Genomic DNA, 57,671 nt, shown 5'->3' on the forward strand with positions numbered 1-57,671 from the left:
CTCCATGACTAATGGACAAATCTTTTATCATAAAAATCTTTCTGTACAAATACATAAATCCAATAGCAGACATTTAATTTGCAAAGAAGAAATTATTTTCTTTGGAGAAGTTTTTGATTTTGAAAATCCACAATACACAAATGCTGAAATTGTAAATTCTATCATTAATTTAAATCTGGAAAAAAAAATTGAGAAGCTGAATAAATTAACCGGTTTTTTTATTTTTATTTTTTTTGAAGACGGAAAAACCTACATTTTCAATGATGCAGCCGGTCAACTGGAAGCGTATATTTACCATCAAAATGATGAGTTTTATATAAGTGCACAACCTGATTTCATTATATCAGCAGATAAGAAAAAAAGTACTTATCATGAAAGTATTCCACAATATATTATTGACAGAAAAATAAATATCTTCAGTAAGACTCCTTTCAAATACATTAATAAATTCATCCCGAATTTTTACTATACTATTGAAGATAAAAAATACACCAGATATTATCCCACTTCAGATTTATCGACATTGGACGACGATATTGTTGCAAAAGAAGCACTTTCAATTCTTGAATCATCCATTGAAAGCATGGCCAACAGGCAAGAACTTGCTCTTGCCGTTACAGCTGGATGGGACTCGAGGATATTATTTGCGGCATCATTGAAGAATTCTGATAAAGTCAGGTATTTTGTTTTAAATCACAAAACGGAAAACGGCAAACAGGATGCAAAAATTGCCGGTGATATTGTAAATTTATTCTCAAAAAATCTAGAAGTCATTGATTACGATCTATCCAAAATAAATTCAAAAGAAAACAATCCTGTCATTTGGAAAAATGAACCCAAAAGTCACAAAATGGCTTCTTTAATGAACATGCATTTCCCCAACCGTTATCTTATCAACGGAAATATTAGCGAAGTGGCAAGAAATTTCTATGACCCCCTTCCCAACAAGCTTTCGCTAAGTGACATCTGCTTTATTTTGGGCCTAAAAGATGGAGAATATGAGAAAAACGCCATAAAAAAATGGATAGAAACAATGACCCACAATATTCATATCCTTGACTACATTTACTGGGAGCACAAGATGCCGAATTGGGCAGGCGCTTCAAAATCTGTTTCCAATGTTCAAAACATTGTTATTTCACCTTTTAATAATCGATATTTATTAAACCTCCTCCTTTCCACCAAGAGACGAAACAGAGATAAGTTTTACCATAAAATTTATGAATTAATTTTAAAAAATATCGATGAAAGACTGGCAGGCATCCCAATAAATCCTACAAAAAAACATCAGCAGATCACAGTAATGAAAAAACTAGGAATTTACCCTTTTTACAGGGCCTTGTTTTTTAAATTAAGAAAATTAAAGTTTTAAATAGCCTTAAGCAAGATTATAATTGAATTACCCAATTTTTCTTTTACGCTCTCTGTAATCCCAAGGTAATACAGCATTTTTGCCCACCCAAAAACCTAATTTTCTATTTTTGCCACCCTGAAATTTTTGAAGCTCAATATTATTTGAAGCCTTAAAATACCATCATCCAAAACCAGATTTTATAATTTCTTTTGAAAGATATTTATACTTCGTCATAGAATATTTTAGTAATGGTCCTTTTATATCAGTCTTCCCCAATTCTGTAAAAGGTTACTGTCTTTCCAAAAGTCTGAGAACTGATAAACTGCTTAGCACTTTTACTGAAGGCTCGTTCATTTTCAAGGCAGTCGACATCGGCTCCCTTTTACCTGATAAAAAATTAAATTGGAAAACTTGTTTAAACTTTTTATTAGTAATTTTCCGCTTTCACTATATCTTTTGTTTCGCTTCTCTATACAAAAGGGAGCCATTACAATGGGCTATGATTATTATCGCCTATTTAAATTTGCCCGTTGCTTAAACTAAAGTATTTTAAATGAAAATGAAAAGTGTTCTCTTCATGTTCATCCGAGTGTTATGGAAATATCTAATATACTCAAAACCTTCCCTTTTCAATTTAATGATATACAAATATACTTAATGAAACTTCATTTCTATAATCTTAAGATTTAAATATTCAGGCTAATTCCTTTGTAAAGAGGATATTGCCAGCTATATACCATATTATAATAGGTAAGGCACAAAATTTCATTTTATCTAAGTAAACTAAGCATCCAAAATGTTAAAATATAAACTCCTGAAAACTAAAACACTAAACGAAAAGATCACAAAATACATATCTGGAAGGCACAAAAAAGACTAAAAAAATGTTTTATCGTAAAGAATTTTATATATTTGCAGCATCTAACAATTAAAAAAATAATTTACTATGTCAGACATTGCATCAAGAGTAAAAGCTATCATCGCTGATAAGCTTGACGTTGAAGAAACAGAAGTAACTCCTGAAGCTAGCTTCACTAACGATTTAGGAGCTGATTCATTAGATACAGTTGAATTAATCATGGAATTTGAAAAAGAATTCAACATTCAAATCCCTGATGATCAAGCTGAAAAAATTACTACTGTAGGACACGCCATCGCTTATATCGAGGAAGTAGTAAATAAATAATATTCTTCAACAAAAGAAAATTAAACAAAGTTTATGGAATTAAAAAGAGTAGTTGTAACCGGTTTTGGAGCAGTAACACCGATTGGAAATAATGCAAAAGAATACTGGGAAAATCTTGTAAAAGGTGAGAGCGGTGCCGCTCCGATTACTCTTTTTGATGCCACAAACTTTAAAACAAAATTCGCTTGCGAAGTGAAAAATTTCGATCCGTTACAGCATTTCGATAAGAAAGATGCTAAGAAAATGGATAGAAATACTCAACTTGGGCTGGTTGCAGCAAGAGAAGCAGTAGCACACTCAGGAATTATCGAAGACGATGTAGACAAAAACAGAGTCGGAGTAATCTGGGGATCAGGAATCGGAGGTTTGGAAACTTTTGAAACTGAGGTTTTAGGATGGGCAAATACAGATATTCCTAGATTCAATCCATTCTTTATTCCGAAGATGATTGCGGATATTACACCGGGGCATATCTCTATTGAGTACGGTTTCCACGGACCAAATTATACCACTGTTTCTGCCTGCGCATCTTCAGCAAATGCTATAATTGATTCCAAAATGCTGATCCAGCTAGGAAAAGCAGATGTAATTGTATGTGGGGGTTCTGAAGCCGCCGTTACAGCAAGTGGTGTGGGTGGATTCAATGCAATGATGGCACTTTCTACAAGAAATGATGATCCTAAAACAGCTTCAAGGCCTTTCGACAAAGACAGAGATGGTTTTGTTCTGGGTGAAGGAGCAGGCAGTATTATTCTTGAAGAATATGAGCATGCAGTGAAACGTGGTGCAACAATTTACGCAGAATTAAAGGGCGGAGGTCTGAGTGCGGATGCACATCACATGACAGCACCCCATCCTGAAGGTCTTGGGGCTTATCTGGTAATGAAAAGTTGCCTGGAAGATGCAGGCTTAACTACTGATGAAGTAGATCATATCAATATGCATGGTACATCTACTCCATTAGGAGATATTGCAGAATCCAACGCAATTTCAAAATTATTGGGAGAGCATGCTTTTGACATTCAGATTAATTCTACAAAATCAATGACAGGCCATCTTCTGGGTGCAGCCGGAGTTATTGAAGCTATTGCTGCGTTGGGAACGATTATTCATGGTATTGTTCCTCCTACCATCAACCATTTTACTGATGATGAAAATATCGACAGCCGACTGAATTTTACATTCAATAAGGCTGTGAAGAAAGATGTAAAAGTAGCCATGAGTAATACTTTTGGGTTTGGTGGGCATAACGCTTGCGTTCTATTTAAGAAAATCTAAATTCAATGAATGGAGTTACAGAAATACTTTTCTAAATTCCTTCTCAAAAACAGAAAAAAAAAATTAACGGAGAGAGATTATTTCCTTAGTACTCAACTGAACAAAATGTTGGGAACAGAGGTACAAAATATCGCGCTCTACCGTGAAGCTTTTTCATTGAAAAATTCATCTAAAAATCAAGACAGTAATTACGAAAGACTTGAGTTTTTGGGAGATTCTGTTTTGGGTACAATTATTTCTTGTCATTTGTTCCAAACTTATCCTCAGGCTAATGAAGGATATTTGACACAGATGAAGTCTAAAATTGTTAATAGGAAAAATCTTAATAAATTAGGAGAAGACTTAAAACTGACAGATCTTTTGCAAAAATCCGGCTCTATAGCTTTAGGTGAGAATATCTCCGGAAATTTATTTGAAGCATTGATTGGTGCTGTTTATCTTGATTTCCAATATGACACCTGTAGGAAGATCATTCTGGAGAGATTACTGACGCCTACCGAAATTAACAAGCTTGAAAATAAGATTGTAAGCTACAAAGGTCTTCTGCTGGAGTGGAGCCAGAAGAAGAAAGTAAATATAAAGTACGAAACTTGTGAAGAAATCCAGGTAAATAAATCGATTGTATTTCGTTGCCATGTCTGGCTCGGAACCAAAAAAATTGCCAATGCCATGGAAACTTCCAAGAAGAAAGCAGAAGAAAAAGCAGCACAAAGGGCATTTTATATTTTAAACAAAAAAGAAAACATACTTGGAAGTCCAAAAGCTTTATGATTTTGATGACATAGAATTTGAAGATATTGCCATAGGTTTGGTAAGATTAGCAAAGAGTATGCCCGATCACGAGTTTTTCTACAAGACAAATCAAATAAACGACCTGGCTTTTAAAAGGATTGATGATCTTGTCTTTCATGGGTCTTATTATGATTACTTTTTTCCAAGATTTGAAGCATATCATAAGTTTACAAAAACATGTTTTACATTCATCTCCAACAAATCTTCTGAAAGTAATCAAAAAAAAATACAAACTGAGCTCTTTTCAGAAGAAGAAAATATTAAGTTTTTATTAAATGATCAGGCAGATGTAGAATATATTTTGCATAGTTCGGAACAATTTCCTGATTTTTCCGTAATTTTGCTCCCTGAAAATCTTGTGTTTCCAATTCAAGATTATACACTAGGTTCTGATGAAGAGCTTTATCAAATTATCCAGTATTATGAATAAGTATTTAAAGAAGACAAAAATTATCGCAACACTTGGTCCGGCGTCATCGTCGAAGGAAGTAATGTTAGGACTAATGAGAGCAGGTGTTGATGTTTTTAGAATAAATTTCTCACATGCAGATTACGACTTGGTTCGAAAAAATATTGAAATCATCAGAGAGCTTAATCAAGAGCATGGTTTTTCTGTAGGAATTCTTGGAGATTTGCAAGGCCCTAAGCTGAGAGTAGGTGTTGTAAAAGAGGGCTCTTATCTTAACCCAGGAGATATCCTTACTTTCACAAATGAAAAAATAGAAGGTGATTCTACGAAGGTTTATATGACCTACCAACAATTCCCACAGGATGTAAAAGTGGGAGAAAGAATTTTGATCGATGATGGAAAATTGGTTTTGGAAGTTATTGAAACTAATGAAAAAGATACGGTAAAGGCAAAAACCATTCAAGGGGGACCTCTAAGCTCTAAGAAAGGAGTAAACCTTCCTAATACAAACGTTTCCCTTCCTGCCTTAACGGAAAAAGACATTCAGGATGCCAATTTTATGCTTGACCAGGAAGTCGACTGGATTGCACTTTCTTTCGTTCGCCATGCTCAGGATATTATCGATTTAAAGGAATTAATTGCAAAACATCCGAACGGTAAATTCAAAACTCCGATTATCGCGAAGATTGAAAAGCCAGAAGGTGTAAAAAATATTGACCAGATCTTATTGGAATGCGACGGATTAATGGTTGCCCGTGGAGATTTAGGTGTTGAAGTTCCGATGGAAGAAGTTCCAGCCATCCAGAAAAATCTTGTTGAAAAAGCGAGATTTTATTCCAAGCCTGTTATCATCGCAACGCAGATGATGGAAACCATGATCAACAGCTTAACTCCGACGAGAGCTGAGGTAAATGATGTTGCTAACTCTGTATTGGACGGAGCTGATGCAGTGATGCTTTCAGGAGAGACTTCTGTAGGAAGATATCCGGTACAGGTAGTGGAAAATATGGCTAAAATTGTGAAAAACATAGAAATGACTCATTTTTACCAGCACAAAAATGAGCCTATTGAGAAAGATTTCAATTGTATCGATGAAAGATTCATTACAAACAGGGTTTGCCTTGCTGCCGTAAGAATCGCAAAAACGACCAATGTATCTGCCATTGTTACTTTAACCAGCTCAGGATATACAGCTTTCCAGCTGTCTGCACACAGGCCAAACTCTCATATCATTGTTTACAGTGGTAATAAAAGGGTAATCACGATGCTAAACCTTCTTTGGGGTGTTCACGCTTATTATTACGATATGAAAAAGTCTACGGACGAGACAATTATCCAGGTAAATATGCTTACACACAATTACGGATATATTGAAACCGGTGATTTTGTTATTAATATCAATGCAACGCCATCTTACGAAGGAGGTAAAACTAATACATTGAGATTGACAACAGTTTAAATTAAAAAGCAAAATTGCTTGTTTATAAAAAAAATAAAAAACTCACGAATGATTTTCGTGAGTTTTTTATATGTCTGAAATGTTCGTTAGAGCAGTATTTTATAAACTTCTAACTAGCCTTTTCCAGCTTTCTTACTAATCTACTCATTCCCAATAACAGTTCTGGCGGTTACGAATTCCTTTAAAGCCAGTAGAGACAATTCCGTTCCGTATCCCGAACCTTTTGCTCCTCCAAACGGGAAACGAGGATCAGAGCTTGTCATTTTATTGATATTCACCGTTCCGGATTCTAAATTTTCAATAAAAAACAACTGACGGGTTTTATCTTTCGTCCAGACAGCATTTGAAAGCCCGAAAGGAATATTGTTGGCTATTTTTAAAGCTTCTTCATCACTTTTAGCAATCATTATCATCCCAAGAGGCCCGAAAAGCTCTTCCTCCAGGATCGGATTTCCTTCCTGAACTCTGATTAATCCCGGTTTAAATTCATTATCAGAAATCCTTTCCAACGGAATAATGATTTCTGCACCGTGCTCCAATGCTTTTTTAAATTGTTTTTCTAGGTCATCTGCAAGGTCTGCCCGTGCCATTCCGGCAATTTTTGTTTCCTTATTCATCGGATCTCCGGGAACATATTTTTTATATTCTTCTATAAATTTCGGAAGAAATACATCCTCAATTTTTTCATCAATAATAAATCTTTTTGCTGCAGTGCACGTCTGTCCGCAGTTTTGAAGCCGTGATTGCACTCCTTCTTTTACCGCACTCTCAAGATCAGCATCATCCAAAACAATAAACGCATCACTTCCACCTAGCTCCAAAAGAGATTTTTTAATATTTAAACCAGCTATGGAAGCCACTTCTCCTCCTGCCCTTCCACTTCCGGTTAAGCTTACACCTTTTATAATATGGTGTTCAAGAACATCCTTTACTTCTTTATGCCCCGCTTCCAGATTCTGGAAAACGCCTTCCGGAAAACCTGCCTCCAAAAGGACTTTCTCAATTGCATTACCGCTTCCGAAACAGATTGAGGCATGCTTCAGAACAACCGTATTTCCAGCAAGAATAGCAGGAACAGCAAATCTTAAAACCTGCCAGAAAGGAAAATTCCAGGGCATTACGCCTAAAATTACACCTTTCGGAACGTAGTGAATCTCAGAATAAGCAAATTCAGAATCTATTTTTTCAGGTTTTAAAATATTTTCAGCATCGGCATAATAATTCATCATTAAAGCACATTTTTCAACCTCGGCTATTGACTGCGAAATCGGCTTATTCATCTCCTGAGTAATGATCGCCCCGTATTTTTCGGAATTATTCTTTAAAATTTCGGCTGCTTTTGCAATGAGTTGCTGCCTGTCTTCGAATGTTCGTTTTTTCCATTCAGAAAATGCATTATCTGCTTTTATAAGTTTATTTTCAATTGATTGTTCCATAATGTAATTTCTTTTTAAATTCAAATGGATGAATTTATCAATGCTTTTTCTTTCAAAGCATCATGAAAGCAACAAAACTTGTTCCTTAAGGTTTAAAAAAATAATGATTTTCTCTATCTTAAATATTACAAGATACTACAACAATATCTAAACCTAACAGGTTTTGTAATTAAAATTAATGCCTAAATCATAAACCATTCATTCATAAGGCTGGCAGCCAGTCTTGCCGTTCTGTCCTGAATATCATAGCCTGGATTCACTTCTGCCACATCTAAAGCCAGCAATTTTTTACTCTTCAAAATATGCCTGTAAAAATGCATAAATGCAGCATCTGCAAAAATCCCGTTATAAGCTGAAGCAGAAACTCCCGGCGCAACAGAAGCATTGAAAACATCCATACAAATTGTCAGATACAGATAATCTACACTTTCAATCAGTTCATTAATTCTTTCATAAATAGATGGAAGATTTTCGAAAAAAAACTCATCTGCAAGAATATATTTCATTCCGTACTGATGAGCTGTATCGAATAATTTTAAAGTGTTTGAATTTCTCTGGATTCCGATATGGAGCGAATTAATTTCACCTTCCTGAGCTATTTGCCAGAAACCCGTTCCGGAGCTCGCACCTACTCCATTTTCAGGCCGCCTGTTGTCAAAATGAGCATCAATATTAATGATCCCTATTTTTTGTTCGGGAAAAGCCGTTTTTACCCCAAGATAATGAGCATAAGTGACCTCGTGGCCTCCTCCCAAAACCATTGACTTTCCACCTTTTAATAAAACTTTAGAAACATTTTTAGCAAGAGCGTTCTGGGTATTTTCAAGGTTTCCGTCATCACACGTTATATTTCCAAAATCAAGCAGAGAAAAATCCGGAAATATCACCGGGAAATTGGCCATATTTTTTCTGATAACATCCGGTGCATCTTTTGCGCCCTGCCTTCCTTTATTTCTTCTAACTCCTTCGTCTACAGCAAATCCGTGTAAAACGAAATCATTAGTTGAAATCATATCGTAATTGCTTTCTTCTTTTACCCTTTGGAATATTCTGTGATAAAGAAGTTCTTCACCGTCTAATCTTCCCTGCCAGATAGTATTCATTTTTAAGTACTTTAATTGTTTTTTTGTTTGCTAGAATATTTAAGGTAAACTATTCTTTTATTAATTGAAAAATAAAAGTTATGCATCTTATTAAAAAGTAAAAAGAAAGATAACTGATAAAAGAAAGGATATAAAAAGAAATCATATATTATTAAATCTTTTCGCCTTTTACAGAGCTCAAATTGATCCAAATGATTGCAATAAGCTAATGATGTTTAAACCTACTATAAATAAATTATTCTATTTTTAATTGCTTTTAACATTGTAAATCATACTAATTTCCCATCAATATAAACGCTCTCCGCCTTTAAGCTCCCTTGATTATAAAGAATATTCTGGAAATTATTCGTTTTAAAAGTAACAAAATCTGCTTTTAAGCCCTCATCCAATTTACCTCTATCTTCCAGACCAAGTGCCAATGCCGAGCGGAAAGTGATTCCTGCCAAAACCTCGGCAGTAGTCAGTTTTTCAAATGTTGCCAGAATAGAGGCCTGAGTGATCAGATTTCCCATAGGTGCAGAACCCGGGTTCCAGTCACTTGCGATAGCCAGGATTGCTCCTGCATCTAATAATTTTCTTGCCGGACTGAATTTCTCGCCCAATCCTAAACTTGCTCCCGGAAGTGCCGTTGCTACTGTATTTGATTGTGCCAAGAATTCTATATCTTCGTCAATCGTAGCTTCCAGATGGTCTGCAGATTGTGCTCCAACTTCCACTGCAATTCTTGAACTACCTGGAGTAAATTGGTCTGCATGAACCGTAATTTCAAAACCTAAATCTTTAGTTTTAAGTAAAAAAATCTTACTCTCTTCCGGTTGAAATGCTGATTTTTCAATAAAAATATCAATACGCTTTGCCAGGCTTTCTTCTTTTACCCTAGGTAAAATTTCAGTTAAAATATAACTTAAATAATCATCATTAGTGCCATCAAAGTCTCTTGGTTTTAAATGAGCAGAAAGACAGGTCGGAACCAAAGTCGCTTTTGTCTGCTCCTGTGCTTTTTTAATAATTCTAAGCATTTTAAGCTCATTCATGACATCCAATCCGTAGCCGCTTTTCACTTCGATTGTAGTAATTCCGAGAGAGATTAAGAAATTAATCCTTTCCAATAATGTTTTCAATAATTCCTCTTCCGAAGCATTTCTTGTGTGCTGGACAGAGCTCCAGATTCCCCCTCCGTTCTCAGCAATTTCGAGATAAGTTTTTCCTGCATTACGCATAGCAAAATCATTCGCGCGGTTACCTCCAAAGCAAATGTGAGTGTGGGAATCTACGAAAGCCGGCAGAACAATCTGCTCCTCTTCAATGGCTTCAATCTCTATATTTTGATTTTCCGATTTTAATGTTTCGAAATTTCCGATTTTTTGAATTTTATTTTCATTAATTAAAATACCGCCATCAGCGATAATTTCAAGTTGTTCATCAGAAAGTTTTCCTCTTAAAGGAAGGTTCGCAAGGGTTACGACTTGCTTGAAAGGCCCTATAAGTTTCATTTATTTGGTTTAAAGCTAAAAGTTTGATCAATTATTTGATTTCATTTTGCTAGATGATTTCATCATGACAAAATCTGCACAAAGCTTATCATTCCGCAGGATCTCAGCATAGAAATCATCAAAAAGTTTCAATCTTGTTTTCTCACTCAAAAATACTTAAAATATCCGTTCTTCTCAAATCTTAATTTTTCCAATCATGCTATCTCTATTTTACCCTCAATTTTCCTATCTTTACGGTAAATGAAAATGAATTAATGCCCGATTTTTTACATCCAGATAAAGACAATTATTCCCGCGAGGAACTCTGGCAGGAAGAACAGATACGTCCCCAAAGCTTTAAAGATTTTGCAGGACAAAGGAAAACACTGGAAAATCTAGAAGTTTTCGTGACGGCTGCCAAAAAACGTGGCGGCGCATTAGACCATGTCCTTTTGCATGGCCCTCCCGGTCTGGGAAAAACCACTTTAGCAAATATTATAGCTAACGAATTAGGCGTAAACTGCAAAATTACCTCCGGACCCGTTTTGGATAAGCCCGGAAGCCTGGCCGGACTTCTTACCAATCTCGAAGAAAATGACGTGCTTTTCATTGATGAAATCCACCGTCTCTCGCCTGTTGTGGAAGAGTATTTGTATTCTGCCATGGAGGATTACAAAATTGATATTATGCTGGAAACCGGCCCGAATGCAAGAAGTGTTCAGATCGGGTTAAATCCTTTTACACTGGTAGGGGCAACTACGAGAAGCGGAATGCTGACCAAGCCCATGCTCGCAAGATTCGGGATTCAAAGCAGGTTAGAATATTATACCATTGAGTTGCTTTCGATGATTATCCAGCGAAGCTCCAGGGTTTTAGGAGTGAAAATTTATGAGGATGCAGCCATAGAAATCGCAAGAAGGAGCCGGGGAACGCCCAGAATTGCCAATGCTCTTTTGAGGAGGGTTCGTGATTTTGCCGAGATTAAGGGAAATGGTGAAATTGAAATCAACATCACAAAATATGCCCTGAATTCATTGAATGTAGATGAACATGGTCTGGATGAAATGGATAACAAAATCATGCGTGTGATGATTGAAAACTTCAAAGGAAAACCAGTAGGAATCTCTGCCCTGGCCACTTCAATTGGCGAAAGTTCGGAGACTTTGGAAGAAGTTTATGAGCCATTTTTAATTCAGGAAGGATTTATCATTCGTACACCGAGAGGCCGCGAAGTAACGGAAAAAGCTTATAAGCATTTAAATATCGTTAAACCTAAAAACCCGGGAGAACTTTTCTAGGTTTAAAGTTATTCCGAATAAGATTTATTAAACAAAAATTATCTCAAAAGAAAATGTTTTTAAACATTAAGAAGTAGGATTGAAGAATTTTATGCTTAAAAATTCAAAACAACAAAAAGTTTTTAAAATCCTTAATGTTTAAATAAAGAATAAATACATTATAAACAACTTAATATTATATGAAATTATATCCAATACAATGTGGAAAATTTAAACTCGACGGAGGTGCCATGTTCGGAGTCGTCCCGAAGAGTCTGTGGGAGAAAACAAACCCTGCAGACGAAAGAAATCTGATCGAATTGGGAACACGCTCACTTTTGGTGGAAGACGGAAAAAAATTAATCTTAATAGACTGCGGACTCGGAAATAAGCAGGACGAAAAATTCTTCGGATACTATTCGCTTTGGGGAGACGATAATCTGGATAAAAGTCTTAAAAAATATGGCTTTGTAAGAGAAGATATTACAGATGTTTTCCTTACGCATCTTCATTTCGACCATTGTGGCGGTGCCATAGAATGGAATGATGACAGATCGGGCTACAGACCGGCCTTCAAAAACGCACAGTTCTGGACCAATGAAAACCATTGGCAATGGGCAACAGAGCCTAATGCAAGGGAAAAAGCAAGCTTCTTAAAAGAAAATATTATCCCGATACAGGAAAGCGGCCAGCTGAACTTTCTGCCTCTACCTACAACGGGAAATTACGGTTTTGCACCCGACCTGAAAATGGATGTGATCTTCGTAGATGGCCATACAGAGAAACAGATGCTTCCGGTGATCCAGTATCAGGAAAAAACAATTGTTTTTGCAGCCGATCTTATTCCTACAATCGGGCATATTCCGCATGTTTATGTGATGGGATATGACACCAGACCGCTTTTAACTTTAGAAGAGAAAGGAAAATTCCTGAAGCAGTGTGTAGATAATGAATATCTGCTGTTTTTCGAGCATGATGCCCACCATGAGCTAGCCAGCCTTAAAATGACTGAAAAGGGGATAAGATTTGATGAAACCTTTAGTTTTAATGATGTTTTTGGATATTAATTATGGAAGAATTACATTCAGAAACTCAGAAAACAGAGCCCGAGCCGTTATCAGCACCAAAGGTCATAGGCCTTACCGGCGGAATCGGATCAGGGAAAACCACCGTAGCAAGATTCATTGAAGAGTTCGGATTTCCGGTATATTATTCGGATGAACGGGCGAAGGATATTGTGAATGACAATGAAGATTTAAAAGTAAAAATCAAAGAACTTTTAGGCGAGCAAGCTTATGATGAAAATGGATTGTATGACAGGAAATTTGTTGCTGAAAAAGTTTTTAACAATAAAGATCTCCTTCAGAAATTAAATGAAATCATTCATCCAGCCGTAAAAATTGATTTTGAAGAATGGGTAAAAAAGCAGACCAAATATTTGATTTTTAAGGAAACTGCCCTATTATTTGAATTAAAGCTTAACCAGCAATGCTACAAGTCTATCCTGGTAACCGCTGAAGATAATATCAGGATAAAGAGAGTAATGGACAGAGACGGTAAAACGTATCGTGAAGTACAGGCCGTCATGGAAAAACAGATGCCTGAAAAAGATAAAATAAAACTGGCAGACTGTATCATTTACAACAATACAAATCTAGATGATTTAAAAGAGCAAACTGAAAAAGTAATTTTTGGTATCGAATAAAAAAATTAAGGCTCGTTGGATTGGATTATTTCTAACGAGCCTTTTTATTGTAGCTACTTTTGAGAACTAACCTTTTAAATTTTAATACAAAAAAATAGGCTCTCATTACTAAGAGCCTATTAAATTGGATTAATATTAAATGGTATTATTTTTATTCTTTGATAAATTTCTTCTGAGCAGAGATTGCGTCTCCATCCTGAATGTCTATTACATAGACTCCGTTTATCAAGTTATGTACATCTATTTTGTTGTTTAAGATAATTCCGTTTGATACTAATTGTCCTGCAGCGTTGTAGATCTTATAATTTGCTTTTTTGCTGATATTTTTCACATACAATACTGTACTTACCGGGTTAGGATAGATCAGGATATCTGTCTGGTTAACCGGATTAGGAATAGGGGTTTTAGAAATTCTTACGGTATAATCCTCAACCTCACCGTTCGGGAAGCTTGTACAGTTTACAGGGATCCCATCTTTTGCCATTGCTACTCTCATTACCACATATTTGTAGTCTGTAAGACTTACAAATGCGTCTGCAGGCACTGAGAATGTTCCGCTTACCGTCTGCTGATTATTAGGTGATGAAACAAGGACTCTTTCGTTAATATCAAAATATCCGTTTCTGTTGAAGTCAATCCAAACAGCTAATCCAGCTACAGCGTTTCCACTCAGTTTTTTCTCGATCGTAATCTGGTTGTTTGAAGAACCTTGTACCAATTCAATAAACGTAGCAGGAACACCTGTATAATCAGAATAGTTCGAGGCGTTAGACGAGTTGTTCATTTCCGGCTTACCATTTGGCTTCACTGTAACTTTTGAAATATACTCAGAATTAGAGGTTGTAGAAGCCATCTGGCAATACACTACAGTAGGTGTGGTAAAGAAGTATGGTAATGTATATGTACCAGGAGTACCTCCGCATACATTCGCTACCTGCAATTCATACTGAGTCAATTCTGTTAATCCAGTTAATGTCACTGTATTTGTAGAAGAAGGAACATTTGTCCAGCTCGGGATACCTACTTTTCTATATCTTAAGATATATGTAGCACCAGGAAAAGGGTCCCAAACCACTACAGCCGTTGTAGGTGTAAGGTTAGTGATTGTTAATCCCGGAGGTGGTAATTCACAAGTTCTTTCTGTTGTAAATACTTTAGGATTAGACCAAGGGTTAACCGTAGTTTCACCATTACACATATTCGCAACCTGTACTTCATATGTTGTATACGGACTTAATCCTGTAATTGTATAAGAACCGAAAGGAGGAGTTGTAACATTGATGGTAGTCCAAGTTGTAGTACCTACAATTCTGTATCTGATCACATATGTAGAGCTGGCTGCAATCGGAGCCCAGTTTACTACCGCCGAGTTTGTCGTTACAGTACCTATTGTCACATTCGGAGGTGTAGGATCACATCTCGTGGTGAATGTCTGAATAGCTGTAAATGTACCCGGAGTTGTTCCGCAGCTTGCAGCAATCTGTACATCATAAGTCGTAGCAGGAGTTAATCCTGTTAAAGTCAATGGAGGGTTTCCTGACAGTGTAGAGGCTATAACTTCCGTCCATGTACCTGTACCAGACACTCTATATCTTACAATAAATGTAAGTGTACCTGCAGGCACCGTCCAGTTTACATTAGCAGAAACGTGAGTTATTGTGTTGATCGCTAAGTTTGTCGGCATTGTCGTAACGCACGGTCTTAGTTTCACAGCATAATCTTCTACTTCTCCATTTACTGCATTCTGACACATTACCGGAGAACTTGTACGTTTTAGAACTACTCTCATGGTTGTTGTCAATGGGCCACTGTAAGCACCAGCCGGTACATTAAACAATGCAGTTACAGGCGTTGTAGTACTAGCTGCAGAATTCATGATTTGCTCTGTACTTTCGAAGATACCGTTTCTGTTAAAGTCAATCCAAGCAGATACGGCATCGTTTTGAGAACCTGATGACCAGCCTTTTGCTACAGAAAGCTTATTATCTGTAGAACCGATTTCAAGGTTAATTAACGTCGCTGGTGTCGTATAACTGATGTAGTTCGTCTGAACTGATGTGTTATTCATCACCGGAAGCCCCGGGTTTACAGGAGTTACTGTAACATTAGAAATGAAATCAGTAGTTCCTGTACCTGTCATATTACAGTAAGTAATAGGTGTTGTTGTAAATGGTATGGAAGTAGACCAAGGCCCTTGAGTACCACCACAAATTGTTGCAACCTGTACTTCATAAGCTGTCTGCTCTGTAAGACCGGTAATATTATATGAATTTCCAGTGATAGGCGCAGGAGATACATTCCATGTTCCAACCGGAGAAGTTGTTCTCCATCTTACCAGATAAGTGGCTCCTGTAGAAGATATCCATGAAACTGTAGCTGTCGTTGCAGCAATATTTGTCACTGTAATACCCGTAGGTGCAGCTGTAGTACAAGGTTGAATATCTATAAATTTCACAAGATAATCTTCAACTTCTCCATCACTTGTAAGAGGTGAACAAGCATCTGCAGGAGTATTGTAATATACAATTACACGCATTTTCACTTTATTCGTACCTGCATACGCACCAGTAGGGACGCTGAATGTAGCCGTAACCGGAGTTGTAGAAGAGTATCCTAAATTCATGATTCTCTCACCACCTGCAACAGTAGTTGGATTATTATTAAATATTCCGTCGCCGTTGAAATCAATCCACGCATAGGTAGAATAGGTACTTGATAAGATTGTTCTTCCTACTGAAAGTACATTCCCCGTGGAGTTACGAGCTAATGTAACAGTTTTAGTAAGATCTGTAGAATAATCTGTATAAGTAGTAGGCCCGGAGTTGTTCGACATCGTAGGTGTGTTCGTACCTGTAACGGTTATATTATTGATATAGCCATTACCAACACTTGTTGTAGGAGGTGTACAATAAGAGCTCGCAGGAGTTGTAAAGTTTATAGAGTTTGACCATGCTCCCGTTGTACCACCACAAATTGTTGCAACTTGTACTTCGTAAGTAGTAGAAGCATTAAGATTGATAATAGTATACGGGTTAGTTACATTGGCAATTACTGTCCAAGCTCCTGTACCTGTTCTATATCTTAATGTATAAGTAGCACTTGTTGCACTCACCCAAGAAACCTGAGCTGTAGAAGCCGTTACGTTTGTAACCATGATTGGAGTTGGTGGAGCAGTCGTGCATGGCTGAAGATCAATGATCTTAACAGCGTAGTCTTCGACCTCACCTTCAGAGATAGTAGCACAAGGATCATTAATTGTACTTGTAGCAACAATCACTCTCATTCTAAGTGTCTGCGGACCATTATAAGCAGTTGCAGGAACCGTGAATGTAGAAGTGATCGGTGTAGTGATACTTGTACCTACCCCTATTACTTTTTCGCTGGCTTCAAAAATACCGTTTCTGTTAAAATCAATCCAGGCAGAAGTCGCTATATAAGATTGGAAAGTACCAGACCATGATTTAGAAACAGAAATAGAGTTATTTGTTGAGTTACGCACTAATGTAATCAGTCTGGCAGGATCTGCAGAGAAATCTGTATATGTGCTTGCCACTGAGTTACTACTCATTACATACGAGTTCGTAGGAGTAATTGTTACATTAGAAATATAACCGTTTGTATTATTCGTTGGTGTATTATTACAATACGTCACCGCCGGAGTTGTAAATCCATAAGGAGCAGTATATGTACCTGTAGTTCCTGAACAAACATAAGCTACCTGAACTTCATACTGAGTCTGCTCTGTTAGACCTGTAATAGTATAAGCTGGTGTAGTTAAAGGAACGGTAGTCCAGGTTGTAGAACCAATTGGCCTCCATTGAAGAACATAAGTACCCCCTGTTATTGGATCCCACATTACATATGCAGAAGTTGCCGTAAGGTTAGTTACCGTAAGGTTTAATGGAGCGTTACTTGTACAAGGAATCGGCTGGATTAATTTCACCGCATAATCCTCAACTTCTCCATCACCAAAACTCTGGCACATTACAGGATCAGCATTATATCTCATTGCCACTCTCATTCTTGTAGTTGCAGGCCCGTTGTAAGCTGTAGCCGGAACGTTGAATGTGGCAGAAACAGGAGTCGTTGTACTCGATGGTGAGTTCATTACCTGTTCAGTAGCTTCAAATGTGCCATTTCTGTTGAAATCGATCCAAACACCTACAGCCTCACTCCAAACTGTACCAGGGAAGAATTTGGTTACAGAAACCGTGTTACCGGTAGATCCGATTACTAAATTGATCAAAGCACTTGGTGTCGTACTATAATCAGTATAAGTAGAACCTGCAGAGTTGTTACTCATAACTGCGGCTCCTACTGGAGTTACCGTTACATTAGAGATATATTCAGAAGCAAAGTTACTGGATGTCATTGTACAGTAATTAAGCCCTAGTGTTGTAAAGTTTATAGATGAAGAGAAAGGTCCCTGAACACCACTACAAACTGTTGCAACCTGTACTTCATATTGTATACCGTCACTTAAGCCTGTAAGAGCAACAGAATTTCCTGTAGAAGTCACTGTAGTCCAGGTTGTGCTTCCTACCGGACGATATTGAATTACATATGTAGCATTAGCAGCAGCTGTCCATGAAACTGTAGCTGAAGTTTGAGTAATAGCAGTAACTGTAATACCAGCTGGAGCAGCACCTGTACAGTTTGCTAAATTTGCTACTGTTGCACTACCAATTGCATAGAATACGTTTCCGATGGCGCTTACTCTGATTTTAAGAATATTCCCAACTGTAAGGCCGGCAATGTTAAAAGATTCACTTCCGTCATTAACTGTAGAAGCAGAAAGTACAGTCCATGTTACTCCGTTATCTGTAGTATAATCTATTTTAACGTTGGCAGTACTATAAGGAGCAGCAGTTGTATTTGCCACATCCCAAGCTACGGTTGTAGGGCCATTATTATATGCTGTAGTAGTAGTTACTTTAAAAGGTCCGTCATTTCCTACAGTAATGGTTTGCTCTGCAAATTGAGTCTGCTGTTCGTTTGCTGCAGGATTGTTATCTCTTACCGTTACTGCAAACTTGGAGTTTCTTGCAATAGTAGAAACTGATTCCCACTGATTGTTTGAGTTATTTAAAACTCCGGCTAATACAGAAGATAATTTAGGGAAGTATCTTGTAGGGTTTGTCGTAGGGCTTAACGATCTAAAGCTTGCCCCCGTTGCCGTTGTTCCTAAATTATTTTTATTAATCGTAGCACTCGCATTGTCTACTTCTTCCCAGCAATACGTCATCGGATCATTCTCAGCATCCGTAGCAGAAGCTGTTAAAACGAAAGCCGTTCCCTTAGGGATAGTATAAGCTGGTAAAGTAGCAATTACCGGAGGGTTATTTGTAATATTAGTTTCAACATCACAAGTTTTATTGATTAAGTTGGCCTGAACCTGCTTAATGCTGGCAATATGGAAATACGCATCAGAGTGTGCCTGAACATCAGTATTTGCACCGGTAATTCCTGCATATCCCATGATACTAGATCCTGAGCCTGGCTCCATATTTACTCCTGTGCCTTCAATATTATGAGAGAACGTGTGATTAGCTCCGAACTGGTGTCCCATTTCGTGAGCTACATAGTCAATATCAAAATTGTCTCCCTGCGGAATAGCATCTGCAGGAGAAGTATATCCGGCTCCTTTTCCGTTTGGAACCCCCGTAGTTGGGTTTACGCAAATACAGCCAATACAGCCGGCATTACCTCCGCCTCCGGAAGCACCGAATAAATGGCCGATGTCATAATTGGCATTTCCTACGTTCGCTGTAAGGGTTTGTTGTAATTCTCCGTTCCAGGCACCTCCTGCACCTACAGCAGCAGGTGAATATGGGTCTGTGGCGGGATTGGTGTAAATTACACCCGGAAAGTTTTGTAAATTTAAATGTAAAGCAAAATCTTTTTCAAATACACCGTTTACCCTCGTTAAAGTAGCATTAATAGCGGTAAGTGCATTAGCAACAGTTCCCCCGAAGTATTGGGTATACTCGCCTGTTACTGACATTGCTAATCTCAGTGTTCTGAATTTTTTATCAGAATTTTTTGAGAAGTTCATAGTCTGATTAGAGAATGCTTTTCCTGTAGTATACAGATTTTCTATCTCTTGTTTAGATAATCTGTTTTCGTTCATTGAACACAGAAAGCCTTCATTGCTTTTGTCAGTTTTCGGGTGCACACCGTAGACTGTCTTGTTTTTGTCAGCAGGCTCTATGAACTCATATTTTCCGTCTTTGATGATCATCGACTGGAAATCATCAGGCGCCAAACTAAATCTCAGATATTTGCCAGGATCATCAATCCCAACACCGACATAAGATCCTAATTGATATTCATCTGCCAGTTCTTTCACTACCACAGGGAAGCTGTAGACGGCAAATTTTTCAATTTTTCCTCCTAAAGTTGGCAAAGAGATGGTGACGGGCTTTGCATTTTTTCCCGTTTCCTGGGCTTTTGCCAATTGAGACTTTAGCAAAGAAATGTCTAGAGAATAATAGCCTTTAATATCGGCATTTGCTCTGATTTTTTCTCCCCTGAATGTCGTGGGACTCCATTGTGCACTGGTAATCGCAAACAAAAAGAGGAAAAAGAAAGAAGTAAAATTTTTCTTCATAACTTTCTCAATATATTATATTAATTACACAAATCTAGTTATTTTTTATTATTAATTTGTAAATGTAATCATTTTTTTTATACAAATTCCATAATAATTCAAATCAAGTATTCAAAATTAAAAAATAAAAACCTCAACATCCAAAAATCTTAGTATTTAAGGATTTTTTAATGATTTTTAAGAAATTAACTTAAGTCTTATTTACTTCAATTTTTGAATAAAAAAATCCCCAGGATTACCTGAGGATTCTTAATATTTATTGTTTAAATTATTTTTTGATGAATTTCGAGTTGAATGTATCTTTTCCTTTATCATCAATAGAGATTACATATGCTCCTTTTATTAATTCTGAAACATTGATCTGTCTGTTTATGATTATTCCTTGTTTCACCAACTGTCCTGCTGCACTATAAATTTTATAAGCAGCCTTATCAGAAACCTTAGTAATGTTCAGGATATCTGATACCGGATTTGGATATAGCTGAATATCATTTTTAGGACCTGCTACATCGTTTGTTGCTAATGGAGCATTTACAATAACAGCATAGTCTTCCACCTCTCCGTTTGGAAAATTCTCACATGCCCATGAATCTGGGACATTGTTACCTGTTGCATAAACAACAATTGCTCTCATTCTTAATGGTGTTCCAGTTACTGCTGTTGCAGGTACTGTAAATGTTCCCGTTACAGGAGTAGCTCCTACCGGTAAAGAAGTGATAGGCATATCCAGTACTCTTTCGCTGGCTTCGAATGCTCCATTTTTGTTGAAATCAATCCAAACAGCCATTCCATTTGAAGAAGCCTCTGGGATAGTTGTAGTTACAGAAACACTTATTGAGTTACCCGTACTTCCAAGCACTAACGTAGGCTGTAATGCCGTATTAGTCGTAAAGTTGGAATATGTAGATCCCGTTGTAGTATTGTTTACCGTTCCTAATGTTACATTAGAAATGTAATTGAATTGTCCGCTATCACTTGACGCTTGGCAATAAGGCAGTGCAAGAGTTGTAAAGTTAACCGAAGTAGAATAAGCCCCCGGAGTACCTGAACAAACCGCGGCTACCTGAACTTCATAATTCGTAACATCAGCTAAAGATGATAATGTTACGGTAGTTGCAGTAGAAGTTGTCTGCTGCCATATTGTTTCACCTACTTTTCTGTAACGGATTATATAAGTAGCATTTAAAACTGGAGCCCAGCTTACATTGGCACTATTATAAGTAACACCACTTGTTGCAACTCCTGTTACTGCAGAACCATCACATGGAGCAAAAGTTGTTATTGTAATTTTACCAATTGCATAGAATACGTTACCTATAGAAGAAACTCTCAATTTAATAACCTGCCCGTTCAAAGATGAAGGGAAAGTAAAGCTTTCGCTACCATCATTTGGAGTAGATGCTGCTAAGGTAGTCCATGTAGTTCCATTATCTGTAGTATAGTCAATTTTAACGTTTGCAACGTTATAAGGAGCCGCTGTAGTATTTACTACAGCCCAATCGATTGGAGTTGGGGTGTTGACGTTGGCATATTGAGTATTTACTTTAAATGGCCCGTCATTTCCTACAATAATTGTCTGGATATTATAATCAGTCTGTTGCTGATTGGCTGTAGGGTTATTATCTCTTGCAGTGATTGCAAAGTTTGTAGTTCTTGCCACCTGAGAAACTGCTTCCCAAGTATCTCCACTGTTATCCAAAACTCCGTTTAGCACAGAAGATAATTTCGGGAAATAACGAGTAGGTACTGTAGTAGGTGCTACTGATCTGAAAGATGCACCCGTAGCTGTAGTCCCTAAATTTGTTTTATCAATAACAACACTGGCATTATCAATTTCTTCCCAAGTGTATGTCATTGGGTCATTTTCCGGATCTGTTACATTAGCTGTAAGTACGAAAGCTGTTCCTTTAGGGATATTATATGTTGGCAAATCATCAATTACAGGAGGGTTGTTTGTAATTGTAGTTTCAACATCGCAAGTTTTTGAATCTAAATTGGCCTGCACCTGATCTATACTTCCCACATGGAAATACGCATCTGAATGGGGTTGAACATCAGTATTAGTACCAGTAATCCCTGCATATCCCATAATCGTAGAACCAGATCCCGGTTCCATCTGAACAGGAGCACCCTGCATGTCATGTGAGAATGTATGGTTAGCACCTAACTGGTGCCCCATTTCGTGAGCAACATAATCGATATCGAAATTATCCCCAGAAGGAGGGTTAGCTGCTGTCGGAAGTATAGATCCTGTAGCCGGAGAAGTAATTCCAGATCCTTTACCATAACCTACTACCGGATCGTAGCCTGTTCCCACAGGGCTTATACAAACACAGCCAACACAGCCTGCGTTTCCTCCCCCTCCAGAAGCACCGAATAAATGTCCGATATCATAATTAGCTTGACCAACATTTGTAGCCAATACATCACGAAGAGAAGTATTCCATGATGCAGGGGGGGCAGCAGCATTTGTTACAGTAGCGTATGGATCACTAGTCGGGTCAGAGTAAATAAGTCCTGGATAACTTAATAAGTTTAAATGTACAGCAAAATCCTTTTCAAATACTCCGTTTACTCTTGTTATGGTAGCATTAATCTGGGTCATTGCACCTGATACTCCTCCAAAAAATTGAGTATACTCACCTGTTGTAGACATTACTAATCTTAATGTTCTGTATTTCTTGTCAGAACTCTTAGCAAAATTTGTAGGCTGGTTGGCAATAGACCGTCCGTTTTTTAATAATAAGTCTACCTGTTTTACTGCCACAGGGTTTTCACCTGTAGAGCATAAGAAACCATTTTCATTCTTTCTAGATTTAGGATGTACTCCGTAAACTGTTTTATCAGAATTTACAGGCTCAATGAATTCATATTCTCCTCCTTTGATAATCATAGACTGAAAATCATTCGGAGCAAGGGAGAATCTTAGATATTTGGAAGGATCATCAACACCGACACCCACATAGGAACCTAACTGGTATTGATCTGCAAGGTCTTTTGCCATAACAGGGAAGCTGTATACAGCAAATTTTTCAACTTTACCGCTCATAGTCGGCAAAGAAATTTCAACTGCTTTAGAATTAGGGCCTGTTTCCTGTGCATTTGCTAGTTGAGATCTTAATTCTGAAATGTCTAAAGAATAATAGGCTCTAATATCAACCTCTTTTCTTACTTTCTCTCCTTTAAATATTGTAGGTGACCATTGTGCGTCGACTGCAGCAGTACCTAATACTAAAAGAGATAAGAAAGAAGTAAAAAATTTCTTCATTGCTTTTCAATTAAATTTGCGCGTCAAATATACTTATTTTAAATTATTATAGTAACATTTTAATTATAATTAACTAAAAAAAATAAAATTTAAACTTAAGTACTCTTAAAAAATAAAAAAACCTAGATAAAGTAAGGATTTTTTAACATTTATAAAATCCTTTATTTTTTAATAAACTTAGATTTAAATAAATTTTTCCTTTTATCTTCAATGGTAATAACATAACCACCTTTATCAGGTCATTACTTACTGTAGGGCTCACATTAGCTAAACTCCGTAACAGCCCTCCGTGGAATTGTGTATATTCTCCAGTTACTGACATTGCCAGTCTCATGGTTCTGTATTTCTGATCGGTAGACTTTGAAAAATTTGTCGGCTGGTTTGAAATTGATTTTCTCTTTGAATATAGATCATCAATCTGCTTTTTTGACAAAGCACTTTCGTTCATGCTGCAAAGGAAACCTCCCGGTGTTTTATTTGTTTTCGGATGTACTCCTTAGATAGTCTTATTAGTATTTTGAGGCTCAGTAAACTCATACACTCCGTCTTTAACCATCATGTTTAAACAATAACCGCATTTTATAGAAATATTTTCACCTTCAAATACCCTATATTTATACAGTCATAAAAACAAAGATCCCCAGAATTTCTTCTGGGGATCGTCATTTAGCAAAATTTATTGATTATTTTTTAATGAATTTAATACTTTCAGAAGTATTTTTATCTTTAATTGTAATAATGTAAGTTCCTTTAACTAAATCAGCTATTCTCAACTGATTATTGTTAATAGTTCCTGCTTTCACCAATTGCCCAACTGCATTGTAAATTTCAAATGAAGCTTTGTTTGACACTTTAGTAATGTTTAGTACATCGCTTGCAGGGTTTGGATATAAACTGATTGTTTCTTTTTTCACTTCGTTTGTAGCCAAAATTTGAGCAGGAATTACTTTGAATGTCCTTTGTTGTGAAGATGTATAATTATTACCAGTAACTACTACCATTCCACTTGCATCTAAAATTCTGTAACTCCCCCCACGATTGTAAATGCCATTATTATTGCTGTCATTGATTGTAAAAGTATAGCAATCATTCTGCGGAAGTGTCCAGTTTTGATTTACTGGGTTTGGAATGTTTGGATAAGTATTTGTATACGGTCCTCCACTGTATAGTATTGTACCTGCACTATTCTTCAAATTCCAAGTAACCTGATTACCATATTCGTCACACTGTAATTGGAATGTAAAGTTTGTATTGGTAACAGGAATGGAGTTTCCGATAACCACTGATGCAGTATTATTTCCCGCTCTTTGATCAGCACCGCTATTAGCAGAGGTAATCTGCGCATTGATCGTTCCCTGAGAAGCACCTGTCGGAATACTGATAACAACATATTTATCCTGCGCTAAGTTTCCCGTCCAATTATAAACTTGTGCTGCACTACCATTTACTGTATAAGAAATGGCAACTGAGGTAAGAGGGCTTGTACCCCTATTGTATAAAATAAAATTTGCAGTAATATTTGATGGGCTTCCACAAGATGCCTGGCTACAGCTTTTTTCTCCTTTTAATTCGGCATCGTTTGCAAATAGTGGGATTGCCTGCTCTGCCACTGATGTTTTCAGCTCCATTCTTCTTGGAGAATTGTTCATTACTGCCATAATCCTATCTTTTTGATTGATAGTAAATATATTCATGCAGGTATCGTCTGTATAATCCATATAGTTTTGAACCATTTCGAAAATAGATGGACTATCACAACTTGGCTGAGAAGGAGGACATCCATAGTTTGCATCGTGAGCAGTTGGAGTATCTGTACAATAATCATTTCCACATGATCCATCACCCCAAATATGTCTTAACCCTAAATAATGCCCAACTTCATGAGTCATTGTTCTACCTTTGTCATAAGGTGCATTCAGAAAGAAGGTCCCGTCATTATAATCACTACTTCCAAAAGTCCAATAATTTGCAACTACACCATCCGTATCTGCAGCGCCCATATATGGATCTAGCCCTCCCAATCCTGAGTTTGAAGGAAACTGAGCATAACCTAATATTCCTGATTCTGCAAGCTTTATACTCCACATATTCATATACTTTGTGGGATCCCAAATCGTAACCGGCTTTACATAAGAATCAACAGCAGCCATAGACCATGAAGTCTGACAAAGATTAACCCTGTCTATACCATCAGTAGGATTTCCACTAGGGTCCACCTTGGCTAATGCAAACTGGATCATTACATCTGCACCGACAGGATTGGTATTATAGCCCGGAGTTCCTGCCATTTTTCTATAGTCATTGTTCATTACAGTAATTTGAGATTTAACCTGGTTATCCGTAATGTTTGGAGCTGTTCCCAATGCCTGGCCGCTGTGAATTACATGAACTACAACAGGAATAGTAATCAGACCTCCGTTTTGAGATTTATTATTCTGTGCATTTTTAATTAAAGGAGCAATCCAGTCTTCAAACTGCTCATTGGTCATTCTTTTGGGGTATTTCTTCTGTAGCATCGCTTCATATTCTGTCGATGCACATCTGATTATCCCATTCATTCTTTTTAAATCTTCTACAGTATACTTTTTCCCGAATACAATTTTGCTTCCATCAATTTCCTGAGCAAAAGAAGAACAGAAAAGCAACACAAAAAAAGAAATAAATAATTTTGAAGTAATTTTAAAATTCATACATAAAGTTTTAATCACTTTACAAATGTAATAATTAATAAGTATAAAAATTATTATATATATTTGAAATTATATAATTAATTAAAAAATATTCAAAATGAAACCGAAATTATTATTAATAATATTTTACGCTTTAATCAATTTAGGATGTGTTCATCAATTAAAAACAGAAAATCCTAGAAATGAATCAATCACATTACAAAAATCTCCGAAAATTGAAAGAATCGAAATTACAGAAAGAACAAGAGGCACAAACAGATCTACAGTTTATGCTCCCTTTTCTAAAATAACTCTGGATAATGGTCAAAAAACAACAGAAAACATCTCAACAGCACAATGGAAAGAAATCGCCAAACAAGCGGGATTAATAAATCTTTCAAAAATGCCATCTTTTCCATCACCTACAACAGGAAGGTTTTCAGACAGAGCACTAATCTCCACCCTAATTATTACATCTGAAGGAAAAACCTATACCTCTTCCAGCTTTGATGCAGGAATCCCTCCAAAAGAACTGGAGGGATTATATATTTTATTAAAAGGTAAAACCGAATAATTTTAATTTTTCGGCTCAAGAATTCGTTAAAATTTATATGCAATATTCCAGGCAAAACCTACCCCGAATTTTGAAGAACTTCTTCCGAATCCCGGAACAATCATCGGCTGGACATCATCCTGTTTGGTTGTAAAAATTAAATATCTGGGCTGTAAATTGACATCAATATAAAAATTTGATTCAAACAATTGAACTCTTCCGCCAATCGTACCTTCCAGCCAAAAAGATGATTGAGTGGAGGAGGGAAATGCCACTGAAGAGCTGCTGCCTCCATAGCCGCGAACCGGGACAGCTTTATATTCCTGAGTATAGAATGATCCTGCCGCTTTACCGCCTGCATAGAAGCCATTAAACTCATTTTCAGGATCTTTTGCCAGCATATAGAATGCTCCTAGCTTTAGGAAAGGGCCGCTTGCCTTTGCATCATAGCTATTTTTGTTATAGATATTGGATTCAAAACCGGCTTCAATAATACCGTGGATATTATTTTTAATTCTAGAAGAAATAAACCCCTGATATAGCTTCCTGTCTGAAAAGAAAGAAGCTCCTGTATTAAGAACATCAAAACCAACCATAAAATTGGGTTCATATTTCCATTTTTCTTTTTTGGCTTCTTTTTCTTTATTCTCCTGGGCAAAGCTCAGCAGGCCGATTAAACTAAAAAAGAAGGTAAAGATTAGTCTTGTCTTCATTCTCAATAAAGTTTTGCCCGGCTTCCAAACTCTTCACCGGATTTGTTGTTGTAGGATCTAATTTTGAATCTAAATTTTCGTAATTTTTCTTCACACCGCAGCCCGGCGACACATAGGTAGATTTCTGGGTATAATTCACTGTAACCTTGGATTCTGCTCCTTTATCTGCAATTCTGAAATATACGTCCGTAAGCGGAGAATCGTCTACCCTTAAAGGAATCATTACAGAATCTATTACTGTTTTTTTTCCCAGCTGTACTTTTCCGGAACCATAATCTACTGCAATATAGAGAGAATCCATTTTTCTTCTTTTGCCGGTAAGTGCATTTTTGAACGCCACCTTCATCCTTGGGGTTCCTTCTCCGCTTTCGCAGATATCATCATCTCCGCCGCATGAAAACAGCAAACCGATAAAACATATGGCTATTAGGAATTTAAAGTACTTCATTCAGATTAATATATTTAATTCAAATTTAATTATTTTGGTTTGATTACTAAATATGTTTCTTGGCAATTAACTGGTATATAGAGTAAAGTTAAACTTTGTCAAAGATTTAAAACTTTGACAAGGTGTATTGCTACAAGTATTTTATTTTTTAATCAGCAGGGCAATATTTTCTACGTGATGGGTTTGCGGGAACATGTCTACCGGTAAGATTTTCACTACCTTGTAATGCTCTTTCATTAAAGCAAGATCTCTGGCCTGTGTTGCGGAATTACAGCTTACATAGACTATTTTTTCAGGAGATAATTTTAAGATCTGATCAACCACTTTCTGATGCATCCCGTCTCTTGGCGGGTCGGTGATCAACACATCTGCTTTTGGGTGATTGGCAAGGAATTCGTCATTAAAGATATCCTTCATATCTCCGCAGTAGAACATTGTGTTTGTCAAACCATTCAGCTCAGCGTGCTCAATTGCTGCATTGATGGCTTCCTGAACGGATTCTATACCAATTACCTGTTTTGCATTTCTTGCCACATACTGGGCAATGGTTCCCGTTCCTGTATATAAGTCATAAACCACTTCATCACCCTTTAAATCTGCAAACTCAAGGGTTTTTCTATATAATTCCAATGCCTGCTTATAATTGGTCTGGAAGAATGATTTCGGACCAATTTTGAACTTCAATCCGTCCATTTCTTCCATTAAAAAGCCTTCTCCAAAGTATACATTAATATCCAGATCGTAGATTGAATCATTCGGTTTAGGATTAATTGCATAGACTAATGTTTTAATCTGCGGGAAGTTTTCAAGCAAAAATTCAAAAAGTTTTTCTCTGTTTTCTTTTTCTTCTCTGTAAAGCTGGAAAAGTACCATCCACTCATCTTTTGAGTTCTGCCTCATCATTAAAGTCCTTAAAAAGCCTTCATGATTTTTAACATCGAAAAAATCTAATCCGTTTTTTACGGCATATTCTTTTACGGCCAGCCTTATCGTATTAGATGGCTCTTCTTGCAGGAAACATTCTTTAAGGTCAAGAATCTTGCTCCACATTCCCGGAATATGAAAGCCAAGCGCATCTTTATTTCCGAAATTTTCTTCTGAACTTATCTCATATTGAGTAAGCCAGCGTGCATTAGAAAAGGAAAATTCCATTTTATTTCTGTAAAAATATTGCTCTTCGGAACCTAAGATAGAAACGGTTTCAAAGTTTTCTATTCCGCCGATTCTTTTAATATTATTATAAACCTCTTCCTGTTTGAAGTCAAGCTGTTTTTCATAACTCATATTCTGCCATTTGCAGCCACCGCAAACTCCAAAATGAATACATTTCGGATTAACTCTGTAAGGAGACTTTTCAAGCAAATCCATAGCTTCGCCTTCGAAGTATTTTGATTTTGATTTTTTCACCCTCACATTTACTACATCCCCTGGAATAGCACCGGAAACCATTACTGTTTTGCCTTCCTCTGTTTTTCCGATAGCGATGCCTTTTGCGCCTGCAGTTAACAATCTTATATTTTCAAGAATTATATTTTTCTTATTCCTTTTCATTAAGAATCTTTTTAAATTTTAAACATTGTCAAAGATTTTAACTTTGACAATGTGTGAGTAGATGCTTCATATTTCAGTTTGCAAAAGTACAACAAAAAAAACCTTATCCGCAGATAAGGTTTCTCTATCTATAATTATTTTAAATTATTTCGTTGGAGCTGGCTGTGGTTTTGCCTGCTGCTGAGCTGCTGCAGCTGCCGCTTGTTGTTGAGCCGCTACAACTGCCGGATCCATTCCTGCACCCTGCTGTAATTGTACATTAGGATTTACTTTTGGAGCAGAAAGACCTGTTTGCTTATCCAAAACAGTTACCAATTCCGGATCTCCAAGGTTAAAGAATGGCTTGCTGGCAATTTTTCCATCTTTATCTACCACTATAAAGCATGGTAGTTTGAATCCGTACACGCCATATTTTTTAGCAATCTCCGAATTTAAACCTCCTTCTCCGTAAACATTTACTCCGGTGATTCCTTTTAATAAAGAACTGCTTGTTTTTACGAATTGCTCTTTTGTATCGTCAAGGTTTACATAAACAAAGTTCATTTTAGACTTGTAGAAGTTTACTACTTCTTTCAGTACAGGAACTGTTGCTTCACCGATGTAAGGATTCCATGAAGCGTAGAAAGAGATCATGTAAGGCTTTCCTTTGTTTTCAGAAAGCTTGTAAGCTTTTCCGTCTTGCTTTAACAATGCTCCTTCAGGAGCTGGCTCACCAATTTTGAATCCGTTGATGGCAAACTGAATCTTTTTCAAATCTTCCTTGATTGTAGCATCTTTAATATCTGTATCGATAATTTTTTTAATCTTTTCTACAGTTTTTTCAGGAGATCCCGGGTGAATATCAGATTGAGCCATTACAAAAGCCAAAAGATAATCTTTAGCTGTCTGTGATAGGTCTTTCTGATTTTTCTTTAAATATTCTGTGAATAACTCAGAAGTAGTAATATCCGTTTTTCCTTTGCTGTTTGCTTCTGCATATTTCTGGAAGTCAGGATTCATTTTTCCTAAAAGGTATTGTCTGTAGAAAGGATTTTCTTTTACCATTACCTCTTTATTTTCCTGTAGCTTGTTTTCGAAATCGGTGAAAGCTTTGGTCACTTTGAAGGATGGATTCCCCATTTGCTTATGCGTAACGTCATACTGATTCATGATCGTAAGCAATGTGCTGGAAAGGTCATTTTTCTTCCATTCAATCAATTCGTTATCAGGATTGAATTTTTTAACATTTTCATCGATATTTTTGTTGATATCAGCCTGAACTTTTTCAATCCCTTTTAAGAATGTTTTTTCGTCTTTCATAATCAGCTCATTCATGTTTACAGTCTGAGCATATGTTGAAAGGTATTTTTGAGTTGCTGTAAAAAAATCATTGTTCTTTTTAGCAGCTCCTGTGATTACGTATTCTGATGGGAAAGTCATTCCGTTACCTGAAATTTCAAGCTTCTGACCTCCTTTTAGATAAATTAAATTTTGTTTTCCACCATAAGAAACCACATACATTCCACTTTTAGGAGCATCAAAACTTCCGGAGAAAGTTCCGTCTTTATTTACTCCGATATTAATTAATGGCAATGTAGCAACTCCCGAAGCTTCAATAAATTCGATTCTCTCCAATGGAGAACCCCCTGTGATTTTTCCTTTTACTTCTACTTTTTTAGAGCAAGACATCGCAAAAACTGCGATGATAAACAATAAAAGATATTTTTTCATTTTGAATTTTATAATTACGCAAAAATAAGTTTTTCAATAACTAAAAGCAATTAAATATTACTTTTATGAAAGATTTAACTAAAAAAATCGCCATCCATTGAGGAGACGATTTTTGTGATATATAAATCAGTTTTATCCTCTGTCAGCAAGCGCCGCCATATATTCCCTGTTCATTCTGGCAATGTTTTCAAGAGAAATTCCTTTCGGGCATTCTACTTCACAAGCACCTGTATTTGAACAGTTTCCGAAACCTTCTTCGTCCATAGCTTTTACCATGTTCAGAACTCTTCTTTTCGCTTCTACTCTACCTTGAGGTAAAAGAGCATATTGAGAAACTTTAGCCCCAACGAATAGCATTGCAGAACCATTTTTACATGTAGCCACACAAGCTCCACATCCGATACAAGCCGCCGCATCCATTGCTTTGTCTGCATCTTCTTTAGGAACCGGGATTGCATTGGCATCCAGAGTATTTCCTGAAGTGTTCACCGAAATGAAACCACCCGCAGCCATTACTCTGTCGAATGCGCTTCTGTCTACCATTAAATCTTTAATAACAGGGAAAGCAGCACTTCTCCAAGGTTCGATAACAATAGTTTCACCGTCTTTGAACATTCTCATGTGAAGCTGGCAGGTTGTAATTCCTGTATCCGGGCCGTGCGCTCTACCATTGATGTAAAGGGAACACATCCCACAGATCCCCTCACGACAGTCGTGATCGAAAGCTATCGGCTCTTTTCCTTCGTTAATAAGATTTTCGTTAAGGATGTCCAACATTTCCAGAAATGAGGAATCTGTAGAAACATCCGATATTTTATAAGTCTCAAACTGACCTTTAGATTTATTATTTTTTTGTCTCCAAATTTTCAGCGTAAGATGTAAGCCTTTTTTTGCACTCATAATTTTGTATTTATAGGTTGGAGATTATTTTGTTGGTTTATCTGCATTTTCAAATTTCATATCTGAAGCTAAAACTGCAATTTTATTTGAATTTCTACTTTTCAACTCCTGATATTTCTCCATTGCTTTTGCAATATTTTCAGATTTATCTTCGTCGGATTTAGTATAAAGTTGTTTTGTATCATTTTTTATAACCTGATAAAAAACTTTTTTATCTCTAAACTCATTTGGGTTCATTGGCCTAAGATTTACACCTGCAACAAAAGCCCCCATTTGTCCTTCAGCGTTAATTACGTACACTGAATTAGGTTCAAGATTTGCTTCAACGTAGTCTCTGTTTTCTGCACCAGCCCAAAACAAATGCTGTCCCGGTTCACATTCATAAGCTAAATATTTTCCGCTAGAAAGTGATCCTAAGAATACATCTTTATCGTAAATTCTAAAATTAATTAAAGCTCCAGCTCCTGTCTTTAAAATATAAACCAAAGATTTTCCTTCCGAAGGCTTATCAATTGCCTGAGTCGTAACTTTCTGAGCAAAAACAGTAGAAATTCCGAAGAGAACTACAAAAAATAATAATACCTTTTTTAAATTCTTCATCTTATTTGTAACTTCTAGTTTTTACCTCGATGTTGTCATATATCAGTTCTTCTTTATGCAACACTTCAGCGTTGATATCACTCCCCTGATATTCCCAAGCTCCGACATATTTATAATTAACGTCATCTCTTTCTGCTTCACCATCCGGAGTAGAATGGTCTTCACGGAAATGCCCCCCACAAGACTCATTTCTGTGCAGAGCATCGATAGCCATCAATTGTCCAAGTTCTAAGAAATCTGCAACTCTAAATGCTTTTTCAAGCTCAGTATTCATACCGTCGTTATCTCCGGGAACTTTTACGTTTTTCCAGAAATCGTTTCTTACTTCTTCGATTTCTTTAATCGCTTCTCTTAAACCTTCAGGAGTTCTTCCCATTCCAACTTTATTCCACATAATGTTTCCTAATTGCTTGTGAAAATGGTCTACTGAATGTGTTCCTTTATTATTTAAGAAGAAATCAATTTTATCTTTAATACCTTTTTCAGCTTCGTCAAATGATGGAGAATTGGTAGGAATTGCACCCGTTCTGATATCTGCTGAAAGGTAATCTGCGATGGTGTAAGGAAGCACGAAATATCCGTCTGCCAAACCTTGCATCAAAGCAGAAGCCCCTAATCTGTTTGCTCCGTGATCTGAGAAGTTTGCTTCCCCAACTACGAAACATCCAGGAATTGTAGACTGTAGGTTGTAATCAACCCAAACACCACCCATTGTGTAGTGAACTGCAGGATAGATCTTCATCGGGGTTTTGTAAGGATCATCAGCCGTAATTTTTTCGTACATTACAAATAAGTTACCGTATTTTTCCTCAACCCATTTTTTACCAAGATCATAGATCTGCTGTTCTGTAGGATTATGAATATGTTTTTCAATGGCGGCTTCTCTACCTTTTTTCATGATCTCTGTAGAGAAATCAAGGTAGACACCTTCCTGAGTATCATTGTTCTCGATTCCGAAGCCAGCGTCACATCTTTCCTTGGCTGCTCTTGAAGCAACATCCCTAGGCACAAGGTTTCCAAACGCAGGATATCTTCTCTCCAAATAATAATCTCTGTCTTCTTCCTTAATATTTTCAGGTCTTAATTTACCTTCCCTAATGGCTACTGAATCTTCAATTTTCTTAGGCACCCAGATTCTTCCGGAGTTTCTTAATGATTCCGACATCAAAGTAAGTTTAGACTGCTGCGTTCCGTGGACCGGAATACAAGTCGGGTGAATCTGTACATAGCAAGGGTTTGCGAAATACGCTCCTTTTTTGTGGATTTTCCAAGCTGCAGAAACGTTTGAACCCATTGCATTTGTAGAAAGGAAATATACATTTCCGTATCCTCCTGAAGCAATAACAACAGCGTGAGCAGAATGTCTTTCAATTTCCCCTGTTACCAGGTTTCTTGCGATGATTCCTCTTGCTTTTCCGTCAACAATTACAAGATCCATCATTTCGTGACGGTTGTACATCTTGATTCTGCCTTTACCGATCTGACGGCTCATTGCAGAATAAGCCCCTAATAATAACTGCTGACCAGTTTGCCCTTTTGCATAGAAAGTTCTTTTTACCTGAACCCCACCAAATGAACGGTTATCTAACTGACCTCCGTATTCACGCCCGAAAGGAACACCCTGAGCCACACATTGGTCGATGATATTTGCAGAAACTTCAGCTAATCTGTAAACGTTTGCCTCTCTTGCTCTATAGTCACCACCTTTAATGGTGTCATAGAACAATCTGTAAGTAGAGTCACCATCACCCTGATAATTTTTAGCCGCGTTGATACCTCCCTGAGCCGCAATAGAGTGCGCTCTTCTAGGAGAATCCTGATAGCAGAATGCTTTTACATTGTATCCCTGCTCCGCTAAAGTTGCAGCAGCAGAACCACCTGCTAAACCTGTACCAACGACAATAATATCAATCTTATCTCTGTTGTTTGGTGCAACAAGGTTCATATGGTCTTTATGATTTTTCCATTTATCCTTTAGAGGACCTGCTGGAATTTTTGAATCTAATTTACTCATATTATTATAGTGATATTATTGAGTTACAAAATGAAAAATTGCAATAAAAACAAATCCGGCAGGAATTAGGACAGAATACCATTTTCCAAAAGCTTTGATTACCGGAGTATATTTTGGATGTCTTGCTCCGATTGACTGGAATGAAGACTGAAATCCATGTGCCAGGTGCAGTCCCAACAAAACAAAAGAAATAATATATAAAACCACTCTCCAGATCTCTGCAAATTTTGCGTGAAGATCGCCCCAGAAACGTGTTTCTTCGATCGGTAGTCCATCCACATATTTGTAGTTCATCTCATGAAGCCAGAAATCATACAAATGAAGAAAAATAAAAGCCAGAATCACAGCACCGGAAATAATCATATTTCTTGACATCCATGTAGAATTGTGAGAAGGATTGTTTGATTCGTATTTAACAGGACGTGCCTTTTGGTTTTTAATTTCCAAAATAAATCCCATTACAAAATGGAAAACCACTGCAAACATCAAAATCGGCTGCATTACAAATTGAATAAGAGGATTATATCCCATGAACTGCGAAGCATTGTTGTACGCATCCTCACCAAAAACCGACAAAAGGTTTACAGAAAGGTGCATCACCAGAAATATCAGCAAAAACATAGCCGACAATGCCATAGCATATTTTCTACCTATTGTAGAACTCGTTAAACCTGCCATATAAGTTTAAATTTGATTTTCCACAAAATTAAGAAATGTTAACAACATCAAAAAGTGAGAAATCTCACAAAAAGCTAGTTTGTAATACTTCTAAATAAGAGTTTAAAGCATTATAAATAAAGGAAAAATAAAAATTTAACAATTAATTTATCTCATAAATCTTGCCATGATAAACAACGCGTGAAACAGATTCTGGCAGAGCCTTTACTTTAACACTTTTGATGCGCCTTGAAGAGCAGTAAGGATTAATAATATATTGCCTTATCTTTTGTTTATCTGCAGAATTATTAACCCAAAAGCAAACCTGGCGGCCATTTTTTACTGACAATATTTTATGTCTGGAAAAATCATGAACTAAAAATTCATCTTTCTGCTGTTCGTAGATATTAAAGCCGGTCCGTAAAGCAACAAATACCAAAACAGATATCATCAGCCTGTATAAATTTTTAAGATTACACTTTAAAATTGCAAATCTCATCCAATAGACAATTAAAAATAAAGAACAAGTCTCAACAATGCTCATCCAAATATTTTCAAAAAATAATGAATCAAAACCGGCAAACCAATGAATAATTTTAAGTAAAATTTGAATGACAAAATCATATGCAAAACTAATGAAGCTAAAATCAAGTTTAAAACCGGCCAAAACGGTCATTAGAAGAGAAAAAATGATGATCGCCTCTGAAAAAGGCACAATGAAAAAATTAGCCATAACGGAAATCAATGAAAACTGATGAAAATAATACAAAACCAAAGGAAGTGTAGCTATCTGCGCCGAAAGAGAAATTGAAATCGTATTAAATATAACTTTTTTGAGCCAATTATCTTGTTTTGGAAAATATTTTAAAATTGGTTCATTTAACCAAAAAATCCCTAAAACAGCAAGAAAGCTAAGCTGAAAACCAACATCGAAAATTTGTTGGGTATCCAACAGTAGAATAATAAAAGCCGCCAGCGCTAAAGAATGCAGCAAATCTGGTTTTCTTTGAAGTAAAACATAACAATAATAGACACTCAGCATAATACAAGACCTTACAACAGAATTTCCAAATCCTATAAAAGCAGCAAAAAGCCATATGAAAATCAAGCTTGAAAAAATTGCATATTTTCGGCATCTTAATGGTAAAATTCTTACCAATAAAAAGTAGACTAATCCGAAAATTACTACGATATGCGTTCCCGAAATTGCTAGAAAATGAATAAGTCCTGACCTGTTAAAATCCTGCAGGGTTTGTGAATCAATTTCCGTCCGGTCGGCTAGGATAATACCTTTTAGAAATTCTCTTGATTCGGAAGGCAATTTTGATTTATCAATATTTTGAAGTACTCCAAGTCTTTTCTGTGAAAATTTTTCACTTAAGCTTAAATCATATCTTTGAACAGCAGGAATATCACTATTAGAATAGCACTGATATTCAATATTCCTTCTCCTTAAATACCGGGCATAGTCAAACTGAAAGTCATTTCCGGGAGGTTTGGATTTTATAATAAATACATTGGATTTATAATAATGATTAAAATCCAACTCATGATGATTTTTTGGAATATATAAAATAATATGAAATATTTTTCTTCGCATTTGCGATATTGCCTCATATTTTTTATTTTTCCCCGTTGAGTTTAGCTTCTTTGAAATCTTAAAAACTATGGTTTCATTCTTCGCAAGAGCAAAATTCTTTACAGGAAGAGTATTGAAAAAATGCAGCACGATGCCAATTCCGAAAAATAGCAGTCCAGTCAAATAAGGCCTTACCTTATGTAATTCATACGACCTCAAAAGTATTGACCCTGAAATCAGAATACAAAATCCAATAATTACATAGATTGTATTATTTTCAAAAGAAAATTTATCCTGGAACAAAATGCCTGCTAGAAAACAAACGGCAAGAATGAGAATTGGCTGTTTATTCAATCAATAAAATTTGTGTGCCCCAAAAATATTTATTCAAATAACAATATGCACATCAATGTTTTAAAAATTTAAAAACAAAGCCAAATTCTTTATTTAAAAGAAAAATCGCAGAAAAAACTTCTAAGATTCGCTTTATTACAATAATGTTTTACACCTTCAAAATCACCTCAGCCGCATGATCACTGGCTCCTTTTCCACCTAATTTTTCCCTTAAAAGCTCATAATCATTCAGCATCTGAACTCTTTTTTCACCTCCCAGAATCTTTTTCAATTCTTCAACTAAATTATGAGTATTAAGATTATTTTGAATTAATTCTTTTACCACTTCATGATCCATAATGAGATTAACCAGAGAAATATAATTAATATTTTTAACTAATCTCTTTGCAATTGCATAAGAAATCTTACTTCCGCGATAGCATACCACTTCAGGAATATTAAGCAGAGCAGTTTCTAAAGTTGCCGTTCCGGAAGTAACCAGAGCAGCTTTTGAGCACCTTAACAAGTCATAGGTTTTATTAGAAACAAAGTGCACATTATCATCTACATAAGATTCATAAAACTCTTTCGGAAGGCTTGGTGCCCCGGCAATAACAAACTGATATTCTTTAAAATACGGCCGTACAGAAAGCATCATTTCCAGCATTTTTTCTACTTCCTGTTTTCTGGAGCCCGGTAAAAGTGCTATAATTTCTTTTTCGTTTAGTCCGTTTTCTGCTTTAAATTTTTCAATATCAATTTCCTGTAGGTTTGAAATCGCGTCCAGCAAAGGATGTCCCACAAAATGAGAATACACACCATGCCTTCTGTAAAAATCCTCCTCAAACGGCAGGATCACCATCATCTCATCAACATACTTTTTGATAATCTCTACCCTTCCTTCTTTCCAAGCCCAAAGCTGTGGAGAAATATAATAAACAACTTTAATTCCTAATTTTTTAGCGAATTTCGCAATCCTTAAATTAAATCCGGGATAATCAACCAAAATTAAAACATCTGGTTTATGTTTTTTTATATCCTGCTTACAAAACTTAATATTATTAAGAATAGTACGAAGATTTTTCGCCACTTCCAAAAATCCCATGAAAGCAAGATCTTTATAATGTTTTACCAATGTTCCGCCTTGTTTCGCCATAAGGTCACCGCCCCAAAACCTGAATTCTGAGGCGAGATCTTTTTGTTTTAAAGCCTTCATCAGATTACTCCCATGCAAATCTCCGGATGCCTCTCCAGCAATAATATAATACTTCATTTCTATAACAGCAATAGAGAACAAATAAGACGTTTTACCATCTTAATTTGTAAATTTGTTCAAAGATAATGATAAAAATGTCAGAAGAATTTGAAATCCGAAATAAAATTGCAGAAAGCGGTCTTATCAATTTTGACCTTACCGACCTCCTTCCAAAAGGGGTGAGAAAAGGTATTGACCTTAAAGATTTTCTTTTCATGGAAATGGTCTTAAAGGAAAAAGATTTTCGTGAAAAAGTAGCCTCCCTTGATGTTGAGGAATACCGTGATGCATACGTTTATATTTATAATTCTGCAGATGTGATCGTTCCGCTTTGGTCTTATTTTTTATTAACTGCAAAACTTACTGATGTTACAAAAAAAATAATTTTCGGTACGCGTGAAGATCTTGAAGTCATTTTAATGCACGATGCGGTTAAAAACCATGATTTTGAGGAAATGAGAGGAAAAAGAGTTCTTGTTAAAGGCTGTTCAGACAAGGAAATCCCGGAAAATGCTTATATTGAGCTTGTAGAGCAGCTTAGACCTCTGGTAAAATCCTTAATGTTTGGGGAAGCCTGCTCAATGGTTCCTATTTTAAAAAATTAACTGCCAATCTGCGCCAAAAGAAATTCTTAAACTTTAACATTGTTTTTTTATTAAAAAAAATTATCAAAGAATATTTTTTGATAACTTTGATATACATAACAATTAAATAAACACAAACTATGAGTTTAATCGATTTACTTACGGGGAACACTGGGAACCAGGTAGCTGAACAGGCTGAAGGAAAATTCGGCATCAGCAAAAACCAGGTCATCGCTTTACTGGCTGTAGCCGCACCATTGGTTATTTCTTACCTTAAAAACAAATCTCAGGATTCTAAAGAAGCAGAATCATTGAATAACGCTTTGGATAAAGACCATGACGGAAGTATTCTGGATGATGTTTCTCAGGCAGATGCAAGACAAGCCGAAGGAGGTTCTATTCTAAGTCATATTTTCGGTGGAGACAGACAAAATGTGGAAAACCAGTTATCACAGAACACAGGAATTTCCATTGACAAAGTAGGGCCTGTACTATCAATGCTTGCTCCTGTCATCATGGGATATATTGGCAGGGAAAAACAACAAAACAATGTAGGAGCTGGAGGGCTTGGAGATCTTTTGGGAGGAATTCTCGGAACCGCTTCAAATCAGGCTCAACAGCAACAATCCAGCCCTTTGAATGAAATCTTGGGAAGTGTTCTTGGCGGCGGCGGACAGTCATCAGGAAATCCGCTGAATGATATTTTGGGAAGCGTTCTGGGAGGAGGAAACAATCAGCAAAGCCAACAAGGCGGAGGTGGATTGGGAGATATTCTTGGAGGATTTTTTGGAAAATAAAATAATTTAATTTGTAATAAAAAGACCGAAGTTAAATTCTTCGGTCATTTTTATTGGTTTACTTTTTAGATTTCTCTTCCAAAGCTGCTAAAGATTTTGACGCTTTTTTAGGTCTTCGTTTTCCATAACTCCCGTTATTGATCTTGCCTCTTCTTGATTTTTTGTCTCCTTTTCCCATAGTAATACATTTAGTTGATTGATTACGAATTTAGGAAATTCACGTTAAAATTTAGGTAATTCAGGTGTTAAAATAATTATAAAGTTGGATAGAAGCTGAAGGCTGGGAGTTTTCCAAACCAGATATAATTTGTATTCAAACACTCAACTCCTAGCCTTCAGCTTCCATGATTTATACTTTTACTGTCTTCCATTTTCCTCTTTTGAATAAAATAAAAGCAGAAATTGTAATTAATGTTTCAGCGGCAGGAATTGATATAAAGACACCTTTTGGTCCCATTCCAAAATATTTTGAAAGGAAGTAAGCCAACGGAATCTGAAACAGCCAAAAACCGAAAACATTTACCCAAGTAGGCGTCCATGTATCTCCGGCTCCATTAAACGCGTTGATCATTACCATCCCGATTCCATAGAAAATAAATCCGACACTCATGGTATGGAGGGCATTTTTAGCAAAATTTTTAATTTCTGCCTCCTGTGTAAAAAACCCTACCAAAAAGTCTCCTAAAAAGAAAAATATTAAGCTCACCAAAGCCATAAAAATCACATTATACTTTACTGTTTTCATGACGGATTGTTCGGCTCTCAGTATTTCTTTGGCACCCATATTCTGCCCTACCAGTGTGGAAGCGGCATTACTCAAACCCCACGCCGGAAGCATGAAAAACATCATCAGCCGTAAAGCAGTCTGATACCCTGCAGAAGCATTTTCACCGCCGGTCGTAGCCACCAGTTGCGCTAAAAAAATCCAGCTGCATGAAGCCACCACAAATTGAAAAATCCCGGGAGTTGCGATTTTTATGACAGATTGTATTAAATTAAATTTTGGTTTAAAATAATTCAGCAGGATCCTTATTTGTGTATCTGCAATCAATAGATGATACAATTGATATAGTACACCAATACTTCTTCCGATTGTTGTTGCCAAAGCTGCTCCCGTTAATCCCATTGCCGGAATAGATCCCAGACCTTTAATGAGAAACGGACACAAAATAATATTGGCAATATTGGCAATCCAAAGAGATTTCATCGCAATGGCGGCATTTCCAGCCCCACGGAAGATCCCGTTAATTAAAAATAAAAGCATAATAATCACACTGCTTCCCATCATAATTCTGGTGAAATCTTTTCCAAAAGCGGCGGCTTCCGGTTTTGAACCCATTAGGATTAAAATTTCTTCAGCATATATCACCCCGAATAAGCTTAGAATAAATGTTATCAAAAAAGAAACCAGCAAAACCTGCGCTGCACTTCTGGAAGCCTGCTCAGGGTTTTTCTCCCCGATTCTTCTTGCCACCATCGCTGTTGCAGCCATACTCATTCCAATTGCGATAGAATACATTACAGAAAGTACAGATTCTGTAAGACCAACCGTCTGAATCGCATAGCCGCTTTCCTTCAGATGACCTACAAAATACAGATCTACCAGTGCAAATATAGATTCCATCGCCATTTCCAGCATCATCGGGATAGCCAGCAAAAGCACGGCACTTCTTATGCTTGCGGTAGTGTAATCTACTTCTTCTCCGCTTAATGCTTTTTTAATAAAGGCAAAATATTTCTTCATAATCCTGACTCTTTAAGTTTTCAGCAAAAATATCAATTCAAAAAAGATTACGGCTTGGCATATGGAAAGATTTAAAAATTTGTTTAAAAAACCTTCAAAAATCTTATCTTTGCCATCGAAAAATTAGACACTTAAATGTCTAATATCTAAAGTCTAATATCTAACATCTAAAACAAAATGTTTCGATCGCACACAAACGGAGAATTATCTCTAAAAAATCTTAATGAAGAAGTTACACTTTCTGGATGGGTACAGACCATTCGTGATAAAGGATTTATGATTTGGATAGATCTTCGAGATCGTTACGGAATTACTCAATTATATTTCAATCAAGATATTTCTTCAGCGGAAATGATTGAAAATGTAAAGAAATTGGGACGTGAATTTGTGATTCAGGTTACAGGAAAAGTAATTGAAAGAACAAGTAAAAATCCTAATATTCCGACAGGTGATATTGAAATTTTAGTTGAAAAATTAACGGTTCTTAATGAATCTCAGCTTCCGCCGTTCACGATTGAAGATGAAACAGACGGTGGCGAAGAATTAAGAATGAAATACCGTTACTTGGATATCAGAAGAAATCCGGTAAAAGATAAATTGATCTTCCGTCACAAAATGGCGCAGAAAGTAAGAAATTATCTTTCAGGCGAAGGATTTATCGAGGTTGAAACTCCGGTTTTAATTAAATCTACTCCAGAAGGAGCGAGGGATTTCGTGGTTCCAAGCAGAATGAATCCGGGGCAATTTTACGCTTTGCCACAGTCTCCACAGACTTTCAAGCAATTGTTGATGGTTGGTGGAATGGATAAATATTTCCAGATTGTAAAATGTTTCCGTGATGAGGATTTGAGAGCCGACAGACAACCTGAATTCACACAAATCGATTGCGAAATGGCTTTCGTAGAGCAGGAAGACGTGATGAATGTTTTTGAAGGAATGACGAAAACCTTAATTAAAGACATTACAGGTCAGGAATTCGGAACTTTCCCAAGAATGACGTTCGCTGATGCGATGCAGAAATACGGAAACGACAAACCGGATATCCGTTTCGGAATGGAATTCGTCGAGTTGAATGAATTAGTAAAAGGAAAAGATTTCAAAATATTTGATGACGCAGAATTGGTTGTCGGAATCAATGTTGAAGGATGCGCAGATTATACAAGAAAACAAATCGACGAGCTTGTTGATTGGGTAAAAAGACCACAAATCGGAGCTTCTGGAATGGTTTGGGTTAAATTTCAGAATGATGGGGTAAAAACTTCTTCTGTAAATAAATTCTACAACGAAGAAGATTTAGCAAAAATCATCGAAAAATTCGGAGCAAAAGAAGGTGATTTAATGTTGATTCTTTCCGGAAACGAGCACAAAGTAAGAACTCAGCTTTCCGCGTTGAGAATGGAGCTTGGAAATCGTTTAGGATTAAGAAAAGGAGACGTATTCGCACCGCTTTGGGTAGTTGACTTCCCGTTATTGGAATTCGATGAAGAAAGCGGACGTTACCACGCGATGCACCACCCTTTCACGTCTCCGAAGCCGGAAGATATTCATTTATTGGAAACAGATCCCGGAAAAGCAAGAGCAAATGCTTACGATATGGTGTTGAACGGAAACGAAATCGGTGGAGGTTCTATCAGAATTTTCGATAAAGATCTCCAATCTAAAATGTTTGACCTTTTAGGATTTTCAAAAGAAGAAGCAGAGGCACAATTCGGATTCTTGATGAATGCCTTCAAATACGGCGCACCTCCACACGGTGGATTAGCTTTCGGGTTCGACCGTTTGGTAGCGATTCTTGACGGAAACGAGGTGATCAGAGATTATATCGCTTTTCCTAAAAATAATTCAGGACGTGATATGATGATCGATGCACCTTCTTCAATTGCTGATGAACAGCTTGATGAACTGGAATTGCAATTGAATTTAAAAGCATAAATTAGAAGCGGGGAATTTTTCTCCGCTTTTTTATTTATAAACTCAATTTTACTATTAAATCTGTTTAATTTTCTTTTATATTATTCACAAAATTTGTCAATATTTTTCTAATTTATATAATACTATAAACCTAAATTAAAAGCATAAAATAGCAAAGAATAGAAATTCCTATTCTACGCTAACTAAGCTATTATTCTTTCAGTATAAGAGAATTATTAGCAGGATATTAACGAAATATACCACATCACATAAATATTTTTCACACGGCACAATCATTGCACGCTCTTACACAAAACGTAAGACAATGAAAGCAATTTGGAACGGCGCCATTGGCTTTGGTCTGGTCAATATTCCTGTAAAGATTTACTCCGCCACAGAAACCAGCAAGTTGGATTTGGACATGCTCGATAAATCCGATTTTTCGAATATTAAATTCAAAAGAGTAAACGAAAGTACAGGTAAAGAAGTGAAATGGGAAAACATCGTAAAAGGGTATCTTATGGACGACAGGTACATCATTCTCGATGAAGAAGATTATGAAGCGGCAAGCCCTGAAAAATCAAAAATACTCTCCATTGATCAATTTGTAAAAGAAAGAGAAGTAGATTCAGTATATTTTGAAAATCCTTATTATCTGGAACCTCAGAAAAATGGCGAGAATGCGTACAGGCTTCTGCTAAAAGCCTTATCAGAAACAGAAATGGTGGGTGTCGGAACTTTCGTGCTTCGGGAAAGTGAAGCCATCGGAATGATCCGTCCTTACAATGATGAGGTTTTGGTTTTAAACCGATTAAGATTTGCTCAGGAAATACGAGATTATAAAGATCTAAAAATCCCGGCAAAAAAAGCCCCGAAACCAGCCGAACTTAAAATGGCAATAAGTCTTATAGAACAACTTTCACAGGAATTTGATTCTTTCATGTATAAGGACACCTATTCGGAATCTTTATTGAAGATTATTAAACAAAAAGCGAAAGGCAAGAACGTTAAAGCTAAAAAAGCGGAACCCGCCAAAGAAGGTAAGGTGATTGACTTAATGGCACAATTAAAAGCCAGTTTACAAACTTCCAAATCCAAAAACGCATCGTAATGGCTCTCAAAGATTATAACGCAAAAAGAAAATTCGACGAAACCAGCGAACCTAAAGGAAAAACAAAAAAAAGTAAAGATAAACTCATTTTCGTAATTCAAAGACATGCTGCTTCAAGGCTTCACTATGATTTTCGGCTGGAAATGGAAGGCGTTCTGAAAAGCTGGGCGGTTCCGAAAGGTCCGTCATTAGACCCTAAAGACAAACGCCTGGCGATGATGGTGGAAGATCATCCTTACGATTACAAAGATTTTGAAGGAAATATTCCCGAGGGAAATTACGGAGCCGAACAAGTAGAAATATGGGACAGCGGAACATACGAACCTTTAGACCAAAATTCAAAACTTTCAGACGAAAAAGAATTGTTGAAAGAACTAAAAGCAGGTTCGTTAAAATTCGTTTTACGCGGAAAAAAATTAAAAGGTGAATTTGTTTTGGTTAAAATGAAAAATGCAGAAAATAATGCATGGCTTCTCATTAAACACAATGATAAATTTGCAGAAGAACATTATGATGCCGAAGAAAATACAGCCAAGAATTCTCAGGTTACAAAATTTTTAGAGGAAAAAAAAAGCCTAAAAAGCAGCAAAAAGAAGTCATAACTTCCGATACAAAGCCAAAATTTCAGCGATTTAATTCTTTAGTTGACGAAAAAAAAATAAAGAATTTCATCAAGCCCATGCTTGCAAAATCTTTTGAAAAGCCATTCAACGATGAAGAGTGGATTTTTGAAATCAAATGGGATGGCTACCGCGCTGTTGCCGATCTCAGCAAAGATCAGCCGCTCTTCTACTCCCGAAACGGAACTTCTTTCCTGTCAAAGTTTGAAAAAGTAGCCAGAGACTTCAAAAATCAGACCCACAACATGATTCTGGACGGTGAAATTGTGGCTTACGATGAAAATGGAAGACCAAATTTTCAGCTGCTTCAACAAATTGGTGACAATCCTAACCTGGCCCTCGTTTACCAGGTTTTTGATCTGCTTTGGCTCAATGGCCATTCTACGGAAGAACTGCCTTTAACCCAACGAAAAGAATTATTAAAAGAAGCATTGGTTGAAACGGATGTTATTAAATACTGCGATCATATTCAAGAAAAAGGTATTGACTTTTTTAATCAAATGAAAAAAATGCAGTTGGAAGGAATGATTGCTAAGAAAGCAGACAGCCTTTATGTGGAAAATCACCGCACTTCAGACTGGCTGAAAATAAAATTTACCAACACGGAAGAAGTCATTATTTGCGGATTTACCGAACCTCGAGGCTCTCGCGAAGGCTTCGGAGCGCTGATTTTAGGGAAATATATTGATGGAAAACTAATTTATGCCGGACACACAGGAACCGGATTTAATCGAGATCTGATTCATGAAGTGTTGGAGAGATTAAAAAAATTAATCATAAAAAATTCTCCGTTTGAAAATATTCCGAAAACGAATATGCCTGTAACCTGGACAAAACCAGAATTGGTCTGCGAAATAAAATATTCTGAAATCACCAAAGACGGAATCTTCCGACATCCTGTATTTGTCGCGATTCGTGAAGATAAAAATCCTGAAGATGTAAATGTAAAACCAAAAGAAATGAAAGCTAAAACTTCATCAAAAAAAACAGAAACTTCCGAAAAAGAAAAGGAAATCACACTGAATAAATATAAAGTAAAACTGACCAATCAGGATAAAATTTACTTTCCGAAAGATGATATCACAAAGGGTGATGTGATTGAATATTATCAATCCGTTGCCGAATATATTCTGCCACATTTAAAAAACCGCCCGCTTTCTCTGAACCGTTTTCCCAACGGAATTGAAGAGCAGAGTTTTTATCAGAAAGATGCAAATGATAATATTCCAGACTGGATCAAAACGACACAGGTTTATTCGGAATCTAATGATAAGTACATCGATTACATCTACTGCAATGACAAGGCTACCCTAGCTTATCTAAATAATTTAGGCTGTATTGATCTGAATCCGTGGAATTCTTCCCTACCCGATCTGGAACATCCTGATTTTCTGGTTTTAGACCTTGACCCTTCTAAGAAAAATATATTTGATGATGTTATTGAAAACGCTTTACAGGTGAATGAAGTTTTAAATTCAATTAAAATTAAAGGCTATTGCAAAACATCAGGAAGTACGGGAATTCATGTCTACATCCCAATGGGCAGAAAGTATGACTTTGATCAGGTAAAGGATTTTGCACATATTTTAATGAAGCAGGTTCACGAAAAACTTCCAGAGATCACCACCTTAGAAAGAAGCTTGCAGAAAAGAGATGATAAAAAAATATATCTCGATTATCTTCAAAACAGAACCGGACAGACTTTAGCGAGCGCTTACAGTTTGCGACCAAAAGAAGGAGCCTCCGTTTCAATGCCTTTGGAATGGGATGAATTGAAAAAAGGGTTGAAGCCCACGGATTTTAATATTCATAATACTTTGGAAAGAATTAAGGAGAAAGGAGATTTATTTAAGCCTGTTTTGGGGAAAGGAATTGATATGATGAAGGCACTGGAATTGTTGGGGAATTTAAAGTAATTTATTTAATAATAATATTAATCATTCTTTTTATTACGAATTTCGTTAGGGTAATTTCGCCACCAAACTTTCCGGCAACATTTTCAAAATCAAATAAATCATCTTCCATTTAAAATTTGGGACAATGCTAAAAGAATTTCCGGCATTGACAATGAATTTTGCAACGTAATCTGGTTCCATGATCAGATTTTTGTTGAGTTCTAAGCCAACATTAATTTTTGTATTGATATAGCCAATTACTAAGGCATTCACTTTGATATTTCTTGAAGCCAACTCCTGCCTTAATCCCGCCAAATAGGTTGTAAATGCAGCTTTTGTGCTTCCGTATACGAAATTGCTTTTTCTTCCGCGCACTCCTGAAAGAGAGGATAAGCCAATAATTCTTTCTAAATTTTTGTTGCTTTTATCCATTGCGATAATATTCAAAATAGAAACTGCTCCCATATAATTGACCTGCATCATTTGCTGAGCCCCCTTAAAATCGGTTAAAGCTTTTTCATTTTCCACTAAAAAACCCGCTGCATACACCACAATATGAGGCTTTACAGGAAGTTCATTGTAAAATTTTTGGTGGGAATCAAAATCTATTGAATCAAAATATAAAGCCGTAACCTTTGCATGAAGATTGTTTGCCTCAACAAAACTCTCTAAAGAATTTGTGTTTCTGGAAGCTGCAATAACGGAAAAACCTGTTTCAACGTATTGTTTAACAGCCTGTTTTGCCACATCGGAATTTGCGCCTAAAATGAGAACGGTTTTGCTTGTCTCTTGATTCATGAGGCAAAGATAATTTAAAACACAAATATTTACACTAATGGACACTAATAGTTATTTGGAAGAGCTTCATCTCTTATCTAGATTCCAACACATTTTATATGAAAATGATATAAAAAGTTTCGGCGGGGTGAGCTTTGCTCACCCCGCCGAAACGAATATCTTTCAGAAAAAAAATTAATTTTTCTCTTCGATCTCTTTTTTGTCTGTTGATTTATCAGCAGCTTTTGATTTATCTCCAAAACGGGCTTCTGTAAATTCTCTTGAAACTGCAGCTTTTTCGAATTTCAATTTTCCTGATAATGTTTCAATAATAAAACCGTCATCATGAACCTGGGCAATTCTTCCGTGAAGGCCAGACGTAAGAACCACTCTCGTTCCTACTTTAAGCGTTTCCTGGAAATTTTTCTCCTGCTTCTGTTTTCTCATTTGAGGTCTTATCATTAAGAAATAAAAACCTACAAACATCACTCCCATCATGATCAGCATCATTGAAGAGTTACCTTGTGGCTGTGCCTGCAAAAAGATTGTTAGCATATGCATTATATTATGGTTGAATATTTGCGGTGAATGTTAATTTAACAGGAGCTTTTTCTACGTTCGCAAAAACATCAGCATATTTCTGAACATTTCCGTCAAAATTTGTAGAATCAAAATGTAATGTAATTTTTCCTTTTTTACCTGGCATGATTGGATCTTTAGTAAAGTCAGGGGCTGTACATCCGCATCCAGGCTTTACTTCAGAAATTACCAACGGATTTGTACCTGTATTGGTTACTTCATAAACGTGTTCTACTTTATCTCCTTTTTTGATATTTCCGAAATCGAAATTGCTTTCAGAAAGAGCGATGGTTGTGAATGGCTGCTTTGAAGCAGGAGTTGCCGCTGTAGTTTCAGCTGAAACAGAAGTCGCAGCAGAATCTCCGGGGGCTGCAACTGGAGCAGCTGCAGGATCTGGAATTACAGCAGTTTCCGTACCTATCACCTCTTTATTTTCCTTTTTACAAGAAACCCAACCAAAGCCTATAATAGACAAAGCGATAATTGATAACGTTTTTTTCATATGATTAAATTATATTCTGTTTAAATCTTTACAATATTTATCCAAAATCCCATTAATGAAGATATTCGAACGGTCTGTAGCAAACACTTTTGCAATTTCGATATATTCATTAATAATGACTCTTGAAGGAGTAAAAGGAAAATTATCAAGCTCCGAAATAGCAGTTGATAAAATTACTTTATCCATTAAAGAAACCCTTTCCAGATCCCAGTTTTCGAGTCTTTCTTCCAGTTTTTTTTCATTAGTTTCCCAGTTGTTTAAAGTATCTCTCAGCAATTTACTGGCAAATTCTTTATCATCTTCATCTTTAATCATTTTAATTAAAGTCCTGCTTTCTTCATCTTCTTTCAGGAAACCAATTGTTTTCTGAACCATTGAATTGGCGATGTGAATATCATCATACCATGAAAGTTCCTTATCACCAAGATAATCGTGGAAATCGTCATTTTCGGCAATATACCTTAAAAACAATTTCCCGATGAATTTCTGATCATCCTCAAAAGAAAATCCCTCTTCCTTCATAAAATCCTGATAACGTTTTCCTGCAGTGATTCTCTGGAAAGTCTTTACCAAAAGGTCATCGTGAAGATCCCATTTCAACTGCTTATGCTGGCCTGTGAAAAACAATCTCTCAGGATTCTCTTCCAGCTTGATTAAAACTTGATTATTGATAAATTTTTGGTTAGGATTAATATCAGCATCGGTTTTGATATATTTATTTTTACCGATCTCAATTTGGTGTTCTGCCAGCATTTTAAGCGCCACTAAAAAATTAAGCTGATAGATATAAAGAAAATAGATTTTCTCTATTCCGGTAAACATATTTTTCTCTAATACATCAAATTTAAGAGGATTCTGGTAATAAGAATACACAGTCTGTACTACTTTTTCACGGATTTGTCGTCTTCCTAACATTCAAAGAGCTTTTTATGGGTGCAAAGATACAAAATTTAAAATTGATGAAATTCGTAATGTTGTGACATTTTCGTAATTTTGTAAAAGTTTATGAAAGCGTTAAAAACTCTAAACCCCTATTTTTGGAAACACAAAATATTTCTATTTTGGGGTGTATTATTTATCATTGCCAGTAATTTTTTCAATATATATAAAGTACAGTTTGTAGGAAAATCTGTTGATGAGCTTACCAAAAATGGGAACCTGGGCTTCAACCAGCAGGTTCTGATCTACGTTGCTATTATTGTCGGATGTTCATTACTTACCGGATTTTTCACTTTTATGATGCGCCAAACCATTATCGTAGCATCAAGAAGAATTGAATATGAACTGAAAAATAAAATCTACAGACATTATCAGGATTTATCTTTAACGGATTATAAGCTGACCACTATCGGAGATTTAATGAACAGATTGAGTGAAGATGTGGTTGCGGTAAGAATGTACTTGGGGCCCGGAGTAATGTATGTGGCCAACTTGATTGTTCTTGTTTTGATCACAGCTATTTATATGATAAAAACGGACGTTTCAATGACGCTCTGGACATTGCTGCCACTTCCGATTCTGTCATATGCCATCTATAAGGTAAGCTCAATCATTAATCAGAAATCGAAAATCATGCAGAAAAGCCAGTCTGCGATTTCAACTTTTGTGCAGGACAGTTTTTCCGGAATCCGTGTGGTGAAATTTTTCGCAAGAGAAAAATATATCAAAAAAAATTATGGAGCTAAAGTAACCGATTATCAGAACAAGGCCCTAGATTTAGCAAAAACTGAAGCATATTTCTTTACTATTATTTTATTTGTAATCGGGTTATTAAACGTTGCCATTATATGGATCGGAGGTGAAAAATATATTGCAGGAGAATTAAGCATTGGTAAAATTGCTGATTTTTTCATGTATATTAATACCTTGATTTTCCCTTTTTCAATGGTGGGTTGGGTAACTTCTGTTAATCAGAGAGCGGAAGCTTCCATGCAGAGGATCAACGAATTCATGGATAAAAAAAGTGAAATTATTAATACCAATTTTGATACTTATGAAATCAAAGGAGATATTGAATTTAGAAACGTTTCTTATGTATATCCCAATACCGGAATAAAAGCTTTAGAGAATGTAAGCTTTAAAGTAAATACAGGAGAATCCCTGGCGATCATGGGTAAAACCGGAAGCGGAAAATCTACTATCGCTTTACTCTTGTGTCGGTTGATCGATCCTACAGACGGGGAAATTTTAGTTGATGGTAAAAACTTAAGGGAGCACAACTTAGAAAACTACAGAAACTTTATCGGATATATCCCACAGGAAAGCTATCTTTTTTCAGACTCTATTGAAAATAATATTGGTTTTGCCATCGATAATCCTACCCATGAAAAAGTAGTGGAATATGCAAAAATTGCCGACGTTGATAAGAATATTGTAGAGTTTAAAGATAAGTATAATACCATGGTTGGTGAACGAGGAGTGATGCTTTCCGGGGGCCAGAAGCAAAGAATATGTATTGCAAGAGCATTAATTAAAAAACCTAAAATCATTATTTTTGATGATTCATTGTCGGCTCTAGACACCGAAACCGAACAGAATATTCTGGAAAATATCGATGGAAAAATCATCAATGCAACATCCATAATCATCACACACAGAGAGTCTAGCGCGCAGAGAGCTGATAAAATTATTAACCTCACGGAAATTGCCAATTCCACAACTGCATAGCAGATTCATTCAGAAATGTTAAATAAATCATAAAAAAAATTTTGTTATTAAAAGAAAACTTTTATATTTGTTCTCAACAAGATTAAAAAATATCTAACAATGAGTGAATACAAGGAACGCCATGAAAATGAAATTTTCACGAAGGTGTTAAAAGCAGGAAGAAGAACTTATTTCTTTGATGTGCGTGAGACGAAAGCAGGAGATTATTATCTTACGATTACCGAAAGTAAAAAGAACTTTGGTGAGAATGGGGAAGCTACATTCGAGAAGCATAAAATTTACCTTTATAAGGAGGATTTTAAAAGTTTTCAAGAGATGTTTAATGAATCAACAGATTTCATCATTAACGAAAAGGGTGAGGATGTAATATCTGAAAAGCATGATAAAGACTTTAAAAGCAGATCTTACACGATAGATTCTGACGACGAAGTTTAAATATTTTAATAACATTAAAAACACAAGCATCTGGAAAAAGATGCTTTTTTTTATTTCCAAAAAATTCACTTTTCCTTATTCTTGATAAATGGTTTACAAAAGTAAATGTCTTTATAGTCATTTTACATTTATATGCTATGCATATAATTTTTATTACGAATTATGCATTTTTTAAAAAAATAATTACTAGAATTGTTACCAAAATTTAAAATAAATTTTATAATTAAATATGATATAAACATTTTAAATATATATATATACATGGAAAAAAAATTACTCCCTTTTCTTCTGGCATCTGCATTCTGCTTTGCCCAAAATTCATTAATGGTATCTCCTCAGACAGGAAACATGATTACTTCTGGGACAATCAACGATTTTAAGCTCATCAGCAATGGAAATAGTGTGGCGTTGGTTGCTACAAATAATGCCACCGGCAAGGTATTCATTGTAGATGTAAACGACAATAATCCCGCAGACAAAGCTGCTAACACTATCCCGACTAGTTCTAACAATGTAAAAACAAGAATAGAAGCTGCGATTGGACAAACTATTTCTAATATAAAAAACATTGAGGTGAATCCTATTTCCAATGCTGTATATGTAATGGCTATGGCCAATGCAACACCCTATTTTGTAAAACTTACCAATGCAGGAAATACGATTACAGCCCTGAACTTTAATACAATGCCATATTGCACATTAAACTTTACTGCTGCAAATTGTTCTTTCCAGGATATAGCCTGGGGTGGTAATAAACTTTTCGTATCAAGTAACCATAGTACTTTGAATGGAGAGCTTGGCTACATTACCGCTCCCTTTACTAACAATGCTACAATTACAAAGCGATCAACCACTATGTTTAAATCTAACTGGGGAAATATATATATCACAAATGCTCCATTAGAAAAGTTGAATTATATAAAAATTAATAATACTGAATTCTTATGTGGTACTACAACTTGCGCGCCAGGTTATTCGGAAACTGTATCTTCGCTCACTGATAATTCAGGTCTGTTTACAGTACGAGAATCATTTGATGTAGTGTCTGATTTCTCAGTAAAAACAATTCCTATCAATAACGGAAACGAAGCCTATCTATTAGACCTGCACAATAATGGCTGGAATAGTACAATTTACAGAATCGGAAAAAAATTTCTTGACGGAACTCCATTTACCAATAATACCTATAATAGTAATGCAGTTGAGCTGAGAGATTTTAACGGCGCCGTAAATCCAAATCTTACTGCAGAAGAAATGATGAGTTTCCCTGGTAATTTCTCTTCAATGGCTTATTACTCACCTTGTGAGCTCCTTACATTGTCTGCAGATTACCAAACATTAGGAAAGCTTAGCGTTTGTACTGCTGCTTTAAATGTTGAAGAACAAGATGCTAAAAATTTCAAATTTGAGATATCTCCAAATCCAGCATCAGATGTCTTAACTATTTTCTATGATGATAAGCTGTATAAAGATACTGAAACCTCAATTTATAGCTATGATGGAAAGCTTATCAGGAAACAAACTCTTGATCCCAACAACAAGAAAATTTCAATTTCAGATTTACAGACAGGAAATTACCTGTTAAAATTTAGTAATAAAGGGGTAAGTCTGGGTTCTAAATCTTTCATAAAAAAATAATTTAATAAACAATCTTCTAAATAATGTGCGGACAAAATCCGCACATTATTCTTTAATGTAAAAATTTTAATTATGAAAAGAATAACAATAGTTAATCTAAAGTATTTGTTTATACTTTTTTTTATCTTTTCGTATAATTTCAGTCATTCACAGCAAATATATATTGGTGCGAAAAAACCTAATAGACCTTTATTTAAAGTATTCCCTGTATCCGAAGATAATAAACAACCCTCAGACCTGTTAAAGGTCTTTATGATTCAGGAAGGAAAGGAATCTCAAACGCCACTCCTAGGCACTTATTCCAAAATAAAAGATACAATATTTTTTGAACCTCAGTTCGAATTGGAAGACGGCCTTTCATTTAATGCTCACTTTTATTATAAATCCGATACTGTAAAAAGTTTATATAGAACCCCACCCATTAATCTTAGCATTAGCAATAATGTCGTAGTAAAAGAAGTATTTCCCCGAAGTAATAAAATCTCTAGGAATATACTCACTTTTTATGTTGAATTTTCAGAACCAATGCTAGAGGATGAATCTGCCTTCAGATATGTTAATTTATACAATGAAAATAAAGACATCGTACCTCATGTCTGGCTAAATAAAAGCAGATGGATCACCAATAAGATATTAATGCTGATGATCCATCCCGGAAGAGTAAAAAGCGGGATTTCATATTATGAAAATTTAGGTGACATTTTTTATGTAGGAAAAAGGTATTATTTGGAGATTACCGACAAAGTACAGCCATTACACAAAAACTCAAAAGTAAAACCCTTTATAAAAGAATTTGAAATTATTGAACCAACAACCAGCTGCCCACAAATCCTACAAAATAAAACTAATACACCAAAGAAAAATACTCAGGAAAAACTGAAAATAGTTTTTGATAAGCCTATGGATCTTTATTCTATTCTTGACGGAATATCTATAAATATATACAAAACTGACATAAGTGTTGAAGGAAAACTTCTTCCTGGATCAACTGATAAAGAATGGTATTTTGTACCTGATAAACTGTGGACAGAAAAAAAATATACATTAATTTTCAAGAAATATGTTTCCGATCCTTCCGGTAATGGCCTTATAAGGTCATTTGAAACTACTTCAATGAAAAAATCTTACACAAAAAATATTGTTAAAAGAATAAATTTTAAAACAAATTAAAAATTTAGAATATTCTAAATTAAAAACAAAAAAACCCGCTTAAATAAGCGGGTTTTTTTAATCTGGGTGGATGACCGGGATCGAACCGGCGACCTTTAGGACCACAATCTAACGCTCTAACCAACTGAGCTACAACCACCGTTTTGCGTTTGCAAATATAGCAAAGAATTTTTAACTACCAAACTATTCCGTTAAAATTTTTCATCGCAATCAACTTCTCAGACGTAAATCCCTCAGCATAAGTCACTCCCGATAACCGGCCTAAATCCTGGGCACGGTAAGTCAGGCTTTCATAAAAGTCTTTCGTGGTAATGGGAGTTTCCGGTTCTTTAGAAGTCGGGTCATAAAACTGGGTTTTGAAAGCCATACAAGCTTCAATTTTTGTGTGTAGATGCTTTGATATATCAATTACAAATTCCGGTTTTATATCTTTCCATTGTATATAATGGAAAATATGTTTCGGTCTCCAAACCCCTTGATTTTCACCTTCCAAAACAGTTTCTATTTTTCTTAATCCGGCTAAAAAGCATGCATCCGATACTAATTTTGCTCCTTTTGCATGATCCGGATGCCTATCATCAATTGCATTGGCCAAGACGATTTCCGGTCTGTATTTGCGGATCATTTTTACGATCCTCATTTGATATTCTTCAGAATTTTCCAAAAATCCATCCTTCATTCCAAGGTTTTCTCTTGCCACTACACCTAAAATTTTTGCAGAATCTGCAGCTTCCACCTTTCTTGTTTCATCAGTTCCACGTGTCCCCAGTTCACCTTTTGTAAGATCAACAATAGCACATATTTTCCCTTCGGAAACCATTTTAGCGATTGTACCGCCGCAACCTAATTCTACATCATCAGGATGCGCTCCAAAAGCAAGTATATCTGTTTTCATGCCTGCAAATATAATATTTAAAATAAAAACTTCCCAAACATTACAATTGGGAAGCTATAATATATAATTTAAATTTTAAATTATTTGTTAATCTCTGTATTTAATTTTACAGCATCTTGATAATTAGGATCCAATTGAACAGATTTTGCCACATAATCTTTAGCTTTAGCCAAATCAGAATCTTTGCTCATATAGGCTACTGCAAAATAAGCATAAGCCAATGTCTGCTTGTTAGCTTCCTGTTCTGTGGGTTTTATGGTACTGATGAATTTTTCGTAAGCAATTTTTGCTGCATCATTATTTCCGGCCTGCTGGTAAGAATATCCTAAACTATAATATCCAGGGGCCCAATCCGGAAGAAGCGTATTCATTTTCTGCCAGGTTTGGATAGCACCTTTCCAGTTTTTAGCATCCTGATAAGCAGTTGCTAATTTAAATAATGAATCTGTATCATCCGCCTTCGCAGCTACTTTTTGTTTTAGACCTTCGATTGTAGGGTTAGTAGGACCAGCATCCACATCTGCTTGGGAAGCCACTCCTCCACCAGCGATTTTAGCTAATTCCATATCCCATTTCATTGTTTCATCTTTAGCTGCCTTTGCTATAGCAATTTTTTGCTGAGCTTCTGTAGTTAAAGCTGTTTTTTTAGTAGCATCAGTTTCAGTTTTAGCTAAACCTGCTGCGATCAATCCCTGAAGACCCTGGTCTGCAGGCTGTACTCTTAATTTATCTGCCTGAGAAAGGAAAGTATCCATATTTTGTTTAGCTTCCGCATATTTTCCTTCTCCGTATGCCTGATAAGCTCTTAATTTAAACTTAATTGGATCATTGATTTTATCAAAGATTTTATCTAAAACCTGCTTAGAATTTGCATAATCTTCATTAGTAAAATAAAGCTTAGAAATTTCTAATTGAGTGTAAGGGTCCTCATCAGCATATTTTGTATAGTTGATAAGGTCCTGAGTTGCTTTTGCATTCTGCTGGTATCTGATATCATAGGCAGCCATTACTTTATAAGCCGGTGCATAAGACTGATCTGTAGCAATTGCCTTTTCAATATTGGTTTTTGCTTGCTGCCATTGCTGTGCAGCCATCCATAAAGATCCGATTCTAGTATATACCGATGCTTTATTTTTAGCTAAAGGTAAAGCTTTTTCATATGCCGTCATCGCATCACCAGGCATTCTTTTCAATCTGTAAGCATCTCCTAATGTATAATAGTAGTGTGCAGGAACTTCTTTTTTAGAAGCTCTTTCGATAGCTTTATTCAAATAGTCAATAGCTAAGTCAGGAGAGTTATTTTTTTCAAATAAAGTTAAAGCTTCAGCCGCTCTGAATAATACTTCAGCATCTTTCTCCTTTGAATCAGTTACAACTTTCTGGATTTCAGCGATGGCACTTTTATCACCTTTTCCAAGCTTTACGGCAGCTAATCCGATTTTATTTAAATAATTTTTACTGTCTGCAGCAAGACCTTTATTGAAGTTGTCTGTTGCCGCTGCGAAATCCGGCTCACCTTGCTTTAAAAATGTATTTCCTAGATAGAAATAGTTTTCAGCTTTAGGTGCCGCAGCAATCATATTCGTAAAATTAGTTTTTGCTTGAGCAAATTTATCACTATCGATACTGTTTATACCGTCTTGTACGGTTTGTGCAAAGGCAAAATTGGTAAAAAACACCACTGCTGCTCCAAAAGCAATCTTCTTTACATTCATATTCATTATATCTTTCATTATTATAATTCTAAATTGAGATAATTCATACACAATTTTCAGACCAAAATAGTGTAATTATTTGATGGATAATGTTAATTTAATATTTTTTAACGCATTTGAACTTCTCTTCTGTACAAATTATAAGGTTGCAGGCCTTCTTTTTGAACGATCATCTGCCCTAGCTGTGTACATGAATATCTTATAAATCCATTTGCTATATTAAAGTTTCCTTCATTAGTAAGGAAATAAAGAACCCTGGTAAACGGGTAATTCATTTTACGAAGGTTTTCGGAATCGGTA

Annotated in this window: 46 protein-coding genes and 1 tRNA gene (2 of these 47 cut by a window edge); 20 read left to right on the forward strand and 27 right to left on the reverse strand. The window is 36.1% G+C overall.

The features are described 5' to 3' along the window. The 6 genes from BW926_RS02095 to pyk all read left to right on the forward strand — a co-directional run. Positions 1 to 1,372, forward strand: the 3' portion of a protein-coding gene (locus BW926_RS02095; protein WP_076443732.1) for a hypothetical protein. It extends 50 nt beyond the left edge of the window; only the last 1,372 of its 1,422 coding nucleotides appear in the window; its start codon lies beyond the left edge, outside the window; it ends in the stop codon at positions 1,370 to 1,372. Between the two features lie 928 nt (positions 1,373 to 2,300). Beyond that, entirely contained in the window at positions 2,301 to 2,540 is a 240-nt protein-coding gene (locus BW926_RS02100; protein WP_002976354.1) for an acyl carrier protein, read from the forward strand. A 33-nt stretch (positions 2,541 to 2,573) separates the two neighbouring features. Further along, positions 2,574 to 3,818, forward strand: a complete 1,245-nt coding sequence (gene fabF / locus BW926_RS02105) for a beta-ketoacyl-ACP synthase II (protein WP_076443733.1) — start codon at positions 2,574 to 2,576, stop codon at positions 3,816 to 3,818. A 9-nt stretch (positions 3,819 to 3,827) separates the two neighbouring features. Then, positions 3,828 to 4,589 (forward strand): ribonuclease III, encoded by a 762-nt coding sequence (gene rnc, locus BW926_RS02110; RefSeq protein WP_076443734.1) that lies wholly within the window; start codon positions 3,828 to 3,830, stop codon positions 4,587 to 4,589. Beyond that, positions 4,567 to 5,040: an IPExxxVDY family protein gene (locus tag BW926_RS02115; RefSeq protein WP_076443735.1), complete on the forward strand. Its 474-nt coding sequence runs from the start codon at positions 4,567 to 4,569 to the stop codon at positions 5,038 to 5,040. Before rnc ends, BW926_RS02115 begins: the two co-directional genes overlap by 23 nt. Beyond that, positions 5,033 to 6,478, forward strand: coding sequence for a pyruvate kinase (gene pyk / locus BW926_RS02120; protein ID WP_076443736.1), 1,446 nt, complete (start codon positions 5,033 to 5,035; stop codon positions 6,476 to 6,478). The genes BW926_RS02115 and pyk overlap by 8 nt, the downstream gene beginning before the upstream one ends. A 140-nt stretch (positions 6,479 to 6,618) precedes the next feature. Here the strand turns inward: pyk and BW926_RS02125 are convergent, their stop codons facing one another. The 3 genes from BW926_RS02125 to hutI form a co-directional block, all read right to left on the reverse strand. Then, entirely contained in the window at positions 6,619 to 7,914 is a 1,296-nt protein-coding gene (locus BW926_RS02125) for an aldehyde dehydrogenase family protein (protein ID WP_076443737.1), read from the reverse strand. A gap of 182 nt (positions 7,915 to 8,096) precedes the next feature. After that, entirely contained in the window at positions 8,097 to 9,017 is a 921-nt protein-coding gene (gene hutG / locus BW926_RS02130; protein ID WP_076443738.1) for a formimidoylglutamase, read from the reverse strand. 269 nt (positions 9,018 to 9,286) lie between these two features. After that, positions 9,287 to 10,510: an imidazolonepropionase gene (gene hutI / locus BW926_RS02135; RefSeq protein ID WP_076443739.1), complete on the reverse strand. Its 1,224-nt coding sequence runs from the start codon at positions 10,508 to 10,510 to the stop codon at positions 9,287 to 9,289. A 254-nt stretch (positions 10,511 to 10,764) separates the two neighbouring features. Between hutI and ruvB the strand changes: the two genes are divergently transcribed. The 3 genes from ruvB to coaE all read left to right on the forward strand — a co-directional run bounded on the left by ruvB (position 10,765) and on the right by coaE (position 13,471). Next, positions 10,765 to 11,787, forward strand: coding sequence for a Holliday junction branch migration DNA helicase RuvB (ruvB, locus tag BW926_RS02140; RefSeq protein WP_076443740.1), 1,023 nt, complete (start codon positions 10,765 to 10,767; stop codon positions 11,785 to 11,787). A 179-nt stretch (positions 11,788 to 11,966) separates the two neighbouring features. Next, on the forward strand, positions 11,967 to 12,833 hold the full coding sequence (locus BW926_RS02145) for an MBL fold metallo-hydrolase (protein WP_076443741.1): 867 nt from the start codon (positions 11,967 to 11,969) through the stop codon (positions 12,831 to 12,833). Positions 12,834 to 12,835: 2 nt separating this feature from the next. Then, positions 12,836 to 13,471 carry a dephospho-CoA kinase gene (gene coaE, locus BW926_RS02150; RefSeq protein WP_076443742.1) on the forward strand — a complete coding sequence of 212 codons (636 nt, stop codon included), beginning with the start codon at positions 12,836 to 12,838 and terminating at the stop codon, positions 13,469 to 13,471. A gap of 151 nt (positions 13,472 to 13,622) precedes the next feature. Here the strand turns inward: coaE and BW926_RS02155 are convergent, their stop codons facing one another. From BW926_RS02155 to BW926_RS14500, 4 genes are all read right to left on the reverse strand, one after another. Continuing rightward, on the reverse strand, positions 13,623 to 20,081 hold the full coding sequence (locus BW926_RS02155; protein ID WP_076443743.1) for a GEVED domain-containing protein: 6,459 nt from the start codon (positions 20,079 to 20,081) through the stop codon (positions 13,623 to 13,625). 268 nt (positions 20,082 to 20,349) lie between these two features. After that, positions 20,350 to 23,349 (reverse strand): reprolysin-like metallopeptidase, encoded by a 3,000-nt coding sequence (locus BW926_RS02160; protein WP_076443745.1) that lies wholly within the window; start codon positions 23,347 to 23,349, stop codon positions 20,350 to 20,352. A 142-nt stretch (positions 23,350 to 23,491) separates the two neighbouring features. Next, the gene (locus BW926_RS02165; protein ID WP_076443747.1) at positions 23,492 to 23,797 is read right to left on the reverse strand and encodes a hypothetical protein; all 306 of its coding nucleotides are present in this window, start codon (positions 23,795 to 23,797) and stop codon (positions 23,492 to 23,494) included. A 235-nt stretch (positions 23,798 to 24,032) separates the two neighbouring features. Next, complete coding sequence (locus BW926_RS14500) at positions 24,033 to 26,039, reverse strand: M43 family zinc metalloprotease (RefSeq protein WP_076443749.1); 2,007 nt, start codon at positions 26,037 to 26,039, stop codon at positions 24,033 to 24,035. Positions 26,040 to 26,136: 97 nt separating this feature from the next. On the opposite strand from BW926_RS14500, the gene BW926_RS02175 reads away from it, so the two are divergent. Next, the gene (locus BW926_RS02175; RefSeq protein ID WP_076443751.1) at positions 26,137 to 26,592 is read left to right on the forward strand and encodes a hypothetical protein; all 456 of its coding nucleotides are present in this window, start codon (positions 26,137 to 26,139) and stop codon (positions 26,590 to 26,592) included. A 26-nt stretch (positions 26,593 to 26,618) separates the two neighbouring features. Here BW926_RS02175 and BW926_RS02180 read toward each other — a convergent pair whose 3' ends face one another. The 10 genes from BW926_RS02180 to lpxB all read right to left on the reverse strand — a co-directional run bounded on the left by BW926_RS02180 (position 26,619) and on the right by lpxB (position 38,349). Further along, a complete protein-coding gene (locus BW926_RS02180; protein WP_076443753.1) occupies positions 26,619 to 27,284 on the reverse strand; it encodes a DUF6048 family protein in 666 nt (221 codons plus the stop codon). Next, a complete protein-coding gene (locus BW926_RS02185; RefSeq protein WP_076443755.1) occupies positions 27,250 to 27,732 on the reverse strand; it encodes a DUF6452 family protein in 483 nt (160 codons plus the stop codon). The genes BW926_RS02180 and BW926_RS02185 overlap by 35 nt, the downstream gene beginning before the upstream one ends. 141 nt (positions 27,733 to 27,873) lie before the next feature. Then, positions 27,874 to 29,283 (reverse strand): 23S rRNA (uracil(1939)-C(5))-methyltransferase RlmD, encoded by a 1,410-nt coding sequence (rlmD, locus tag BW926_RS02190; protein WP_076443757.1) that lies wholly within the window; start codon positions 29,281 to 29,283, stop codon positions 27,874 to 27,876. A 144-nt stretch (positions 29,284 to 29,427) separates the two neighbouring features. Continuing rightward, positions 29,428 to 30,993: a TlpA family protein disulfide reductase gene (locus BW926_RS02195; RefSeq protein WP_076443759.1), complete on the reverse strand. Its 1,566-nt coding sequence runs from the start codon at positions 30,991 to 30,993 to the stop codon at positions 29,428 to 29,430. A 132-nt stretch (positions 30,994 to 31,125) separates the two neighbouring features. After that, positions 31,126 to 31,893 (reverse strand): succinate dehydrogenase/fumarate reductase iron-sulfur subunit, encoded by a 768-nt coding sequence (locus tag BW926_RS02200; protein WP_076443761.1) that lies wholly within the window; start codon positions 31,891 to 31,893, stop codon positions 31,126 to 31,128. Between the two features lie 24 nt (positions 31,894 to 31,917). Continuing rightward, on the reverse strand, positions 31,918 to 32,493 hold the full coding sequence (locus BW926_RS02205) for a hypothetical protein (RefSeq protein WP_076443763.1): 576 nt from the start codon (positions 32,491 to 32,493) through the stop codon (positions 31,918 to 31,920). Between the two features lies 1 nt (position 32,494). Continuing rightward, positions 32,495 to 34,507, reverse strand: coding sequence for a fumarate reductase/succinate dehydrogenase flavoprotein subunit (locus BW926_RS02210; protein WP_076443765.1), 2,013 nt, complete (start codon positions 34,505 to 34,507; stop codon positions 32,495 to 32,497). A gap of 15 nt (positions 34,508 to 34,522) precedes the next feature. Beyond that, on the reverse strand, positions 34,523 to 35,185 hold the full coding sequence (locus tag BW926_RS02215; protein ID WP_076443767.1) for a succinate dehydrogenase cytochrome b subunit: 663 nt from the start codon (positions 35,183 to 35,185) through the stop codon (positions 34,523 to 34,525). 142 nt (positions 35,186 to 35,327) lie between these two features. After that, positions 35,328 to 36,764, reverse strand: a complete 1,437-nt coding sequence (locus BW926_RS02220; RefSeq protein ID WP_228403380.1) for a ComEC/Rec2 family competence protein — start codon at positions 36,762 to 36,764, stop codon at positions 35,328 to 35,330. 481 nt (positions 36,765 to 37,245) lie between these two features. Continuing rightward, a complete protein-coding gene (gene lpxB, locus BW926_RS02225; RefSeq protein ID WP_076443771.1) occupies positions 37,246 to 38,349 on the reverse strand; it encodes a lipid-A-disaccharide synthase in 1,104 nt (367 codons plus the stop codon). Between the two features lie 77 nt (positions 38,350 to 38,426). On the opposite strand from lpxB, the gene BW926_RS02230 reads away from it, so the two are divergent. After that, entirely contained in the window at positions 38,427 to 38,936 is a 510-nt protein-coding gene (locus BW926_RS02230) for a DUF2480 family protein (RefSeq protein ID WP_076443773.1), read from the forward strand. Positions 38,937 to 39,055: 119 nt separating this feature from the next. After that, complete coding sequence (locus BW926_RS02235) at positions 39,056 to 39,712, forward strand: DUF937 domain-containing protein (protein ID WP_076443774.1); 657 nt, start codon at positions 39,056 to 39,058, stop codon at positions 39,710 to 39,712. Positions 39,713 to 39,770: 58 nt separating this feature from the next. Here BW926_RS02235 and BW926_RS02240 read toward each other — a convergent pair whose 3' ends face one another. Then, positions 39,771 to 39,890 carry a 30S ribosomal protein THX gene (locus tag BW926_RS02240; RefSeq protein ID WP_076443776.1) on the reverse strand — a complete coding sequence of 40 codons (120 nt, stop codon included), beginning with the start codon at positions 39,888 to 39,890 and terminating at the stop codon, positions 39,771 to 39,773. A gap of 171 nt (positions 39,891 to 40,061) precedes the next feature. Then, on the reverse strand, positions 40,062 to 41,456 hold the full coding sequence (locus BW926_RS02245) for an MATE family efflux transporter (protein WP_076443778.1): 1,395 nt from the start codon (positions 41,454 to 41,456) through the stop codon (positions 40,062 to 40,064). Positions 41,457 to 41,633: 177 nt separating this feature from the next. On the opposite strand from BW926_RS02245, the gene aspS reads away from it, so the two are divergent. From aspS to ligD, 4 genes are all read left to right on the forward strand, one after another. Then, the gene (gene aspS / locus BW926_RS02250) at positions 41,634 to 43,388 is read left to right on the forward strand and encodes an aspartate--tRNA ligase (RefSeq protein ID WP_076443780.1); all 1,755 of its coding nucleotides are present in this window, start codon (positions 41,634 to 41,636) and stop codon (positions 43,386 to 43,388) included. A gap of 304 nt (positions 43,389 to 43,692) precedes the next feature. Next, entirely contained in the window at positions 43,693 to 44,478 is a 786-nt protein-coding gene (locus BW926_RS02255) for a non-homologous end joining protein Ku (protein ID WP_076443782.1), read from the forward strand. After that, positions 44,478 to 45,080 carry a DNA polymerase ligase N-terminal domain-containing protein gene (locus tag BW926_RS02260; protein ID WP_076443784.1) on the forward strand — a complete coding sequence of 201 codons (603 nt, stop codon included), beginning with the start codon at positions 44,478 to 44,480 and terminating at the stop codon, positions 45,078 to 45,080. The genes BW926_RS02255 and BW926_RS02260 overlap by 1 nt, the downstream gene beginning before the upstream one ends. A gap of 77 nt (positions 45,081 to 45,157) precedes the next feature. Beyond that, complete coding sequence (ligD, locus tag BW926_RS02265; RefSeq protein WP_076443786.1) at positions 45,158 to 47,014, forward strand: DNA ligase D; 1,857 nt, start codon at positions 45,158 to 45,160, stop codon at positions 47,012 to 47,014. A gap of 45 nt (positions 47,015 to 47,059) precedes the next feature. Here ligD and BW926_RS02270 read toward each other — a convergent pair whose 3' ends face one another. The 4 genes from BW926_RS02270 to nusB form a co-directional block, all read right to left on the reverse strand. Further along, positions 47,060 to 47,791 (reverse strand): SDR family NAD(P)-dependent oxidoreductase, encoded by a 732-nt coding sequence (locus tag BW926_RS02270; RefSeq protein ID WP_076443788.1) that lies wholly within the window; start codon positions 47,789 to 47,791, stop codon positions 47,060 to 47,062. A 174-nt stretch (positions 47,792 to 47,965) separates the two neighbouring features. Then, the gene (gene yajC, locus BW926_RS02275) at positions 47,966 to 48,325 is read right to left on the reverse strand and encodes a preprotein translocase subunit YajC (protein WP_083672241.1); all 360 of its coding nucleotides are present in this window, start codon (positions 48,323 to 48,325) and stop codon (positions 47,966 to 47,968) included. Between the two features lie 10 nt (positions 48,326 to 48,335). Further along, positions 48,336 to 48,851, reverse strand: a complete 516-nt coding sequence (locus tag BW926_RS02280; RefSeq protein ID WP_076443792.1) for a DUF1573 domain-containing protein — start codon at positions 48,849 to 48,851, stop codon at positions 48,336 to 48,338. A gap of 9 nt (positions 48,852 to 48,860) precedes the next feature. Beyond that, positions 48,861 to 49,766: a transcription antitermination factor NusB gene (nusB, locus tag BW926_RS02285; RefSeq protein ID WP_076443794.1), complete on the reverse strand. Its 906-nt coding sequence runs from the start codon at positions 49,764 to 49,766 to the stop codon at positions 48,861 to 48,863. A gap of 90 nt (positions 49,767 to 49,856) precedes the next feature. On the opposite strand from nusB, the gene BW926_RS02290 reads away from it, so the two are divergent. The 4 genes from BW926_RS02290 to BW926_RS02305 all read left to right on the forward strand — a co-directional run bounded on the left by BW926_RS02290 (position 49,857) and on the right by BW926_RS02305 (position 54,761). Continuing rightward, positions 49,857 to 51,518: an ABC transporter ATP-binding protein gene (locus BW926_RS02290; protein ID WP_076443796.1), complete on the forward strand. Its 1,662-nt coding sequence runs from the start codon at positions 49,857 to 49,859 to the stop codon at positions 51,516 to 51,518. Positions 51,519 to 51,617: 99 nt separating this feature from the next. Beyond that, entirely contained in the window at positions 51,618 to 51,953 is a 336-nt protein-coding gene (locus BW926_RS02295; RefSeq protein WP_002976288.1) for a DUF3276 family protein, read from the forward strand. A 261-nt stretch (positions 51,954 to 52,214) separates the two neighbouring features. Next, positions 52,215 to 53,591: a T9SS type A sorting domain-containing protein gene (locus BW926_RS02300; RefSeq protein WP_076443798.1), complete on the forward strand. Its 1,377-nt coding sequence runs from the start codon at positions 52,215 to 52,217 to the stop codon at positions 53,589 to 53,591. Between the two features lie 72 nt (positions 53,592 to 53,663). Continuing rightward, entirely contained in the window at positions 53,664 to 54,761 is a 1,098-nt protein-coding gene (locus BW926_RS02305; RefSeq protein ID WP_076443800.1) for a hypothetical protein, read from the forward strand. Positions 54,762 to 54,826: 65 nt separating this feature from the next. Here BW926_RS02305 and BW926_RS02310 read toward each other — a convergent pair. From BW926_RS02310 to BW926_RS02325, 4 genes are all read right to left on the reverse strand, one after another. Beyond that, positions 54,827 to 54,900, reverse strand: a tRNA-His gene (locus BW926_RS02310). A 36-nt stretch (positions 54,901 to 54,936) separates the two neighbouring features. Continuing rightward, entirely contained in the window at positions 54,937 to 55,656 is a 720-nt protein-coding gene (gene bshB1, locus BW926_RS02315; RefSeq protein ID WP_076443802.1) for a bacillithiol biosynthesis deacetylase BshB1, read from the reverse strand. 80 nt (positions 55,657 to 55,736) lie between these two features. Then, positions 55,737 to 57,389, reverse strand: coding sequence for a tetratricopeptide repeat protein (locus tag BW926_RS02320; protein WP_076443804.1), 1,653 nt, complete (start codon positions 57,387 to 57,389; stop codon positions 55,737 to 55,739). Positions 57,390 to 57,478: 89 nt separating this feature from the next. Continuing rightward, on the reverse strand, positions 57,479 to 57,671 hold the end of the coding sequence (locus BW926_RS02325) for a PstS family phosphate ABC transporter substrate-binding protein (RefSeq protein WP_076443806.1). Its footprint extends 680 nt past the window's final position; the window shows 193 of its 873 coding nt (coding positions 681–873); its start codon lies off the right edge, out of view — the gene reads right to left on this strand; its stop codon occupies positions 57,479 to 57,481.

The organism is Chryseobacterium sp. RU37D, assembly GCF_900156075.1.
Lineage (GTDB): Bacteria > Bacteroidota > Bacteroidia > Flavobacteriales > Weeksellaceae > Chryseobacterium.

What these genes read in the sequence shown, in the direction of transcription:
- BW926_RS02255 (WP_076443782.1), top strand. Translation starts at nt 43,693, where the DNA reads ATGAAAGCAATTTGGAACGGCGCCATTGGCTTTGGTCTGGTCAATATT.
- fabF (WP_076443733.1), top strand. Translation starts at nt 2,574, where the DNA reads ATGGAATTAAAAAGAGTAGTTGTAACCGGTTTTGGAGCAGTAACACCG.
- aspS (WP_076443780.1), top strand. Translation starts at nt 41,634, where the DNA reads ATGTTTCGATCGCACACAAACGGAGAATTATCTCTAAAAAATCTTAAT.
- BW926_RS02235 (WP_076443774.1), top strand. Translation starts at nt 39,056, where the DNA reads ATGAGTTTAATCGATTTACTTACGGGGAACACTGGGAACCAGGTAGCT.
- pyk (WP_076443736.1), top strand. Translation starts at nt 5,033, where the DNA reads ATGAATAAGTATTTAAAGAAGACAAAAATTATCGCAACACTTGGTCCG.
- hutI (WP_076443739.1), bottom strand. Translation starts at nt 10,510, where the DNA reads ATGAAACTTATAGGGCCTTTCAAGCAAGTCGTAACCCTTGCGAACCTT.
- BW926_RS02260 (WP_076443784.1), top strand. Translation starts at nt 44,478, where the DNA reads ATGGCTCTCAAAGATTATAACGCAAAAAGAAAATTCGACGAAACCAGC.
- BW926_RS02270 (WP_076443788.1), bottom strand. Translation starts at nt 47,791, where the DNA reads ATGAATCAAGAGACAAGCAAAACCGTTCTCATTTTAGGCGCAAATTCC.
- BW926_RS02280 (WP_076443792.1), bottom strand. Translation starts at nt 48,851, where the DNA reads ATGAAAAAAACGTTATCAATTATCGCTTTGTCTATTATAGGCTTTGGT.
- BW926_RS02215 (WP_076443767.1), bottom strand. Translation starts at nt 35,185, where the DNA reads ATGGCAGGTTTAACGAGTTCTACAATAGGTAGAAAATATGCTATGGCA.
- BW926_RS02320 (WP_076443804.1), bottom strand. Translation starts at nt 57,389, where the DNA reads ATGAAAGATATAATGAATATGAATGTAAAGAAGATTGCTTTTGGAGCA.
- BW926_RS02195 (WP_076443759.1), bottom strand. Translation starts at nt 30,993, where the DNA reads ATGAAAAAATATCTTTTATTGTTTATCATCGCAGTTTTTGCGATGTCT.
- lpxB (WP_076443771.1), bottom strand. Translation starts at nt 38,349, where the DNA reads ATGAAGTATTATATTATTGCTGGAGAGGCATCCGGAGATTTGCATGGG.
- BW926_RS02180 (WP_076443753.1), bottom strand. Translation starts at nt 27,284, where the DNA reads ATGAAGACAAGACTAATCTTTACCTTCTTTTTTAGTTTAATCGGCCTG.
- BW926_RS02205 (WP_076443763.1), bottom strand. Translation starts at nt 32,493, where the DNA reads ATGAAGAATTTAAAAAAGGTATTATTATTTTTTGTAGTTCTCTTCGGA.
- BW926_RS02290 (WP_076443796.1), top strand. Translation starts at nt 49,857, where the DNA reads ATGAAAGCGTTAAAAACTCTAAACCCCTATTTTTGGAAACACAAAATA.
- ligD (WP_076443786.1), top strand. Translation starts at nt 45,158, where the DNA reads ATGCTTGCAAAATCTTTTGAAAAGCCATTCAACGATGAAGAGTGGATT.
- coaE (WP_076443742.1), top strand. Translation starts at nt 12,836, where the DNA reads ATGGAAGAATTACATTCAGAAACTCAGAAAACAGAGCCCGAGCCGTTA.
- BW926_RS02240 (WP_076443776.1), bottom strand. Translation starts at nt 39,890, where the DNA reads ATGGGAAAAGGAGACAAAAAATCAAGAAGAGGCAAGATCAATAACGGG.
- ruvB (WP_076443740.1), top strand. Translation starts at nt 10,765, where the DNA reads ATGCCCGATTTTTTACATCCAGATAAAGACAATTATTCCCGCGAGGAA.
- BW926_RS02230 (WP_076443773.1), top strand. Translation starts at nt 38,427, where the DNA reads ATGTCAGAAGAATTTGAAATCCGAAATAAAATTGCAGAAAGCGGTCTT.
- rnc (WP_076443734.1), top strand. Translation starts at nt 3,828, where the DNA reads ATGGAGTTACAGAAATACTTTTCTAAATTCCTTCTCAAAAACAGAAAA.
- BW926_RS02210 (WP_076443765.1), bottom strand. Translation starts at nt 34,507, where the DNA reads ATGAGTAAATTAGATTCAAAAATTCCAGCAGGTCCTCTAAAGGATAAA.
- BW926_RS02300 (WP_076443798.1), top strand. Translation starts at nt 52,215, where the DNA reads ATGGAAAAAAAATTACTCCCTTTTCTTCTGGCATCTGCATTCTGCTTT.
- rlmD (WP_076443757.1), bottom strand. Translation starts at nt 29,283, where the DNA reads ATGAAAAGGAATAAGAAAAATATAATTCTTGAAAATATAAGATTGTTA.
- BW926_RS02245 (WP_076443778.1), bottom strand. Translation starts at nt 41,456, where the DNA reads ATGAAGAAATATTTTGCCTTTATTAAAAAAGCATTAAGCGGAGAAGAA.
- BW926_RS02305 (WP_076443800.1), top strand. Translation starts at nt 53,664, where the DNA reads ATGAAAAGAATAACAATAGTTAATCTAAAGTATTTGTTTATACTTTTT.
- BW926_RS02220 (WP_228403380.1), bottom strand. Translation starts at nt 36,764, where the DNA reads ATGCGAAGAAAAATATTTCATATTATTTTATATATTCCAAAAAATCAT.
- BW926_RS02155 (WP_076443743.1), bottom strand. Translation starts at nt 20,081, where the DNA reads ATGAAGAAAAATTTTACTTCTTTCTTTTTCCTCTTTTTGTTTGCGATT.
- bshB1 (WP_076443802.1), bottom strand. Translation starts at nt 55,656, where the DNA reads ATGAAAACAGATATACTTGCTTTTGGAGCGCATCCTGATGATGTAGAA.
- BW926_RS02200 (WP_076443761.1), bottom strand. Translation starts at nt 31,893, where the DNA reads ATGAGTGCAAAAAAAGGCTTACATCTTACGCTGAAAATTTGGAGACAA.
- hutG (WP_076443738.1), bottom strand. Translation starts at nt 9,017, where the DNA reads ATGAATACTATCTGGCAGGGAAGATTAGACGGTGAAGAACTTCTTTAT.
- BW926_RS02175 (WP_076443751.1), top strand. Translation starts at nt 26,137, where the DNA reads ATGAAACCGAAATTATTATTAATAATATTTTACGCTTTAATCAATTTA.
- BW926_RS02145 (WP_076443741.1), top strand. Translation starts at nt 11,967, where the DNA reads ATGAAATTATATCCAATACAATGTGGAAAATTTAAACTCGACGGAGGT.
- BW926_RS02160 (WP_076443745.1), bottom strand. Translation starts at nt 23,349, where the DNA reads ATGAAGAAATTTTTTACTTCTTTCTTATCTCTTTTAGTATTAGGTACT.
- nusB (WP_076443794.1), bottom strand. Translation starts at nt 49,766, where the DNA reads ATGTTAGGAAGACGACAAATCCGTGAAAAAGTAGTACAGACTGTGTAT.
- yajC (WP_083672241.1), bottom strand. Translation starts at nt 48,325, where the DNA reads ATGCTAACAATCTTTTTGCAGGCACAGCCACAAGGTAACTCTTCAATG.
- BW926_RS02185 (WP_076443755.1), bottom strand. Translation starts at nt 27,732, where the DNA reads ATGAAGTACTTTAAATTCCTAATAGCCATATGTTTTATCGGTTTGCTG.
- BW926_RS02100 (WP_002976354.1), top strand. Translation starts at nt 2,301, where the DNA reads ATGTCAGACATTGCATCAAGAGTAAAAGCTATCATCGCTGATAAGCTT.
- BW926_RS02295 (WP_002976288.1), top strand. Translation starts at nt 51,618, where the DNA reads ATGAGTGAATACAAGGAACGCCATGAAAATGAAATTTTCACGAAGGTG.
- BW926_RS02125 (WP_076443737.1), bottom strand. Translation starts at nt 7,914, where the DNA reads ATGGAACAATCAATTGAAAATAAACTTATAAAAGCAGATAATGCATTT.
- BW926_RS02165 (WP_076443747.1), bottom strand. Translation starts at nt 23,797, where the DNA reads ATGAACGAAAGTGCTTTGTCAAAAAAGCAGATTGATGATCTATATTCA.
- BW926_RS14500 (WP_076443749.1), bottom strand. Translation starts at nt 26,039, where the DNA reads ATGAATTTTAAAATTACTTCAAAATTATTTATTTCTTTTTTTGTGTTG.